The organism is Pseudomonas sp. 7P_10.2_Bac1 (assembly GCF_025465935.1).
Taxonomy (GTDB): Bacteria; Pseudomonadota; Gammaproteobacteria; order Pseudomonadales; family Pseudomonadaceae; genus Aquipseudomonas.
Genome location: NZ_JANLNV010000034.1, coordinates 1 through 57,245, shown reverse-complemented (window position 1 = coordinate 57,245; position 57,245 = coordinate 1). Strand labels below are relative to the sequence as shown.

Below are 57,245 nucleotides of genomic sequence, written 5' to 3'. Positions count from 1 at the left end.
CGACAGGTTAGCCATCATTACGGCACCGGAATCCGCCGGGGTCAGGAACAGCACGAAGCCCACAAAGATCGACACACCGATTACGATTTTCGACGCCGGGTAGTGTTCCAGCAGTTGGTAAATCGCCATCGACGGTTGTTCAAGGGCGGTTTTGCCCAACTCCACCGCGCCCTGGTTGACCACCAGGTCCAGTGCCGAGTTACCGAAAATCGACAACCAGGCCAGGGTAAAGCCCAGCGGAATCAACAGCACGCCCGCGACCAGTTCACGCACAGTACGACCACGGGAAATACGCGCGATGAACATGCCGACAAATGGGGCCCAGGAGATCCACCACGCCCAGTAGAACAGGGTCCACAGGCCCAACCAGCCTTCGGTTTTTTTGCTGTCGCCTTCGTACACGTACAGGTCGAAGGTTTTCATGATCAGACCGTTGAGGTAGTCACCCACGTTCTGCACAAAACCGTTGAGCAGGTGCAACGTGGGGCCAAACAGCAGCACGAAAATCAGCAAGCCGCTGAACAAGATGATGTTCAGGTTGGACAGACGACGAATACCGTTTTCAACACCGGAAACCGCTGCGATGGTGGCCACGGTGCTCATCACGATGATCACGATCAACAGGTTGGTGTTGCTGTGTTGCATGCCGAACAGGTTTTCCAGCCCCGACGACACTTGCATCGAGCCAATGCCCAGGTTGGTCACCAACCCCAGCAACGTCACGAACATGCCGAAGCCGTCTACCGCGTGGCCCGCAGCGCCCTTGACCCAACGCTCGCCCATCAATGGGTACAGCGCCGAACGCAACGCCAGCGGCTGGTTGTGACGGTAGGCAAAGTACGCCACGGCCAGGCCGACCAGCGCGTAGATCGCCCAGCCGTGCAAACCCCAGTGCAGGAAGGTCAGTTGCAGTGCCTGACGCGCCGCTTCATGGCTGGCCGACACGCCTTGCGGCGGGTTGAAGTAGTGGTCCAGCGGCTCGGACGCGCCGAAGTACAGCAAGGAGATGCCGATACCGGACGAAAACAGCATCCCGGCCCACGCGCCGTAGCTGAAATCGGGTTTGTCTTGCTTGGTCCCAAGCTTCAGTTTGCCGTAGGACGAAAACGCCAGACCCACGACAAAAATCAGATAGGCGGCAATCACCACCATGTAGTACCAACCGAAGGTGCGCGACAGCCATTCCTGGGCAACGCCCAACATGTGGCCGGCGTCTTCAGGGAAGGCGATCAAAATGGCGGTCAACAGCAGTATTAAGCCGGTTGCGGTGTAAAACACCGCACCATTGACCGACACCTTTTGTGGCGGGGTCTTTATAAGAGAGGCAGAACTCATTGCACGGGTGCTCCAGGCAAGTGCGACACAAGGACTTAAGGCAACGCACCACTCGACCAATCGGTTAGATAGCGACCAACGGTCGAGTGATATAAAGACACCGCTAAAAAACCGGACCCTGCCTGTCCCTGTAGGCGCGAGCTTGTCTCGCGATCTTTTGATCTTTAAAGATCACGAGACAAGCTCGCGCCTACCGGCTTTCCGCATCCGGAGATATTTACCGTGTCGATTTTTCGCCACTCGTTGTAGGAAAAGCACCACAGCACGCGACGAATTGTCGCAGATATTATTCTTTGTTGATTGAACGTTCAATCAAAACAAAATAGACTGGCCATCGTTCAGTGATTGACATGCGCTGCGCGCTGGCCCAAGGAGATGTAGAAAATGCCCAAGGTCGGTATGCAACCCATACGCCGCCAGCAGTTGATCGAAGCCACCCTAGCGGCGGTCGATCAGGTCGGGATGGCAGATGCCAGCATTGCGCTAATTGCCCGTTTGGCCGGCGTGTCGAACGGCATCATCAGTCACTACTTCAACGATAAGAACGGTCTGATCGCCGCCACCATGCGGTACTTGATGAACGTTCTGATCGATAACGTCGCCGAGCGCCGTCAAGCGCTCAACGACGACAGCCCAAGGGCGCACTTGCAGGTAATCGTTGAAGGCAACTTTGACGCGAGCCAGGTCAGTGGCCCGGCAATGAAAACCTGGCTGGCCTTTTGGGCAGCCAGCATGCACCAACCGTCGTTGCACAGATTGCAGCGGATTAACGATCACCGCTTGTACTCCAATCTGTGCTGCCAATTTCGGCGCGTGTTGCCGCAGGCCCAGGCCCGCAATGCAGCGCGAGGCCTGGCAGCTCTCATCGATGGTCTATGGTTGCGGGGTGCCCTGTCGGGTGACGCATTCGACACCGAACAGGCACAACGCATCTGCTACGAATACATGGATCTACAACTGGCGAAACAGGAGAGTTAGGCATCAACCCACGCTTAACCCCTGAACTGTCGTGAATCTGTGGTGCCACAGTTAGATGGCACCCGATTGACGATGAACGCCCACCACTGATGCACTTGCGAGGAATTTATGGCCCGTTTCGAATTGCAAAAACTCTACATCGACGGCGGCTACACCGACGCCGGTAGCGACGCTACTTTCGATGCCATCAACCCGGCTAACGGCGAAGTCCTCGCACAAGTGCAACGTGCGACCAAAGAAGACGTTGAGCGTGCCGTTGTCAGCGCTGAAAAAGGCCAGAAAATCTGGGCTGCCATGACCTCCATGGAGCGTTCGCGCATTCTGCGTCGCGCTGTCGAGATCCTACGCGAGCGCAACGATGAGCTGGCCGCCCTGGAAACCCTGGACACCGGCAAGTCGTACTCCGAAACCCGTTACGTCGACATCGTGACCGGCGCCGACGTGCTGGAATACTACGCAGGCCTGGCACCCGCCATCGAAGGCGAGCAGATCCCGCTGCGCACCACCTCTTTTGTTTACACCCGCCGCGAGCCGTTGGGCGTTGTGGCCGGTATCGGCGCCTGGAACTACCCGATCCAGATCGCCCTGTGGAAATCCGCACCCGCCCTGGCGGCCGGTAACGCGATGATCTTCAAGCCAAGCGAAGTGACCTCGCTGACCACCTTGAAGCTGGCTGAAATCTTCACCGAAGCAGGCCTGCCAGACGGCGTGTTCAACGTTCTGACCGGCAGCGGCCGTGAAGTCGGCACCTGGCTGACCGAGCACCCACGCATCGAGAAAATCTCGTTCACCGGCGGCACCGACACTGGCAAAAAAGTTACCGCCAGCGCCACCAGCTCGTCCCTCAAAGAAGTGACCATGGAACTGGGCGGCAAGTCGCCACTGATCATTTTTGACGACGCTGACCTGGACCGCGCGGCAGACACCGCGATGATGGCCAACTTCTACAGCTCGGGCCAGGTGTGCACCAACGGCACCCGCGTGTTCGTGCCGACTGCACTTAAAGCCGCTTTCGAAGCCAAGATCCTGGAGCGCGTTGCGCGCATCCGCATCGGCAACCCGGAAGACGAAAACACCAACTTCGGCCCGCTGGTCAGCTTTGCTCACATGGAAAGCGTGCTTGGCTACATTGCCAAGGGTAAAGAAGAAGGTGCCCGCGTACTGTGCGGCGGCGAACGCCTGACCGAAGGCGCGCTGGGCAAAGGCGCCTACGTGGCACCGACTGTGTTCACTGACTGCACCGACGAGATGACCATCGTCAAAGAAGAAATCTTTGGCCCGGTGATGAGCATCCTGACGTACGACAGCGAAGAAGAAGTGATCCGTCGTGCCAACGACACCGAGTTCGGCCTGGCCGCCGGTATTGTCACCAAAGACCTGAACCGCGCACACCGCGTGATTCACCAGCTGCAAGCGGGCATTTGCTGGATCAACGCCTGGGGCGAATCCGATGCAAAAATGCCGGTGGGCGGTTACAAGCAATCGGGCATCGGCCGTGAAAACGGCATCAGCTCGCTGGCTCAGTACACCCAGGTCAAATCGGTACAGGTAGAGCTGGGCGATTACGTTTCGGTGTTCTAAACCCAAAACGTAATACCTGTAGGAGCGAACTCGTCTCGCGATCGTTTGATCCTTTAAAAGATCGCGAGGCAAGCTCGCCTCCTGCAGGGTTCCAGTGATCTGACTTACTTCATAGAGGGTGCATTTTATGTCCCAAGAATTTGACTACATCATCATTGGTGCCGGCTCTGCCGGTAACACCCTGGCGACCCGTCTGACTGAAGACCAAGGCGTCACCGTGCTGCTGCTTGAAGCAGGCGGCCCGGACTACCGTTTCGACTTCCGTACCCAAATGCCTGCCGCGCTGGCGTTCCCGCTGCAAGGCCGTCGCTACAACTGGGCCTACGAAACCGATCCAGAACCGCATATGGACGGTCGCCGCATGGAATGTGGCCGTGGCAAGGGCCTGGGCGGTTCGTCGCTGATCAACGGCATGTGCTACATCCGCGGCAACGCGATGGACTACGACGGCTGGGCAAAAAACCCTGGCCTGGAAGACTGGTCGTACCTGGACTGCCTGCCGTACTTCCGCAAAGCGGAAACCCGCGACATCGGTCCGAATGACTACCACGGTGGCGACGGCCCGGTCAGCGTGACCACGCCAAAAGCCGGCAACAACGTGCTGTTCCACGCCATGGTTGAAGCCGGTGTACAAGCGGGCTACCCGCGCACCGAAGACTTGAACGGCTACCAGCAAGAAGGCTTCGGCCCGATGGACCGTACCGTGACGCCGAACGGCCGTCGCGCCAGCACCGCACGCGGTTACCTGGACATCGCCAAGCAGCGCTCGACGCTGACCATCGTGACCCATGCGCTGACTGACAAGATCATCTTTGAAGGCAAGCGTGCAGTCGGCGTGCACTACATGACCGGCGACAACCATGTGCGCATCGAAGCTCGTGCACGCAAGGAAGTCCTGCTGTGCAGCGGCGCCATTGGTTCGCCAACCGTGCTGCAACGCTCGGGCGTCGGCCCGGCAGAACTGCTCAAAAGCCTCGACATCCCGGTGGTTCACGACCTGCCGGGCGTCGGCCAGAACCTGCAAGACCACCTGGAGCTGTACCTGCAATACGCGTGCACTCAGCCAGTGTCGCTGTACCCGTCGCTGCTGTGGTGGAACCAGCCGGCCATTGGCGCCGAGTGGTTGTTCGCCGGCAAAGGCATTGGCGCCAGCAACCAGTTCGAAGCCGGTGGTTTTATCCGTACCCGCGAGCATTTCGAGTGGCCGAACATTCAGTACCACTTCTTGCCAGTGGCGATTAACTACAACGGCAGCAATGGCGTGAAAGAGCACGGTTTCCAGGCGCACATGGGTTCCATGCGTTCGCCGAGCCGTGGCCGCGTCAACGTGAAGTCCAAGGACCCGCGTGAGTACCCGAGCATCCTGTTCAACTACATGTCCACCGAGCAAGACTGGCAGGAATTCCGCGACGGCATCCGCCTGACCCGTGAAATCATGCAGCAGCCGGCTCTGGACGCGTACCGTGGCCGTGAAATCAGCCCGGGTATCGATAAACAGACTGACGAAGAACTCGACCAGTTCATCCGTGAGCACGCCGAAACCGCTTTCCACCCGTCCTGCTCGTGCAAAATGGGCACCGACGAGATGGCCGTGGTAGACGGCGAAGGCCGTGTGCATGGGCTGCAAGGTCTGCGTGTGGTTGATGCGTCGATCATGCCGCTGATCACCACCGGTAACCTGAACGCGCCGACGATCATGATCGCCGAGAAAATCGCCGACAAGATCCGTGGCCGCAAGCCACTGCCGCGCAGCACCGCCGACTACTACGTAGCAGGCGATGCGCCGGTGCGCGGCAAGCCACTGCGTGAAGTGAGCCGTACCGCTCAGTAACACCGCAATAACCGTAGGGCGGAGCTCGCCTCGCGATCTTTTGATCATTTAAAAGATCGCGAGACAAGCTCGTTCCTACAGATCCATGACGTTTCATTCCCACCCCGCTTGCCCCCACCTCTACGCAGGCCTACTCTAGGGCCTCGTTTCGCGTCACACCCCCCGCTTTACACCCGATTTCCCGCTTTCGGAGGTCCGTGCATGTTCGACTTTCATTCTCAGCTCAAGCAGCGCTTCGCCGCCCTGCACACTCGGGCCGAGTTCTTTTCGCTGCGCTATGTACGTGAATCCGGGCAATACCTGTCGGTGCGCAAGAACGTCGCAGAGCCGCCTTCATTCGGGCACGATCAAGGCGCGATGCTGACAGTGCGACTCAAGGGCGTTGAAGCCTATGCCGCCACCAACGATTTGTCCCAGGCGGGGCTGCAGGCCGCGCTGGAGCGGGCCGAAGCCCAGGCCCGGTTGATCACCGACCACGCGTTACTCAACCTCAGCGACGAGGCGGTATCCAGCGCCAAGTCTGATTACTTTTCGCCCGATATCGACCAGGCGTTCCCGTCGCTGAGCCAGTGCTATGACTTGCTGAGCACTGAGTCGGCCGCCGTACCCAAGGACGAGCGGCTCGTCAGTTGGGTGGCCTCGCTTGGTCTCACCCATGTCGAGCAGATTTACCTCAACAGCGCAGGCGCCGAGCTGCGTCAGGCCCAACGTTTTGTTTTCCCCGGCATGAGTGTCACCGCCTACGACGGCCAGGACAGCCAAAGCCGCACCCTGGGCCGCGAGAATTTTGGCCAGCAAGGCGGCGCCGATGTAATCAGCCGCTGCGGCCTGATCGGCGCTGGCCCGGTCGTGGCCGACCAGGCGCTGCAATTGCTGCTCGCCCCCAACACTCCGCACGGCCAGCGCGACCTGCTGCTGATGCCCGACCAGATGATTTTGCAGATCCACGAGTCCATCGGCCATCCGCTGGAACTGGACCGCATCTTGGGTGACGAACGCAATTACGCGGGCACCAGCTTCGTTAAGACCAGCGACTTTGGCAGCCTGCAGTACGGCTCCCAATTGCTCAACGTCACCTTCGACCCGACGATCCCCGAGCAACTCGCCAGTTATAGCTTTGACGATGACGGCACCCCGGCGCACAAGGCGTTTCTGATCCGCGAAGGCGTGTTGCAGCGCCCGCTGGGGGGCGCACTGTCGCAGTTCCGCACGGGGCTGGAAGGCGTGGCCAACAGCCGCGCGTGCAGTTGGAACCGCGCCCCCATTGACCGCATGGCCAACCTCAATATCGAGCCGGGCGACCGCTCCATGGCACAACTGATTGGCGGTATCGAGCACGGCATTCTGATGTCCAACAACCGCTCATGGTCGATTGACGATGCGCGCAACAAGTTCCAGTTCGGCTGCGAATGGGGCCAGTTGATCGAGAATGGTGAGCTCAAGGGCGTGGTGAAAAACCCGAATTACCGGGGTATTTCCGAGCAGTTCTGGCGCAATCTCAGCGCCGTGGGCGACGCCAGTACCTTTAAAGTGCTGGGCACGCCCAACTGTGGCAAAGGCGAGCCGAACCAGGTCATCCGCGTGGGCCATGCGTCGCCGGCCTGTGTGTTCAGTCAAGTGGATGTGTTTGGAGGAGATGCCTGATGAGCCAGGTACTGAGTCAGGCCGAGCAGTTCGAGGGGCTGGTGGCGTGGTTGCGCAAGGCGCTGGTCGGCCCGGAGCAATTTACCGTCGGCTACAATGCCGAAGCCTCGCAATTTATCCGCTTCAACAAGGGCAAAGTGCGCCAGGCCGGTGTGGTCCAGCAAGCCAGCCTGAGCCTGAAGCTAATTAATGAGGGCCGCCATGCCAGCGTCAACGTGACCCTGGCCGGTGAGCCTGGCGTCGATCAGCAGCGCTTGGCCGATGCGCTGAAACAACTGCGTGAGACATTGCCGCTGTTGCCGGTCGATCCGTATTTGCAACTCAACCCCGACCCATGGCACAGCCACAATGTGCAGGCCGAGCCTTTGCCGGATTCAGCGCAAGTGCTGGAGCAAATCCGCCGTGCGGCACACGGCGTCGACTTGGTGGGCTTCTACGCCAGCGGCCCGATCAGCTATGGCTACGCCAGTTCGCAAGGCGCTTTTGGCTGGCATCAGGCCAACAGCTTCAACTTTGACTGGAGCGTGTTCCACAGTAACGGCCAAGCAGTCAAAGCCAGCTACGCCGGGTCGCACTGGGACAGCGAACGCTTTGCCCAGCGCATGCAGCAGGCCCTCGAACAATTGGCGTTTCTCGACCGCCCGGCCCACGTGTTGGCTCCTGGCGAGTACCGTGCGTACCTGGCGCCCGCCGCGCTGGAAGAAGTCATGAGCATGCTGTGCTGGGGCGGTTTTTCGGCCCAGGCACTGGCCAGCAAATACAGCCCGATGCAAAAGCTGTACGGCGGCGATGCCGAACTGAGCCCGCTGGTGTCGCTGGACGAGCATGTCAGCCAGTCCCTGAGCCCGGCGTTTTCAAACGAAGGTTATCCGCGCCAGGATTTGTCGCTGGTCAAGCATGGCAAGGCCGACCAGCAGTTGGTGAGCTCGCGCAGTGCGGCCGAATATGGGCTGCAGGTTAACGGCGCGCACGCAGGCGAAGCGCCGAGTGCATTGGCGATGGCCGCCGGGCAACTGGCGCAGGCCGACATTCTCAAGCAGTTGGGCACCGGCCTGTACATCAGCAACCTGTGGTATTTGAACTATTCTGACCAACCAGCAGCGCGCCTGACCGGCATGACCCGGTTTGCGACGTTCTGGGTGGAAGACGGCGAGATCAAGGCGCCGGTCAATACCATGCGTTTTGATGACAGCGTGTACAGCCTGCTGGGCTCGCAGCTCGAAGCCCTTACCGTAGAGCGCGAACTGCTGGTGTCGGCCAGCACTTACGACCACCGCCAGACCGCGTCGAATTTATTGCCGGGTGCACTGGTCAAAAAACTCACGCTCACGTTGTAATGATTCTGTTGGAGCGAGCTTGCCTCGCGATCTTTGAACGATCATAAGATCGCGAGACAAGCTCGCTCCTACAGAAGATCCTCGAACAATTAGAAAGAGGTCCTATGCCTGCACGCCCGGTTCTCACGCCCGAAATATTACGTTGGTTGCCGTGGGTGGTGGCCATCGCGTTTTTCATGCAGTCGCTCGACGGTACGATCCTCAACACCGCCCTACCCGCCATGGCCGCCGACCTCAAGGAAAACCCGCTGCGCATGCAAGGGGTGATCGTGGCCTACATGCTCACCGTGGCCTTGCTGATCCCGGCCTCGGGCTGGATCGCTGACCGCTTCGGCACCAAGAAAATCTTCTTCAGCGCCATTCTGCTGTTCAGTCTCGGCTCACTGCTGTGCGCCTTGTCGGGCACGCTCAACCAACTGATTGCCGCCCGCGTGCTTCAAGGGCTGGGCGGAGCCTTGATGGTGCCGGTCGGGCGGCTGGTGGTGCTCAAGGCTTATCCGCGCTCGGAACTGGTGCGGATCATGGGCTTTATCACCATCCCCGGCCTGCTCGGCCCGCTGATCGGCCCGACCCTGGGCGGTTGGATGGTGCAGTACTTGAGCTGGCACTGGATCTTCCTGATCAACCTGCCGGTGGGCATGCTCGGATGCTGGGCGGTCTGGAAAATGATCCCGGATTTGCGTGGCGACGGCCGCACCCGCTTCGATGCCCTGGGCTTTTTGCTGTTTGGCGCAGCCATGGTGTTTATCACCATTGCGATGGAAGGCCTGGGCGAACTGCACATGCCGCACTTGCGCGTCATGTTGCTGTTGTTTGCCGGGCTGGCGTGCCTGGCGGCGTATTGGCTGCGGGCGGCCAACATCAGCAATCCGCTGTTCTCGCCGGTGCTGTTTAAAACCAAGACCTTTGCCGTGGGCATTCTGGGCAACCTGTTTGCCCGTCTGGGCAGCGGCGCGCTGCCGTTTCTGGTGCCGTTGCTGCTGCAAGTGGCGCTGGGCTATTCGCCGTCGGAAGCCGGGATGAGCATGTTGCCACTGGCAGCCGCCGCGATGCTGGCCAAATGGGGCGCGCGGCCACTGATCGAGCGTCTGGGCTATCGCACTATTCTGACCGGCAACACCCTGGCACTCGGTATCATGCTGGCCAGCATGGGCCTGGTGACCGCGCAAACGCCTTACCCGTTGTTGCTGACAATGCTGGCCATTTTGGGGGCTATCAACTCGTTGCAGTTCACCGCCATGAACACCGTAACCCTCATCGACCTCGATGATGTCAGCGCCAGCAGCGGCAACAGCTTGCTGTCGGTGGTGGCGCAGCTGTCGCTGAGCCTGGGGGTTGCCTGCGCCGGTGCCTTGCTCGGCGGCTTCTCGGGCGACGGCGCCAGCGATGGCGTGCACACCGTGCTGGGGGCGTTCCAGTTGACCTTCCTGACTGTCGGCATCATGGCCATGCTGGCGGCGGCGATCTTCCTGCAGTTGTCCCCGCAGGACGGGCGCAAGCCCAAAGCCAACTCGGAGCATGAACCGGATCATTAATGGGGCCTTTGTAGGCGCGAGCTTGCCTCGCGATCTTTTAAAAAAATCAAAAGATCGCGAGACAAGCTCGCGCCTACAGAATCCTTGATGACTTCTCGTCCAGAATGTTCGGGCATTGGGCAACGGGCTGTTACACTGCGCGACATTTTGTTTTGCAGGCCAGTCCCGTGACCACCATTGCCACCGCTTTTAACACTCTGCCTCTGTCCGCCGCCATGCTGGCTAACCTCGACTCCCTCGGTTATGCCCAGATGACGCCGATCCAGGCGCAGAGCTTGCCGGTGATCCTCAAAGGCATGGACCTGATCGCCCAGGCCAAGACCGGCAGCGGTAAAACCGCGGCGTTCGGCATCGGCCTGCTGAACCCGATCAACCCACGCTACTTCGGTTGCCAGGCCTTGGTGATCTGCCCGACCCGCGAACTGGCGGATCAGGTAGCCAAGGAAATCCGCCGTCTGGCCCGCGCCGAAGACAACATCAAAGTGCTGACCCTGTGTGGCGGCGTGTCGTTCGGCCCGCAGATCGGTTCGCTGGAGCACGGCGCGCACATCATTGTCGGCACGCCGGGGCGTATCCAGCAGCACTTGCGCAAAGGTTCGCTGGTACTCGATGGCCTGAACACGCTGGTGCTCGACGAAGCCGACCGCATGCTCGACATGGGCTTTTACGACGCCATCGAAGACATCATTCAGCAGACCCCCGAACGTCGCCAGACCCTGCTGTTTTCGGCCACCTACCCGGTGGGCATCAAGCAATTGGCGTCCAAGTTCATGCGCAACCCGCAGCAAGTCAAAGCCGAGGCGCTGCACACCGACAGCCAGATCGAACAGCGTTTCTACGAGATTTCGCCGGAAGAACGCATGAGCGCCGTGACTAAAGTGCTCGGGCACTTCCGCCCGCAATCGTGCGTGGCGTTCTGCTTCACCAAGCAGCAGGTGCAGGAAACCGTTGACCACCTGACCTCCAAGGGCATTTCGGCCGTCGGCCTGCACGGTGACCTGGAACAGCGCGACCGCGATCAGGTGCTGGCGATGTTCGCCAACCGTTCGACCTCGGTGCTGGTGGCCACCGACGTGGCGGCCCGGGGCTTGGACATCGACGCACTGGACATGGTGATCAACGTTGAGCTGGCCCGCGACTCGGAAATCCACATTCACCGCGTTGGCCGTACAGGCCGTGCGGGCGAAAAAGGCATTGCGATCAGCCTGGTGGCGCCGTCCGAAGCGCACCGCGCCCAGGCCATCGAGCAGTTGCAAAAGGCTCCGCTGAACTGGGAGTCGCTGGACACCCTGACCTCCAAAGGCGGCGCCCCGCTGCTGCCACCGATGAGCACCCTGGTGATCGGCGCTGGCCGCAAAGACAAAGTCCGCCCTGGTGACATTCTGGGTGCTTTGACCGGTGATGCCGGTATTCCTGGGGCACAGGTCGGCAAAATTACTATTTTTGACTTCCAGGCCTACGTAGCGGTTGACCGCACCATCGCCAAACAAGCCGCCCAGCGCTTGAGCGACGGCAAGATCAAAGGCCGTTCGTTGCGCGTTCGGGTGTTGTAACCCCCCTGTAGGAGCGAGCTCGTCTCGCGAACTTTTGCTCATTTAAAAGCTCGCTCCTACACGATTATCTGAAGTTTCGAGGACACCGCTTTGCGTACCACCGATGTTGTGATTATTGGCGCTGGCGCCGCAGGTTTGATGTGCGCGCTGACCGCTGCCGGGCGTGGGCGCAAAGTGATGCTGATCGACCACGCCAACAAGGCGGGCAAAAAGATCCTGATGTCGGGCGGTGGCCGTTGCAACTTCACCAATATGTACACCGAGCCGAGCAACTTCCTGTCGCAGAACCCGCACTTCTGCAAGTCGGCGCTGGCCCGTTACACGCAATGGGATTTCATCGCGCTGGTGAGTAAGCACGGCGTGCCCTATCACGAGAAAAAACTCGGCCAGTTGTTCTGCGATAACAAGTCCAGCGACATCCTCGAAATGCTCCTCAGTGAATGCCAGCAAGCGGGTGTCAGCCTGCACCTGGACACCTCGGTCGAGCAGATCGAAAAGACCGACAGCGGCTACAGCCTCAAGACCACACTGGATCAGTTGAACTGCCAGTCGCTGGTGATCGCCACCGGAGGCCTGTCGATCCCGACCCTGGGCGCCACCGGCTTTGGCTATCAAGTGGCCAAGCAGTTCGGCCACACCTTGCTGCCGACCCGCGCCGGGCTGGTGCCGTTCACCATTACCGATCAGCTCAAAGAGATCTGCGCCGAACTCTCGGGCACCTCGGTGGACTGCCTGGTGAGCTGCAACGATCAGAGCTTTCGCGAGAACATTCTGTTCACCCACCGCGGCCTGAGCGGCCCGGCGATTTTGCAGATCTCGTCGTTCTGGAACAGCGGCGACACGGTGGAAATCAATCTGCTGCCGGACCTGGGCGCGCTGAGCTGGCTGCAAGCCCAACAAGCAGAACGCCCGAACAGCGAATTGAAAACCCTGCTCGGTGAAATCTTCACCAAGAAGATGGCCAACTTGCTGGCCGAACACTGGTTCGTGTCCAAGCCAATGAAGCAATACACCCCCGGCGAACTGACCGACGTGGCTGACAAATTGGCCTGCTGGAAAGTCGTACCCGCCGGCACCGAAGGCTATCGCACCGCCGAAGTGACCCTGGGCGGGGTTGATACCCGCGAAGTATCATCCAAGACTTTGGAGTCGCTGAAGAGCCCTGGGCTGTATTTTGTCGGCGAAGTGCTGGACGTGAGCGGCCACCTGGGCGGTTTCAACTTCCAGTGGGCGTGGGCATCCGGGTATGCCGCCGCGCAGTACGCCTGACGCAGGCATACCTTCAACGCGGCTTTGCATTCAGGCAAAAAATATTTTCTGTTCGATGTGAACAGTGCCATTGCACTAACGTCTTATCTGGCTCAATTTAGCGAATCACGAGCCAGGCACCGCCACTCCATGTCATCGACCTCTTTCAGCCAATCACTGCGCCGCTTGTGGGCGCGGGACAAGTTCAGTTACAGCGTCCGGGTGTTCATCGCCCTGACCGGCAGCATGGCTTTTTGTTGGTATCAGGACGAGATGTCGCTGTTGATCCCCTTGTTCCTGGGGATTATCGCCAGCGCCCTGTCCGAGACTGATGACAGTTGGCAGGGCCGCCTCAACGCGCTGCTGGTAACGCTGGTGTGTTTCAGTGCTTCGGCGATCAGTGTCGAATTGCTCTTCCCCTACCCGTTGCTGCTGGTGACCGCACTGGCACTGGCCAGCTTTGGCCTGACCATGCTCGGTGCGCTGGGCGAACGCTATGGGGCGATTGCCTCGGCCACACTGATTTTGGCCGTGTACACCATGATCGGGGTGGACCAGCGGGGCGGCGAGGTCACCGATTTCTGGCACGAACCCATGCTGCTGGTGGCAGGCGCGGCCTGGTATGGCGCATTGTCGGTGCTCTGGCAGGCGATGTTTTCCCACCAGCCGGTGCAACAAAGCCTGGCGCGGCTGTTCTGGGAGCTGGGGCTGTACCTCAAGCTCAAGTCGTCGCTGTTTGAGCCGGTGCGTAATCTGGATGTAGAAGCTGGTCGTCTGGAGCTGGCCCGGCAAAACGGCCGCGTGGTGGCGGCCCTGAACACCACCAAAGAGATCATTTTGCACCGGGTCGGCAATACGCGGCCGGGCTCCAAAATCAGTCGCTACCTCAAGCTGTACTTTCTCGCACAGGATATTCACGAGCGCGCCAGTTCGTCGCACTACCCGTACAACGCGCTGGCCGATGCCTTCTTCCACAGTGACGTGATGTTCCGTTGCCAACGCTTGTTGCGCCAGCAAGGCGTGGCCTGCCAGCGTCTGTCGGAGTCGATCAAGCTGCGCCAGCCGTTTGTCTATGACGACAGTTTTGCCGAGGCGCTGGGCGATCTGCATGCCTCGCTCGAACACCTGCGCATCCAGAGCAACCCGGCCTGGCGCGGGCTGTTGCGCTCGCTGCGGGCGCTGGCGGCCAACCTCGGTACGCTGGACCGTTTGCTCAGCGACGCCAGCAACCCCGATGCCCTGGCCGATGCCACTGACAGCAGCTTGCTGGACCGCTCGCCACGCAACTTCAAGGACGTGTGGTCACGCTTGCGCCAGCACCTCACGCCGACGTCGCTGATCTTCCGCCACGCCTTGCGCCTGCCATTGGCGCTGAGTATCGGCTTTGGCATGGTGCACTGGATTCACCCAAGCCAGGGTTACTGGATCATCCTCACCACGCTGTTCGTCTGCCAGCCGAGCTACGGCGCGACGCGGCGCAAGTTCAGCCAGCGGATCATCGGTACGGCCATTGGCCTGGCCGTGGGCTGGGCGCTGTTCGATCTGTTCCCGAACCCACTGGTGCAGTCGTTGTTCGCCGTGGTGGCCGGGGTGGTGTTCTTTATCAACCGCACCACGCGCTACACCCTGAGCACAGCCGCCATCACGCTGATGATTCTGTTCTGCTTCAACCAGGTGGGCGACGGTTATGGACTGTTCCTGCCACGATTGCTCGATACCCTGGTGGGCAGCGTGATCGCCGCAGCGGCGGTGTTCCTGTTCTTGCCGGACTGGCAGGGCCGTCGGCTCAATCAGGCGCTGGCCAATACCTTGAGCTGCAACAGCCAGTACCTGCGCCAGATCCTGCAGCAATACGCACAGGGCAAAAGCGATGACCTGGCTTACCGGCTGGCGCGCCGCAACGCCCACAACGCCGACGCAGCGCTGTCGACCACGCTGGCCAACATGCTGATGGAGCCGGGGCACTTCCGTAAGGACGCCGACATGGGCTTCCGCTTTTTGGTGCTCTCACACACCTTGCTCAGTTATCTGTCGGGCCTGGGCGCGCATCGCGGCACCGAGTTGCCGGCGGAACTGCGCGAACAGTTGATCGAAGGCGCAGGCCGGCGCATTGCGGACAGCATCGACGTGATCGCTCAGGGCTTGAGCAGTAAACAACCCGTGGCAGTGCAGAGCGACGAAGAAGAAGTACTGGCCAACGAACTGGAGCAGATGCCGGACGAAGTCGATGAGAACCAGCGGCTGGTGCAGACTCAATTGGCGCTGATTTGCCGTCAGTTGGGTCCATTGCGCACGCTGGCCGCACACTTGGTCAAAGCCCCGTAGGATTTATCGCAGCTTGGCGCCAGTCAGCATCACGCCTACTATCGGCTGATCGATTCGATCACAAGGACAACAACGTGACCACTGACTGGCTCTGCAAACACCACGACGATTTAGGTAAAGAACAGCTCTACGCCATTCTGGAGCTGCGCTCAGAGGTGTTCGTCGTTGAACAGAAATGCGCGTATCAGGATGTCGACGGGCAAGACCTGAGCGGCGATACACTGCATGTGATGGGTTGGCAAAACGACAAGCTGGTGGCTTACGCCCGCCTGCTGGACCCGGAGTCCCAGGGCGGTGACGTGGTGATTGGCCGCGTGATCATTGCCCCCGAAGGCCGTGGGCAAAAGCTTGGGCACCGGCTGATTGAAGTGGCGCTGCAAAACATCGAAGAGTACTGGTCAGGACAGCCCGTTTTCATGTCCGCACAAGCGCACCTGCAGCCGTTTTATGAGCAACACGGCTTCATGGCCGAAGGCGAGACCTACCTTGAAGATGACATCCCGCACATCGCCATGCGCCGCGTTCAAGGGTAACCGAGTACCTGCTTGAGCTGTTCCACATGCTGGCCCACCCAGGCTTTGTCGATCGGCCCCCAACTGAGAATCTGATAACGCCCGGCATGATGACGGGCACCGTCCTGCTGTTCAAACTCGCACACGATGTCCAGATCGGCCAGGGCTGCGATGGTGTCCTGAGCAGTTCGGCGCGGCATGCCGGTGACTTCGGTCAGCGCCGGCACATTGCTGGCGACCTGGCTGTCGATCAACCAGGCCACGTACAAACGCCGATAAAAGCTGCTTTTGGTTTTACTGACTTCCATTCAGAACTCCCGTTATGTAGTACGCCACCTGTAGGAGCGAGCTTTTGAACGATCAAAAGATCGCGAGGCAAGCTCGCTCCTACGGTTAAGTGCGGGCATCACGCCAGGTCAGGTACACCCGCAGGTCAAACTCCAGTTGGTGATAACCCGGCAGCATGTGTTCGCACAGTTTGTAGAACGCCTTGTTGTGGTCGGACTCTTTCAAGTGCGCCAACTCGTGAACCACGATCATCTTTAAAAACTCGGGCGCTGCCTCTTTGAACAGCGAGGCCACGCGCAGCTCTTTCTTGGCCTTGAGCTTGCCACCCTGCACCCGCGAAATGGTCGTGTGCAAACCCAGTGCGCGGTGGGTCAGGTCGAGTCGGTTATCAAACAACACCTTGTCGAAGGACGGCGCGTTGCGCAGGTATTCCTGTTTGAGTTCCAGAGCGTAGGCATACAAGGCCTTGTCACTTTGCACGGCATGACGCAGTGGATAACGCTCGCTCAGGTAACTGCCCAACTGGTCGCGCTCGATCAATTGGCGTACCTGATCCTGCAACGTCTGGGGATAAGCCTGAAGGTATTTGAGAACAGTCATGGGGCGCCAACGCACAGCGTAAAAGTTCGCCAGTGTAGCGAATTCCGCTTTTATGGCTACCTTGTCAGACTTTTGCGCTGCCAAGAGGCGGACGCTTCCGAGAAAGCGCGCAGACCGCAAGCGCTGCTTGCGGCGTGGAAAGTGCCGGGGCTATCTTCATCAGTCGCCGATGATCCCCGTGGAAGTGACATGAAAAATACGACGCCCGACTGTCCAACACCCAAGCACACCCAGCGCGATGATCATCAGCACGATGAAGCCACCCGGCACATTCTCAAACGCCTGCGCCAAGACCCGCCTGTCGCCCTCGACACCCTGAAACCGACTCAGGCACACGACATCAGCCCGCAGTCACCATTTGCCGTGAAAGCGGATGTACGTGCCATCGAGGCCTTGCTGCATGTGTCGATCATGCTCAAGAGTGCCGAAGAAGTCTCGGATGAGATCACCGAGCTGGCCAGCGGGATAGAGCGAGGGTTGGTGTGGTCGTTGGTGCATTCCGTAGAAATGGCCCGATCACTGGTAGATGCATTGCTCAAGGGCAATGGGGTTGATCCGCAGGCTTAAGCGGCAAGCGGCAGGCTGCAAGTTAAGAATCGCTTCAACTTGCAGCCTGCCGCTGGTTTTACACCTTAGTTGACCTTGGCGTTCAGCTCACCTTTGAGGTAACGCTGGTACATGGCTTCCAGAGAGATCGGCTTGATCTTCGAAGCGTTGCCGGCAGTGCCGAACGCTTCGTAACGTGCGATGCACACGTCGCGCATGGCCGTCACGGTAGCGCCGAAGAACTTACGCGGGTCGAACTCGCTTGGGTTGGTTGCCATCAGGCGACGCATGGCGCCAGTCGATGCCAGACGCAGGTCGGTGTCGATGTTGACCTTACGCACACCGTACTTGATGCCTTCAACGATTTCTTCAACCGGCACACCGTAGGTTTCTTTGATGTCGCCGCCGTACTGGTTGATGATCGCCAGCCACTCTTGTGGCACCGAAGACGAACCGTGCATCACCAGGTGAGTGTTCGGGATGCGCTTGTGGATTTCTTTAATACGGTCAATCGCCAGCACGTCGCCAGTAGGTGGCTTGGTGAACTTGTAAGCGCCGTGGGAAGTACCGATGGCAATCGCCAGGGCGTCCACTTGGGTGCGTTTCACGAAGTCAGCAGCTTCTTCCGGGTCGGTCAGCATTTGGCTGTGATCCAGAACGCCTTCAGCGCCGATACCATCTTCTTCGCCCGCCATGCCGGTTTCCAGGGAACCCAGGCAGCCCAGCTCACCTTCAACCGACACACCGCACGCGTGCGCCATGGCAACGGTTTGTTGAGTGACGCGAACGTTGTAGTCGTAGTCGGTTGGGGTCTTGCCGTCTTCACCCAGCGAGCCGTCCATCATGACCGAGCTGAAGCCCAGTTGGATCGAACGCTGGCAGACGTCAGGGCTGGTGCCGTGGTCTTGGTGCATGCAGACCGGAATGTGCGGGAACTCTTCGATTGCCGCCAGGATCAGGTGACGCAGAAACGGCGCACCCGCGTACTTGCGCGCACCGGCCGAAGCCTGAACGATCACCGGGGAGTCAGTCTTGTCAGCGGCTTCCATGATCGCGCGCATCTGCTCAAGGTTGTTAACGTTGAAGGCTGGAACGCCGTAGCCGAACTCGGCTGCGTGGTCCAACATCTGGCGCATGCTGATAAGTGCCATTGTGTGTGTCTCTCCCGGACAAGGGTCGTTAATCGTGCAAGCCTGCCGGAGCGGCGGCTGCGATTCAAGTTATTGCAGATCGGGGGTTAGCCCCGATTCTACGAATTCAATATGGCTGAAACGATACAGCTCCAGCCCTGGCTGGTCGCCCCTGCGTGGGAGCGAGCTTGCCTCGCGATCGCTTAAAAATTCAAAAGATCGCGAGAAAAGCTCGCTCCTACACTATTGGCCTTAAGGACACCCGCGCCCTTTTGAGGGTTGAGGTGTCTCGTATTTTTCCAGCGCTTCAGGCCCTGCGCGCTTGTCGACCAACGGCACGCTCTGCGCCTGCCACTCGGCCTGGTAACACCCACTCTCTTCGGGAGTGGCGGGTTCTGCCGGTGGCTTGGCCGAACCGGCACAACCGGCCAAAAAGCCCGCAACGATCAACAGCGGTAACAACTTGACCATGTCCATGCTTCCTTTCAGGGCCTGAGTCATGTTCAGGCTTTGGCGCGGCTTTCCAGGATTTCAACCGCCGGCAGTACCTTGCCTTCAACGAACTCCAGGAATGCACCGCCGCCTGTCGAGATGTAGGACACTTGATCAGCAATGCCATATTTGTCGATGGCGGCCAGGGTGTCGCCACCGCCTGCAATCGAGAAGGCATCGCTGTCAGCAATCGCTTGAGCCAGCACTTTGGTGCCGTTGCCGAACTGGTCAAATTCAAACACGCCCACCGGACCGTTCCACAGAATGGTCTTGGACGATTTCAGCAAGTCAGCAAAGTGCGCTGCAGTTTGCGGGCCGATGTCCAGGATCATGTCATCAGCAGCCACGTCGCCAATCAGTTTGACGGTAGCAGCGGCCGATTCAGCGAATTCCTTGGCAACCACGACGTCAGTTGGCAGCGGCACGTTGACCTTGGCCGCAATGGCGCGAGCGGTGTCCAGCAGGTCAGGTTCGTACAGCGATTTGCCCACCGGGTGACCGGCAGCCGCCAGGAAGGTGTTGGCAATGCCGCCGCCCACGATCAGCAGGTCGCAGATCTGGCTCAGACTGTTCAGCACTTCAAGTTTAGTCGACACCTTGGAACCGGCAACAATGGCAGCCATTGGCTTGGTCGGCGCTTTCAGGGCCTTGCCCAGTGCGTCCAGTTCAGCGGCCAGCAACGGGCCAGCAGCGGCAACCTTGGCGAACTTGGCCACGCCGTGGGTCGAACCCTCAGCGCGGTGCGCAGTGCCGAAGGCGTCCATCACGAACACGTCGCACAGGGCGGCGTATTGCTTGGCCAGTTCGTCAGCGTTTTTCTTTTCGCCTTTGTTGAAGCGCACGTTTTCGAACAACACGATGTCGCCCGCTTTAACGTCGACGCCGTTGAGGTAGTCGCTGACCAGCGGTACGTCGCGGCCCAAGGCTTTGCTCAGGTAGTCAGCCACAGGCTTGAGGCTGTTTTCGGCCGAGAATTCGCCTTCGGTCGGACGCCCCAAGTGCGAGCAGACCATAACCGCTGCGCCTTTTTCCAGCGCCAGCTTGATGGTCGGCAGCGAAGCAAGGATGCGTGCATCGCTGGCGACAACACCGTCCTTGACAGGGACGTTGAGGTCTTCGCGGATCAGCACGCGCTTACCTTGGAGATCGAGGTCGGTCATCTTCAACACGGTCATGGGTCGCAGTTCCTGAGTTTCTAATGTTAGAGAGCGGGTTTAGGGTGAGTGATGTGCAAATAGTGCTCTGCCACATCGATCATTCGATTGGCAAAACCCCATTCGTTGTCGAACCAGGCCAGCAGGTTCACCAGCCGTGGGCCGGAAACGCGGGTCTGGCTGGCATCGACGATGGCCGAATGCGGGTCATGGTTAAAATCGCAACTGGCGTGGGGCAACTCGGTGTAGGCCAACAGGCCCTTGAGCGGGCCGCTGGTGGCCGCCTCGCGCAGTACACGGTTGACCTCTGCCGCGTCGGTGTCACGTGCCGTGACCAGGGTAATATCCAGGCATGACACGTTCAGCGTCGGCACGCGTACGGCTTTGGCCTGAATCCGGCCAGCAAGTTCCGGCAGCAAACGCTCAATGCCTTTGGCAAGGCCGGTCGAGACCGGGATCACCGATTGAAACGCCGAGCGTGTACGACGCAGGTCTTCATGGTGGTAGGCATCGATAACTGGCTGGTCGTTCATGGCCGAGTGGATCGTGGTGATCGACACGTACTCAAGGCCGAACGCCTGATCAAGCAAGCGCAACAGCGGCACGCCGCAGTTGGTGGTACAGGAGGCGTTGGACACCAGGCGCTCGTCGCCGCTCAAGGTGTGCTGGTTAACACCGTACACGATGGTCGCGTCGACATCTGCCTCGCTGGCCATCGGCTGCGAGAACAGTACACGTGGAGCTCCGGCATCGAGAAAACGCTGGCCATCGCCACGGGTGTGATAGACGCCGGAACACTCCAGCACCAGATCAACGCCCAGCGCGGCCCAGTCGATCCCTTCCGGGGTGGCACTGCGGAACACTTTCACGCAGTCGCCGTTGATATGCAGGCAGTCGCCTTCGATCCGTATTTCGCCGGGGAACCGGCCATGGGTGGAGTCGAAGCGCGTCAAGTATTCGAGGCTGGCCATATCGGCCAAATCATTCAGTGCAACAATTTCAAACCCGGCAGCCGGCCCTCGCTCAAACAAAGCACGCAAGACACAACGACCAATTCGGCCGTAGCCGTTGAGTGCAACTTTGTAAGGACGCAGTTGAGGCATGGGGTTCTCTTATTGGGGTGGGCAGTCAATGCAAAACCCCTGTAGCCGCCGCCAAAGCTGCGATAGGTTGAGCAGAGACCCTCTTGAACGAAGGTCCTGCGGCCCTAATCACAACCTGCGACAGCAGCTACAGAGAAGATTGCTTAGTCTTCCAGCAGTTCTTCAGCTTGACCCAGGATGTTTTCCACGGTGAAACCGAACTCTTCGAACAAGGCAGGCGCAGGCGCCGACTCGCCGTAGGTGGTCATGCCGATCACGCGGCCTTCCAGGCCCACGTACTTGTACCAGTAGTCAGCGTGAGACGCTTCGATGGCGATACGCGCGCCCACTTGCAGCGGCAGAACCGACTGCTTGTAAGCGGCATCTTGAGCTTCGTACACGCTGGTGCACGGGATCGACACCACACGGACCTTACGGCCTTGTTCGGTCAGTTTCTCGTACGCCTGAACCGCCAGGCCGACTTCGGAACCGGCCGAGATCAGGATCAGCTCAGGCTCGCCTGCGCAGTCCTTGAGCACGTAACCACCGCGGTTGATGTTGGCGATCTGGCCAGCATCACGGGTTTGGTGGTTGAGGTTCTGACGCGAGAAGATCAACGCGGACGGGCCGTCGTTGCGCTCCAGGGCGTATTTCCAGGCTGCTGCGGATTCCACCGCGTCGGCTGGGCGCCAGGTGTCCAGGTTCGGCGTGGTACGCAGGCTGGTCAATTGCTCGACCGGCTGGTGCGTCGGGCCGTCTTCGCCCAGACCGATGGAGTCGTGGGTGAACACATAGATCACACGCTGCTTCATCAGGGCCGACATGCGGATGGCGTTGCGCGCGTATTCCATGAACATCAGGAAAGTCGCGCCGTAAGGCACCAGGCCGCCGTGCAGGGCAACGCCGTTCATGATGGCACTCATGCCGAACTCACGTACGCCGTAGTACACGTAGTTGCCGCTGGCGTCTTCAGCGCTCACACCTTTGCAACCTTTCCACAGGGTCAGGTTGGAACCGGCCAGGTCAGCCGAGCCGCCCAGCAGTTCAGGCAGCAGCGGGCCGAAGGCGTTGAGGGTGTTTTGGCTGGCTTTACGGCTGGCGATGGTTTCGCCTTTGGCCGCCACTTCAGCGATGTAGGCGCTGGCCTTGGCATCGAAGTCAGCAGGCAGTTCGCCGCTCAGGCGACGGGTCAGCTCTGCAGCCAGCTCCGGGAACTCAGCAGCATAGGCAGCGAAGCGCTTGTCCCACTCGGACTCAACCGCAGCACCGGCTTGCTTGGCATCCCATTCGGCGTAGATATCTGCCGGGATTTCAAACGGGCCGTGGTTCCAGTTCAGGGCGGTGCGGGTCAGGGCGATTTCGTCGTTGCCCAGTGGAGCACCGTGGCAATCTTCCTTGCCTTGCTTGTTCGGCGAACCAAAACCGATCGTGGTTTTGCAGCAGATCAGCGTTGGTTTGTCGCTTTTACGCGCGGTTTCGATCGCGGTCTTGATTTCTTCCGGGTCATGACCGTCAACGTTACGGATCACTTGCCAGTTGTAGGCTTCGAAACGCTTAGGGGTGTCGTCGGTGAACCAGCCTTCCACTTCGCCATCGATCGAGATGCCGTTGTCGTCATAGAACGCGATCAGCTTGTTCAGGCCCAGGGTGCCGGCCAACGAGCCAACTTCGTGGGAAATGCCTTCCATCATGCAGCCATCACCCAGGAACACGTAGGTGTGGTGGTCGACGACAGTGTGGCCAGGGCGGTTGAACTGCGCGCCCATGACTTTCTCAGCCAGGGCGAAGCCCACGGCATTGGCCAGGCCCTGCCCCAATGGGCCAGTGGTGGTTTCAACGCCCGGCGTGTAGCCGAATTCCGGGTGACCCGGAGTGCGGCTGTGCAGCTGGCGGAAGTTTTTCAGGTCGTCGATAGACAGGTCATAGCCGGTCAGGTGCAACAACGAGTAGATCAGCATCGAACCGTGGCCGTTAGACAGCACGAAGCGGTCACGGTCAGCGAACGAAGGATTGCTCGGGTTGTGCTTCAGATAATCGCGCCACAATACTTCGGCGATATCCGCCATACCCATAGGGGCACCTGGATGGCCGCTGTTGGCTTTTTGCACGGCATCCATGCTGAGTGCACGAATGGCGTTGGCACGCTCACGACGGCTGGGCATCGCTGTTCTCCTGGGTATTAAAAGTTAAATCGAAACGGAAAAAAGGCGAGCATTTTCCCTCACCCACCGCCCTCGGGGCAATGACAGATAGTCGCTTGAAGCGTTTTTCCTGTGCTTAAGCGTTCAACCTGTTGAAGATCGGACAGTTCGTTTCGTTATTACGTGCAGGCCATCCGACCAATGAACCGGTTATCGATCAATATCAAAAAGTTTTGATATTGAACTTGCGAGCTGCGGAACGGGTAACTAGACTGCGGCGCTATGAACTTACGCGTGCCTTCAATCCGCCATGACGATTGCGACGAGCTCTCCGCCCTGTGCAAGGCTGGAGGCGACCCGCTGCGACTCAATGTGTTGCGCGCGTTGGCCAACGATTCATTTGGAGTGCTGGAACTGACGCACATATTTGCCACCGGCCAGTCAGGCATGAGCCACCACCTCAAGGTGTTGTCCCAGGCACAACTGGTGGCCACGCGTCGCGAAGGCAATGCCATTTTTTATCGCCGCGCCCTACCCCACACCGAACTGCTGGGCGGCAAGTTGCATGCTGCGTTGCTGGAAGAGGTCGACAACCTGACCCTGCCCGCCGACGTGCAAGCGCGCATCAGTGCCGTACATGGACAACGAGCAGCGGCCAGCCAGGACTTTTTCTCGCGCATTGCCGAGAAATTTCGTGCTCAACAGGACTTGATCGCTGGCTTGCCACAGTATCGGGACAGCGTTTTGACGCTGCTCGACAAACAGAGCTTTAGCCCAACCGCCACGGCCCTTGAAGTCGGCCCCGGCGATGGCAGTTTCTTGCCTGACCTGGCCCGTCGCTTCCAGCAAGTCACGGCACTGGACAACAGCTCGGTGATGCTTGAGCTGGCCCGCCAGCTGTGTGAACGCGAGTCACTGAACAACGTCAGCCTGCTCCTGGCCGACGCGCTGCACGAGACGCACCCCCAGGCCGATTGCGTTGTAGTGAACATGGTCTTGCACCATTTCGCAGCACCGGCCGAAGCACTCAGGCAACTGGCCAGCTTGTTGAAACCTGGCGGTAGCCTGCTGGTAACAGAGTTGTGTAGCCATAATCAGACGTGGGCCCGTGAGGCTTGCGGCGATTTGTGGCTAGGTTTTGAACAAGATGATCTGGCCCATTGGGCCACCGCTGCGGGACTCGTTCCCGGGGAAAGCCTCTATGTAGGCTTACGTAATGGTTTCCAGATTCAGGTCCGCCACTTTCAGCGGCCAGCTGGCGACACTCACCATCGGTAAATATTAGGAAACCGTCGAGATGAGCGAATACTCCCTTTTCACCTCCGAGTCCGTGTCTGAAGGGCATCCGGACAAAATCGCCGACCAGATTTCTGATGCGGTGCTGGACGCCATCATTGCTGAAGACAAGCACGCCCGCGTGGCCTGCGAAACTCTGGTGAAAACCGGCGTGGCAATCATCGCAGGCGAAGTGACCACTTCGGCCTGGGTTGACCTGGAACAGATCGTTCGTGACGTGATCACCGACATCGGCTACACCAGCTCCGACGTAGGCTTCGATGGCGCGACCTGCGGCGTGATGAACATCATCGGCAAGCAATCCCCTGACATCAACCAGGGTGTCGACCGTGCCAAGCCTGAAGATCAGGGCGCCGGCGACCAGGGCCTGATGTTCGGCTACGCGAGCAACGAAACCGACGTGCTGATGCCAGCTCCGATCACTTTCTCGCACCAACTGGTTCAGCGTCAGGCTGAAGCCCGTAAATCCGGCCAACTGCCTTGGCTGCGTCCAGACGCCAAGTCGCAAGTTACCTGCCGTTATGAAAACGGCAAAGTGGTTGCAGTGGACGCGGTCGTACTGTCGACCCAGCACAACCCGGAAGTGTCGTACAACGACCTGCGCGAAGGCGTGATGGAGTTGATCGTCAAGCACGTGCTGCCTGCCGAACTGCTGCACAAAGACACCCAGTTCCACATCAACCCGACTGGCCAGTTCATCATCGGTGGCCCGGTGGGCGACTGCGGCCTGACGGGTCGCAAGATCATCGTTGACACCTACGGCGGCATGGCCCGTCACGGTGGTGGCGCGTTCTCGGGTAAAGACCCATCCAAGGTTGACCGTTCGGCCGCTTACGCAGGTCGTTACGTGGCCAAGAACATCGTGGCGGCCGGCCTGGCCGAGCGTTGCGAGATCCAGGTTTCCTACGCTATCGGCGTCGCTCAACCGACTTCGATTTCGTTGAACACCTTCGGCACTGGCAAGATCGCGGACGAGAAGATCATCAAGCTCGTGCGTGAAGTGTTCGACCTGCGTCCATACGCAATCACCACCATGCTCGACCTGCTGCACCCGATGTACCAGGAAACGGCTGCTTACGGTCACTTCGGCCGTACTCCACAGACCAAAACCGTTGGCAACGATACCTTCACCACGTTCACGTGGGAGCGTACCGACCGCGCTGAAGAGCTGCGCGCTGCCGCTGGTTTGTAAGTAAGCCAGAAGCCCCGGACAGGTCGCTGTCCGGGGCTTTTTTGTGCATTTTTTGTAGGGGCGAGCTTGCCTCGCGATCTTTTAATGGCCCTAAAGCTCGCGCCTACAGAAATAACCGGTAATCCTCTGCCCGAGCGCCACAGCCATCCTCCACTAGCCTTAAGCGTTCACTCCGGGCAAGGACGCTCATGATGCTGGCCATATTCCGCGCTTTCAGTGGGCTTTTGCTCGCGCTACTCAGTTTCAACTCCCTCGCAAACCCCTGCGCCGACGCGCAAACCCTGCGCCAGCAACTCAAAGTCTGGGACGACAGTTACCACCGCCTGGGAGTTTCTCTGGTCAGCGATGCGGTGTATGACTCATTGCGCAGCCGCCTGGAGCATTGCCTTGCTGTGGATAACCCGCTGCAGACAGCTAGCGGCCCTGTGCCTCATCCCGTGGCACAAACAGGGCTGGCCAAACTGGCGGATGAGCGCGCTGTTGAAGACTGGATCAAGGGCCGCCAGGACGTGTGGTTGCAACCCAAAGTGGATGGTGTGGCGGTCACGCTAATCTACCAGCAAGGGCAACTGGAACGCGTCATCAGCCGCGGCGACGGACTAACCGGGCAGAACTGGACGGCTGCGGCACAGGTCATCAGTGCCATCGCGCAACGCTTGCCGCAGCCTGTGGACCTCGTGCTGCAAGGTGAACTCTACTGGCGAGTGCCCGGCCATATTCAGGCCAAGGCGGGCAGCGTCAATGCCCGCAGCACCGTGGCCGGGTTGATGGCCCGCCATGCGTTGAGCCCCGAACAGGGCCAGGGCATTGGCTTGTTCGTCTGGGATTGGCCCCAAGGCCCCCATGACCAGCACACACGATCTACACAATTAGCCGAACTGGGCTTCATCGACAGCCAGGTCTACAGCCAGCCCATCAAGCACTTTGAGGATGCCCGACAATGGCGCGAGCATTGGTTTAACAGCCCGCTGCCGTTCGCCAGCGATGGCGTGGTGTTGCGCCAGGGCCAACGGCCTGCTGCCGAGCGCTGGCAAGCCAAGCCGCCCAACTGGGCCGCCGCGTGGAAGTATCCGCATGCCCAGGCGCTGAGCGAAGTGCGCAAGGTCACGTTCAACATTGGCCGTACCGGGCGCATCACCCCCATGCTGGAACTGACCCCTGTGCGCCTTGATGACCGGACAATCAAGCGCATCAGCGTGGGTTCGCTACAGCGCTGGCAGCAACTGGACATTCGCCCCGGCGACCACGTAGCCATCAGTCTGGCAGGCATGACCATCCCCCGGCTGGACAGCGTGGCCTTGCGCGCCAGTGAACGGGTTGATGTCAACGCGCCCAACCCCAAAGACTTCCATGCCCTAAGCTGCTGGCAGGCGACGGCGGGATGCGAAAGTCAGTTTTTGGCGCGGCTCAATTGGCTCAGCGGGAAAAAGGGGTTGGCCATGCCGTTTGTCGGGCCCGGCACCTGGCATACGTTGATTCAGGAGGGCCACATCAACAACCTGCTGGATTGGTTGACCCTGGACAGCGTTCAGCTTGCTAACATGACCGGTTTCGGCACGCGCAGCAGCGAACGTTTGCTGGCAAGCCTGCATACGGCACGGCAACAACCGTTTGAGCGTTGGGTCAAAGCCATAGGCTTGCCGCCCACGGGGGACGCGCCGCTGGGGCAGTCATGGCAAGCGCTGGTTGCCCGCGACGAGCAGGCCTGGCAGGCGTATCCAGGTATTGGTGCGCATCGGGCGGCACAACTGAGCCAGTTTTTGCGCGAGCCGAAGGTACAGGCATTGAGTGAACAGTTGCGTGCGGCAGGCATTGCCGGTTTCGACTAGACACCGCGCCGCAGCGTTTCCCGAGGCGTATGCTGCGTCCGGGCTTTTTGAATTGTGTTTAGGGTCATTATTTTTGTCACGGAGCTTTTTATGAAACGTTTTTCACCGCTCGTCCTTTTTACTGTATGCGGTCTGCTGGCCGCCCCTGTTATGGCTGCCGATGAAGCCCCGGAACTGACGGGTTGCGCAGCCAAAAAGCAAGCCATCACCTTGCAGCTTGAACAGGCCCGTGCCCATGGCAACAGCGATCAGGCCGCAGGCCTGGAAAAAGCCCTGAGCGAAGTCACAGCGAACTGCACGGACGCCGGCCTGCGTAAAGAGCGTGAAAACAAGGTGCTCGACGCCAAGCACGAAGTCAGCAAGCGCCAGGCCGACCTGGACAAAGCCATGAAAAAAGGCGACCCGGAGAAAATCGACAAGCGTAAAAACAAACTCGCAGAGTCGCGCAAAGAGCTGCAAGAAGCGCTGGATCAGCTGGACAAGTAAGCCGCTGAACGACCCTGTAGGAGCGAGCTTGCCTCGCGATCTTTTAAACAATCAAAAGATCGCGAGGCAAGGGCTTGTGCCCACTCAATGATTCCTGAATGCCTTGTGGCATGCACTGCAAGTGTCCTGAACCTTCTGCACCGCAGGCGTCAGGTTGCTGGCTGAGTACGGCTGCTGCTGACTGGCGATCACCAGCGCTCCCGTCGCAGTTTCCAGCTCTCGCGCCAACGCTTGAAAGCGCGCCTGTTGCTGCCAGACAGCATCAGTGGCACTGGTTTGATCCGAGTCCTTGACCTGAGGAAAATGCGCCCACGGCTGGTAAGCCAGAGCGTCCAGTTGCATGGCCGCTTCGGCAAAGCGCGGACCGTCGAACGGCACACGGCCTTTCAACATGCCGCTCAGCTCTTCGCTGGTACTGAGCATCTGTTTGAAAATCGCTTTGCGCTGACCCAGCGGTGAGTCGGGATCAATGCCGCCGCACGCCGCCAACGCCAGGCAGGTCAGCAACACTATGGAACATTGTTTAAACGTCATGGTGGCTTCACGTCACGAAAATCGGTTGCCAGTATCCCCGTGTCACACGCAAAGACCAATACCCCTATTAAATATACGGATTGCCTCGACGGTCATCTGACCTCGGCAACCCTTGAAGGAACATCGCTGATGAGATCACTTTTCAAGCCTCTAGCGTGGGCGCTGCCAGTTGTCATGTTGCTGGCCGGGTGCAATGGCACCGACAAAGACACCGCCAAACCTGTCCCTCATACCACCTACAGCAAGGCCGACTGGAGCGCGCTGCCGGAAGTAACCGGCGTTGACCTGCAAAATGGTTTTGCCTCCTGGCGCAGCGCCTGCACGCGACTCAAGGCCGACCCTAACTGGGGCAGCCTTTGCAGCGCCGCCGCCAGCTTGCCGGCCAACCCAAGCGTGGCTGAGGTCAGCAGCTTTCTGCAAACCCACTTGGATGTGTACAGCTTGCGCTCGGCCGAGGGCAGCAGTGACGGCTTGATCACCGGCTATTACGAACCGGTCTACCCCGGCAGCTTGAAACAGACCGCCACTGCCAACGTCCCGATTTACGGCGTGCCGTCTGATTTGATCGTGGTGAACCTGGACAGCATCTACCCCGAACTCAAGGGCAAGCGCTTGCGCGGTCGGCTTGAGGGGCGTGTGCTCAAGCCCTATGACACCGCTGAAACCATCTACAGCAAAGGGCTCGATGCGCCGGTGCTGGCGTGGCTGACCGACCCGATGGACCTGCAGTTTTTGCAAATCCAGGGCTCGGGCCGTGTACAACTCGAGAATGGCCGCCAACTACGCATCGGCTACGCCGACCAGAACGGTCACCCCTACAAACCGATTGGCCGCTGGTTGGTGGAACACGGCGAGCTTAAAAAAGAAGACGTCACCATGGGCAGCATTCACGCGTGGGCAGTGGCTCACCCTGAACGTGTGCACGAACTGCTGGCCAGCAACCCCAGCTACGTGTTTTTCACCCAAAACCCTGACAGCAACGAAGGCCCGCGCGGCTCGTTGAACGTCCCGCTGACCGCGGGCTACAGCGTGGCAGTCGATCGTACCGTCATCCCGCTGGGCAGCCTGTTGTGGCTCTCGACTACCCAGGCAGACGGCCAGCCGATCATTCGCCCGGTCGCGGCTCAAGACACCGGCGGCGCCATTGCGGGCGAAGTGCGGGCAGACTTCTTCGTCGGCACCGGCCCACAAGCTGGTCAGATCGCCGGCGACATGAAGCAGAAAGGCAATATCTGGCTGTTGTGGCCTAAAGGAGCAGCCCTGCCGCAATAACAACCAATTCCTTTGTAGCGAGCTTGCCTCGCGATCTTTTAAAAAATCAAAAGACCGCGAGGCAGTAGCTCCTACCAGGGCTGGGAGTCAGACAAGTCTGCTTCTCAGCCTGGAAAACTCCTGAAAATCCATCCTGGCTTGTTCCTGCCCACATCGCGGAATAGTCTCGATCTTCGCTGTTTTATCGAGACATCCCATGAATAACAAAGCGGTTATCGTCTTCAGTGGCGGGCAAGATTCGACGACGTGTCTATTACAGGCACTGCCCCTTTATGACGAAGTGCACTGCGTTACCTTTGATTACGGTCAACGCCATCGGGCTGAGATAGACGTTGCGTTGGCACTTTCAAAACAGCTGGGCATCACACATCACACCGTGCTGGACGCCTCCTTGCTGAATCAATTAACAGTCAGCAGCCTGACCCGCGACGATATGGCAGTGCCTGACGCGTCAGAGGTGCACGGCGATTTGCCTAGTACCTTTGTGCCGGGGCGAAACATTGTGTTTCTGACCCTGGCCTGTATTTATGCCTATCAAGTGCAAGCCAGGACAGTCATCACGGGCGTATGTGAGACCGACTTCTCGGGCTACCCCGACTGCCGCGACGAGTTCGTGAAGTCGCTTAACCAGGCCATAGCACTGGGCATGGCCTACGAAGTAAACATCGAAACGCCTCTAATGTGGTTAAACAAGGCCGAAGTGTGGGCACTGGCAGATACCCATCATCAACTGGAGCTGGTACGTGATCAGACACTGACCTGCTACAACGGCCTTAAAGGTGCAGGATGCGGCCGTTGCGCAGCCTGTGACCTGCGCGCAAAAGGCCTGACTGATTATTTGAACAACACCGCGCACGTTCGGCAAAGCTTGAGGGCAAAGCTACAAAAAACTGCGTAATCACTAGTCCCTCCAGAACTATCAATACGTTAGCGTATTGATAGTTCACGCGTACCATCAGGACATTGATTTACTTTCAACAGCTATATAGTTATTAAAAAGCGCTCTAACACCATAAGCCGGGAACACATTAAACAATGCAAAGCACACTTTTATAATAACCTGAACAACGATTATGTCGATAATCAGGCTGGTTTCCATAACACCATAAAACGCCAGAAAGCAAAAAATAAAGCTGTCAATGATAACCGCGACAAAGGTACTCAGAAAGACCCTGAGAAACAGATACTTCGAGTTAGTCAACTCTTTAATTTTGCACAGCAAATAGGTATTAACGTATTCCGATACCAGGAAGGAAATCAATGAAGCGATCAGCACCGAAGACATGTGCCCGATAACCTGGTTGTAGGGCTCATCCAACTTCCAGTCGGAAAGGCCCGGCAGATGCGTTGTCACACTGAGCATCGCAATAATGATCGCATTGCTCAAGAACGCAAAAAATATAGCCCTTCTTGCAAGCCTAAGCCCATAGAACTCGTTGAGCACATCGACAACCAGAAAGGTCAACGGATATAAAAAAGCACCCGCGGTTACCACAACACCTGGCCATTCCAAAAAAATAGGCTTTGTTGCCGCAATATTGGTGAACATATAGAGAGTAAACAACATCAGGTTCAAAACCACATATATCATCCATGAGCGCTCATGGCGATCTTTGAAGTCGTAGGCGGTCACCGGATTTTCTTGCGAGTAAAACTTTTTATAAATCGTCTTGATTTCAACAGAACTAAGATCGTCCATGATACTACTATTAAGCAACGGCGCCATTTTCACTTTGATGACTTTGCCGGTTGCCACCACCATAATAATGACCGACCTTCTATTGTTTTCAAAACCGAGCAATTTGTACCTGGAATTATCAGCCTCGCATTTACAGTTCACTAAAGCGCTCCTCAACAATATGCCCAATCACACATACATCGCTCGACTCAATATTTTCAGCCCTCACGATACGAACGGTTAAACTTTTAGTGTCATATGCCAAATGATCACCGCACCCGCTTATATGGCCTTTATGCACAATCAAGACATCCCCTTCGCCATAGGATTCGTAGCGTTGACACTCTAAAACCACAGCCAGCACATTATGAACCGCACCAAAATAATAGGTGAGCGGGAAACGCGTCACCAAGTCACCAATGGTGTTGTCTAGACAGTGAATTAACTGCTTCTCCTTTATCACAGGGACCGCAGCCGGATTCATATTGCCTTCAATAGACAAACTGCGGTCCAGAACTTCTTTCGCCTCGAAATCTACCTGTTCAATCTCGTCATAGGACACCCCAAAAAAGTTGGATATCTTCCGCACGGTGGAGTGCTGAACATTTGACACCCTACCTTCTAAAATATTGTAAATAGTTGTCCGTGTCAGACCACTGGCAAGGCACAAAGACAGCTGTGTTTCACCGCGACTTTTGATCAGATAACGAATATTACTTTTTAAGTTTTCGTTCTTTTCTTTTCGATGCACTTCTCCCCCTTAACCTACGCTTGGCATAAAAATGATGACAAAGCTTTTTCAGCGGTACACACACATAATTACCCGGCAATACGGGAAGCACCTTCAGATCATCATGGTGACTAATACTGCAAATATTTCAGCGACAACACCAGCAAGACAAGCATGACAAAACGTGTCAAAAAGGTTGATATCTTCTTACAGTGAAAGAACAATCCAGCGAACTTGTAGGAAAACCGAACAGCACTCCCCCTCAAACATTCATGAATCATCCGCAAACAAATTTATTATTGATCAACCAACATTAATCATTACTTTGAACAGGTGTTAAATTTTATGAGAAGCACCCACTTAATTTAACAAACAATCCTTCTGCGCCTATTCAGCATTTATCATTCATATATTTGGGATTTCCCGTGAAAAAAACAGCTCCGACTTCCGTCGACTCTGCCCCAGAAGACTCTGCAAGTGACCGGTTGTTGCTTGATCGTGCAGCCGCTGATCGGGCGCTCGACTTTTATCTGTCAGATACGGCACAACTTAAATTGACGTCATCGGCCATCACGACGTTCAAGGACAGCGCCGACCTTCAAGTCGCCTTGAGCTGTGCGTCTGATTTGCTGCGTAGCGCAGGAAGATCGGCCAAAGAAGTGAGCAATACCCTGAAGGGGGTCCAACGCGATCACGCGTTATTGCTCATCAGCATGGTTGAAATCGCCAGGCAGTACATTGAAGGCTCTCTGGATGGGCTGACAGCTTCATGGGAGTCAGCGCCAAAAAGAACCACCGAGCAAACGAACTGATTTTTTGCAGGAGCGAGTCTGCTCGCCCCTACAGGTCTACATCGACACAAAAAAGAAGCTGAAAATCAGGCCCATGCCGATGAACCACACGATCGAGCGCAACAGCGCCCAATCGGCCAGGTAGCAGATGATGTACAGCAAGCGGCTGGTGATAAATAACACCGCCAGCACATCAAGGGTGACGGGCTGGGCGTTGCCCACGTTGTGGGCAATGATCACTGCAGCAGCAAACGCCGGGGTCACTTCAAAGCTGTTGAGTTGAGCACTGTTGGCGCGTTTGGCAAAGCCTTCGAGGGTGTCGAGAAACGCGCGCGGGTCATGGTTTTGACGGGGGCCGAACTTGCCTTGGCTGAACTTGGCCAGGCCAGTGCACAGGTACGGCAAAAACAGGGCAATCAATACACACCAGAAGGCAACGGTCATGGAAGTTTCCCTTTTCTAGAGTTTCATCACGAGCATGCCGATCAGCACCAGCCCACAGGCTATGAGCCTCGGCCCGCCAAAAGGTTCTTTGAGATAACGCATGCCAAACAGCACCACCAGGATCACGCTGACTTCCCGCAAAGCTGCCGCTTCGGCAATCGAGCCCAGTTGCATGGCCCACAGCACCAGCGCGTAGCTGGCCAGTACACACACGCCCACTGCGACGCCCAAGCGCCATTGCGTGCGCCAGAACAACCCGAACGCTGCACGCTTGCGAGTTATCGCCAGCAACGGGAACGGCCACGCACTGATCAACGTCAGCCACACCAGATAATCCAGTGGGTGCGACCAGCGTTTAATCGCCTGACCGTCAAGGAAGGTATAGCAGCCGATACACAAACCAATCAGTGCAACGACTGGCAGCATCGACCAGGGCAACCGATCACCGCCACCGCCTCGCCACAGCAGGCAAGCCATGCCGCAAGGGATCATGAGAATGCCGATGATTTGGTACCCGCCAAGCACCTCTGCGGCAAAGATAAGGGTGAGCGCCAGCACCACAATCGGCGACAATCCGCGCATCAACGGGTACACCAGGCCCAGATCTCCGACCCGATAGGCACGGATCAGCAGCACACGGTAAAGCAGCTCGAACAGGGCCGAAGCCAGCATCCACGGCCAGATCTGCGGTGGTGGCACTGACACAACACCAACCAGTGCGACCACAGCCACCAGCGCCACGGTGTCCATGCAGGCCACCACCAGCAAACGCTCGCCGCTGAATTTGATCAAGGTATTCCAGATCGCGTGCAACAAGGCCGCGACCAGCACCAATGCCGTTGCCAGCACCGTCACCTCCTCTTGCCACCCGGAAAAATAAGTCTGGTTTGCCCACGGCTGTTTATACTGCAAACGTATTTGTCGTACTCTGTAACACACATCCCCATTCCAATAAAAACCAGCTCCCGGCGCATTCTTCACTGAAGGCTGAGGTTTGCTCACGCCTGCAACACGGGCCAACGATCATTATCTGGGACCTTGCGCATGCCACTTGCTTTACTCGCTCTTGCCGTCGCCGCCTTCGGTATCGGCACCACCGAATTCGTCATCATGGGATTGCTGCCCGATGTGGCCAGCGATTTGGCCGTCAGCATTCCACACGCAGGTCTTTTGATTACCGGCTATGCGCTGGGGGTGGTTTTTGGCGCACCGATTCTGGCCATCGCCACTGCCAATATGCCGCGTAAAGCTACGCTGTTGGGCATGACCGCGATGTTTATCCTGGGCAACGTACTGTGCGCGATCGCTCCAAACTACGCCTCATTAATGGCCGCCCGGGTGATCACGGCGCTGTGCCATGGCGCGTTTTTCGGGATTGGTTCGGTGGTTGCCGCAGGGTTGGTCGCCCCCAACAAGCGCGCGCAGGCGATTGCGCTGATGTTCACCGGCCTAACCCTGGCCAACGTGCTCGGCGTGCCACTGGGCACGGCTTTAGGCCAATACGCGGGTTGGCGCTCGACCTTTTGGGCTGTGTCGATCATTGGGGTGCTGGCGTTCGTGGCGCAATGGATCTGGCTGCCCAAAACCATCCCCATGGAAAAAAGCAACCTGGTGCGTGAGTTCCGCGTGTTGGGTAAAGCCAACGTGCTGCTGGCGCTGGGCATGAGCGTTCTGGCCTCCACCGCCCTGTTCAGTGTTTTCACCTACATTGCGCCGATCCTGCAGGACGTGACCGGCGTTAGCCCTCACGGGGTGACGTTCATGCTGCTGTTGTTCGGTGTCGGCCTTACCGCAGGCAGCCTCATTGGCGGGCGCCTGGCAGACCGCCGTCTGCTCGCGTCCCTGATGGGCATGGCTTTGGCGACAGTGCTGATTGCAGCTGTCTTTACCCAGACCAGCCATTCGCTGATCGCGACCGGCATCACCCTGGTGATCTGGGGCATGGTCGCCTTTGCCCTGTGTCCGATCCTGCAACTGCTGATTATCGATCAAGCCCATGAAGCCCCGAACCTGGGTTCGACGCTCAACCAAAGCGCGTTCAATCTGGGCAATGCAACAGGCGCCTGGCTTGGCGGTTTGGTGGTGGCCAGCGGCACTCAGCTGTCCTACCTGCCATGGACCGGGGCTATAGTGAGCTGCGCGCTGGTACTGACGGCGTTGTTTTATATCTACCGTCAGCGGGGTAAATCTGTTGTTGTCACACACGTCCCTTAAACTTTGAGCGATCTTTTATTTAAGCGATCTTTTAAACGTGGCGCGGGTCGAAACCGATAACTGATGTAGATCACACCGCCCACGGATGTGTCCCTGACACTTGCAGTTACATCAAACGTATAGCCCGACCCGGTCGGGCTTCCATTCACTCACGCCACCACAGGATCCCGGATGCTTGAGCTTGTTGCTGCGTTTATCTGCCTGACTTCACTACTCACGTACGTGAACTACCGTTTTATCGGCCTGCCGCCAACGATTGGCGTCATGGTCACAGCCCTTATGTTTTCACTGTTGCTGCAAGGGTTGAGCTTCCTCGGCTATCCGGGGCTTGAAGACCGTGTGCAAGAACTGATCGGCCAGATCGACTTCAGCGACTTGCTGATGAACTGGATGCTGTCGTTCCTGCTCTTTGCTGGCGCCCTGCACGTCAACATCAATGATGTGCGCAGCTACCGCTGGCCCATCGGCCTGCTGGCCACCTTCGGCGTGCTGATCGCCACCACCGTGATCGGCAGCCTCGCGTACTGGATCTTCGAGCTGTTCGGCTGGCACGTGAGCTTCTTGTACTGCTTGCTGTTCGGCGCGCTGATTTCTCCCACCGACCCGATTGCCGTGCTCGGTGTACTGCGGACCGCCAACGCGTCCAAACCATTGAAAACCACCATCGTCGGCGAGTCGCTGTTCAATGACGGCACCGCGGTTGTGGTGTTCACCGTGTTGCTGGGCATCGTGCAACTGGGCGAGACCCCGAGCATTGGCGCAACCGCCATGCTGTTCGCTCACGAAGCCATTGGCGGCGTGGTGTTTGGCGGCCTGATCGGGTACCTGGTGTACCTGATGATCAAAAGCATCGAGCAGTATCAGATTGAGGTGATGCTGACCCTGGCGCTGGTGATCGGCGGCTCGGCCATGGCCAGTGAGCTGCACGTGTCTGCGCCGATTGCGATGGTGGTGGCCGGGTTGATCATTGGCAACCTGGGCCGCAATAAGGCCATGAACGACATGACCCGTCGCTATATGGACGGTTTTTGGGAACTGCTCGATGACATGCTCAACGCACTGCTGTTTGCATTGATCGGCATGGAACTGTTGCTGCTGCCGTTCTCGTGGCTGCACTTGCTGGCGGCAGGCCTGCTGGCCCTGGCCATTCTGCTTTCGCGCCTGCTCACCGTGGCCCCGGCCATTGTATTGCTGCGCCGCTGGCGCACGGTGCCGCGTGGCACCATTCGCATTCTGACGTGGGGTGGCTTGCGTGGCGGTGTGTCGGTGGCATTGGCCCTGGCATTGCCATTGGGTCCGGAGCGTGACCTGATCCTGAGTATCACCTACATCGTGGTGCTGTCTTCGATCCTGCTTCAGGGCCTGACCATCGGCAAACTGGTCAGCCACGTCACCAAGGATGCGCCAGCTCCGGCTGAATCCGAACACGCGCATTAACCCTCGTTCCCTCCTCAAGTCCTTGCCAGGACTGCGATTTTTTAACTCGAGAATCGCAGTCCTGGCTTCATTTCATCCCCTTCCCAGCGTTTCCCGTCAGCTTGGCTACACTCCTTTCAAAATGTAAAAAAGCACGTCACAAAGGAGAGAGTGATGAGTACGTCTGCTGCCTACGCACCACCCCGGCGCCATCTCGGCGCTTACATAGTGATCATCACGGCGGTGATTGCTTTGTGCATTACTGCGTGGAGATTCTTTACCCCGTTATCTGGAATTACTGATTCTGGCGGGGCAATGGTCGCCATGCTGGCCGAGTTTGTGCTGTTCATTCTTGGCCTGTTGTTGATCAAGACAGGCTCTGGCGGTGCCAGGATTTTCTTTCTGTTCCTGGTCTGGGTTGGTGTCATCGGGACGTTTTTTGCCGCGTTGTTGCTACATGGCTGGTGGACAGCCGCCGTGCTGGTGGTGTGCGCGATAGGCGTCCTCATTGAAACGTTTGGCAGCAAGGAGCGCGTGTAATGAGCGGGATGAAAAAAAACCTTCTGGCAGCACCGGCACTCTGCATGCTGGCGGGGATTTCCACAGCACAAGCAGACACTTCCTACGTTGTTCCACCACCTCTTCTGGCTGAGTCCAACATTTCTGCTGAAGACGCCAAGCTGCCGATACCGACCGGTAAAGAGTGGGACACCTTCCACGGCCAACTCAGCTCGCAGAAGTACTCGCCACTGACGCAAATCAACAAGGACAACGTCGGACAGTTGAAGAAGGTCTGGCAGTATTTCACTGGCGACATGTCTGACGGCACCGGCAAAACACCGGCCACCGTCTGGTCTGCCACGCCTATTTTTGCCAACGATACGCTGTACGTGGGTACGCCTTTCTACCGGATCATTGCCCTCGAGCCCGAGACCGGCAAAGAAAAGTGGGTGTTTGACACCAAGTCCGCGCTGGTCGCTGAAACCCAGCCTGCACTGAAGTCACGGGGCGTGTCTTACTGGCAGGAGAAAAACCCGCAAGCCGGTGTGGCCTGTCAGAAGATGGTCTACCTGGGCAACATGACCGCGCAGCTGTATGCCGTGGACGCTGACACCGGCAAGCCGTGCGAAAACTTCGGCAAGAACGGGGTCGTGGATGTTAACCAGTGGAACAAGCAGAACAACAAATGGCCGTTGTCGCAGCTGCAGCCGCCAACCGTTATCGGTGACAAGCTGATCGTCGGCTGGGCCGGTAAAGACTGGGAGTACGAAGTCGAATCCCCAGGCTCGCTGTTTGCCCTGAACGCCCGCACCGGTGAACTGGAGTGGGAATTCAAGCCAATCCCTGAGGAAGAAGCGGGGAAAACCGGTACTGCCAACATCTGGACCGCCATGTCGTATGACCCGGCCCTGGGGTTGCTGTACATCCCTGTGTCCTCACCGTCGCCCAACTATTGGGGTGGCAACCGCACCAACCCAATCCCGCTGGGCACCTCGACCACAGCGCTGGATATCAACACGGGTAAAGTCGTTTGGTCACGTCAGTGGGTTCACCATGACCTGTGGGACTACGACATCAACTCAGCACCGACGCTGATGGACATCACAGTTAATGGCAAACCTGTGGCGGCGCTGGTTCAGGCGACCAAAATGGGCTTCCTGTTCACCGTTGACCGTCGTACCGGCGAAGACGTCTGGCCGATTGAAGAACGCCCAGTGCCTAAAGGCACAACCGACGGCGAAGTCTACTCGCCGACCCAACCGTTCCCGACCAAGCCTGCGCCATTGCTGGATCAGTCGAAAAAACCGGCTATCTGGAAAATCGCCGACATCGTTGGCTTTGGCCAGTGCAGCAAGATGTGGGACGGCCTGGAATATGACGGCATGTACTCGCCACCCACCACCAAAGGTGACGGCGTGCTGGCATACCCGGACAGCGCCGGTGGCGTGCAGTGGGGTGGCGTCGCGTTCGACCCGGTCAGCCAGGTTGCCATCGTCAACACCTCGCATATCGTGCAAATGATCAAGCTGTGGGATCGTGCTTCCTACGACAAGCAGCCTAAAGATTCCGGTAACGAAAACGGTTTCTACCCACAAATCGGCGCGCCTTACGGCATGTCGTTGGTCAATGCGCAGAACTGGGCCGGCATGCCGTGCTGGGCACCGCCATTCGGTGAACTGGTGGCGATCAACATGCAGACCGGTGACGTGAAATGGCGTCGCCCGATGGGTGCGGTTCAACAGTGGGGCTGGTACATGCCGCCAGACATGGGTTCGCCAACCATTGGTGGCCCGGCGGTGACAGCCGGTGGCGTGGTGTTCATTGGTGCCTCGATGGATGCCAAGGTTCGCGCCTACGCACTGGATGACGGTAAAGAACTGTGGTCTGACATCGTGATGGCTCCGGCCGTCGCCAACCCTGCGGTGTATGAATACAAAGGCAAGCAATACGTCGCCTTTGTCGCAGGCGGCAACTCGATCATGAAAGACCAGGTAGGCGACCAAGTGGTGGTGTACGCACTGCCGAAGTAAGAATTGGCGAGTTGTGACGGGTGGGAACGGGCTTGCTCGCGATGCCATCGATGCGGTGTACCAGACAGGCCGCATCGCCTGCATCGCGGGCAAGCCCGATTCCCACATGTTTAGGGGTACGGCCCTGAGTCAGGTTGTTATCTCCAGCCCTCGATGCGCGTTAACGGGGATGGAGTCATCGCGCTTCACATCGTCAGGTAGAAGTTGCATGCCAAACCTGCGGGATAGGCCGCTCGTATATCCCATCAAGAAGGCATCAATCCCCCCCACGAGTTGCGTCAGCCCTTTCTATCCTCCGCAATTGTTCATTGGCTCGCTCGGCGAACAATTCCAGTAACCCTTCCAACTGATGCACCGGCGCTTCATCGGCACGGGTCAACGCGTAGAGCGTGATGGGTAACGCCGGACTCAACGGACGAATCACCGTACTTGCCCGCGATGCACCCAGCGCAGTAAATGGATCAATAACGGCCAACCCCGCACCCGACTCGACCATCGCCCGCGCCAGCGAGTAGGTCTGCACTGCAATGCTGATGCGGGGCGGCGGCTCGATGGTTTTCAGGTAGCTGTCCAGCCGCGCAAACAACGGATCGGCGCTGCTCAGACCAATTAACGGGGCATCGGCCAAGTGCGCCAACGCCAGCGGCTCGCCTTCGTACTCATCACCCCAATAACCCTTGGGCGCCAGCGCCACCAGCACGCCGTGGGCCAAGGGCTGGGCTTTGAGCCCCGGGTGGTCTGGCAGCTTTAAGGTCAGGGCCACGTCCAGTTCACGCATCAGCAGGCTCTGCACCAGTTCACGGCTGTGCGCGCTCGCCAGTTCGCAGCGGGTCTCGGGATAGCGACGTGTCCACTCGCCAATCACCGGCGGCAACAATGACAGCGCCAGGGCCGGTGTGCTGCCAATGCGCAAGCGATGCCCCGGCGTGCGCCGCAGGCTTTCGGCCAAACGCTGCACGCCTTGCACGCTTTCGCTGACCTTTTCGACCTCACGCTCCAGCAGCAGCGCCTCGGGGGTCGGCTGCAGTTTGCCGCGTACCCGCAAAAACAGGGGGAACCCCAGTTGCAGCTCGGCATGCTGCAGCACTTTGCTCACCGCAGGTTGCGAAACGTGCAGCAGTTGAGCGGCAGCGCTGATGGAGCCGGTCTGTCGAATAGCCTGAAAAACTTCGATATGTCGCAAACGCATGGCGGCAGTCCATAACCTTTGTTTATGGGTGAAGCATCTTTAATCATTGTTCAGCACCTGTCACCTGCCCCTAATCTGAAAGCCGCACAACAGTGGGTGAGGACTGACATGGGACAGCGCGTTTGCATCATCGGCGGTGGGGTTATCGGGCTGGCAACGGCGTATGCGCTGGTGCGCGAAGGCTTTGAAGTGAGCCTTATCGAAGCCCGCTCCACGCTCGCCAGCCAGACCAGCTTCGCCAATGGCGGCCAGTTGTCATACCGCTATGTTGCGCCCCTGGCCGATGCCGGCGTGCCTTGGCAGGCGCTGGGCTGGATGCTGCGTGCAGACTCGCCACTCAAACTGCGCCCACGCATGGACCCGGCGCAATGGCGCTGGCTGGCGTCCTTTGTGGCCGCATGCCGAGGTTCGGTCAATCAGCGCAATGGCGCGCACCTGTTGCGTTTGGCGTTACTGAGCCAGGCCACCTTGCAGCAATGGCGTGAGGAAGATCACCTGGACGGTTTCGAATGGCGCCGCAACGGCAAGCTGGTGGCCTTTCGTGAACCGTCGCACTTTGCCAAGGCCCGTGAAAAAGTTATCCACAGCGTTCATCAACAGGCACTCTCTGCCAGCGAATGCGCAGCCCTGGAACCCGGCTTGCAGGGTTCTGGATTTGTTGGCGGCATTTACACCCCCGATGAAGAAGTTGGCGATTGCCATGCCTTCTGCCAGCAGTTGTACGCACGTTTGCAGGCGTCCGGGCGCTGCACCTTTTTACTGGGCAAGAGCGTGACTCGCCTCGAGCACGTCCAGGGCGAGATCAAGGCGGTGCACATGGGCGATGACGTGCTGCCGGTGGATCAACTGGTGCTGGCGGCCGGCCATAACAGCCCAGCCTTGAGCGTGCCGGGGCTTAATCTGCCGTTGTACCCGCTCAAGGGTTACAGCCTCACCTTGGCGCTGACCGACCCGAGTAAAGCGCCCAACGTGAGCATCACCGATTACGACCGCAAAATCGTTTACGCCCGCATTGGCGAGCAATTGCGCATTGCCGCCATGGTCGACATCGTCGGTTTCGACCCCACGCCCGACCCCAAGCGTCTCGCACAGATGCGCCAATTGGCCCAGAGCACGTTCCCGCAAGCTGGCGACTACCAGCACGCTCTTGAATGGGCCGGCATGCGCCCTGCCACGCCCAGCGGCGTGCCGATTCTCGGTGCCAGCGGCTATCGCAACCTATGGCTCAACCTGGGCCATGGCGCGCTCGGTTTTACCCTCGCCTGCGGCAGCGGGCGCTTGCTGAGCGAGCTGATTGCACACCGTAAAACCTCAATCGATCTGCACGGCCTGGCACTGCACGCCGCCTGACACCCACCTACATCACAAGGAAATGCCCGATGACCATTCACCGCATTCACAGTAATGACCGTTTAAGCGCCGCTGCGACCTACGAAGCTCTGGTGTTTCTGTCCGGGCAGGTGCCGACTGAAAGTGAAGACATTGGCGCACAAACCCAGGAAGTCCTGAACAAGATCGACGCCCTGCTGGCCGAAACCGGCAGCGACAAGGACCACATCCTCAACGCCACGATTTACCTGCAAAACATTGAGCGCGACTTTGCGCCAATGAACGCCGTGTGGTCCGCCTGGCTGACCGCCGGCAAGGCTCCCACCCGCACCACGCTGCAAGCCCAACTGGCGCGGCCGCAAGTGCTGGTGGAGATCAGCGTGATTGCCGTGCGTCGCTAATCAACTCGAAACCGGAGAATAACAAGATGAAAAAACTCACGTTGATCAGTTGCACCCTGGGCCTCGCGCTCAGCCAATCACTGCAGGCCAGCGAAGCGCCGTTGCAGGGTACGCTGAAGAAAATCGCCGATTCCGCAAGCATAACCCTGGGTTATCGCGATGCCTCCGTGCCTTTTTCCTACGTGGGCGACAACACCGGTAAACCCATGGGCTATTCGGTGGAACTGGCGAACAAAATCGTCGACCGCATCCAGCAAAAAGTCGGCGGCGAACCACTGAAGATCAAATACAACCTGGTGACCTCGCAAACCCGTATCCCGCTGGTGCAGAACGGCACCGTTGACCTGGAGTGCGGGTCGACCGGCGTGACCGCCGAGCGGCAAAAACAGGTGGCGTTTTCGTATGGTTTTATCTACGTCAAAGGCCAACTGCTGACCGCTAAAAACAGCGGCATCCAGGGCTTTGACGACCTGCGCGACAAGAACGTCGTCACCACTGCAGGCACCACCAATGAACGCTTCCTCAAGCGCTATAACGCTGACCACAAGATGAACATGAATGTGATCAGCGCCAAAGACCACGGCGAGGCGTTCAAAATGCTCGAAACCGGTCGCGCTGCGGCTTTTTATATGGACGACGCGCTGCTCTATGGCGAACGCGCCAAGGCCCGCGACCCACACAACTGGGTGGTGGTGGGCCACGAGCAATCGCGTGAAATCTACAGCTGCATGGTGCGCAAGGACGACCCGCAATTGCTGGCGGTGGTGAACCAGGCGCTGGCGGATCTGTACCAGTCGGGCGAGATCAACGGGATTTACCAACGCTGGTTTGAACAGCCAATTCCACCGAATGGCTTGAACCTGGAGTTTCCAATGACCGCCGAACTGAAACAGATCATCGCCAAGCCGGTGAGCGATCCGGTGGAGTAAGTTCGAGGCGTTATGACACCCACGGCGATGAGCGGATGATCTCGACAAAGTTCATTGGCTTGAAAGTCGGGTCGATGTCCACCAGCACGTCGGCGTTCACCGTGCCGAAGGTGGTGTCGGGGCGGTGTTTGAAGCCGTTGGCGAACGCGCAGAGGATGCACTCCTTGAAGCCTTCGCCACGCGGGTGCGCATGCACCACGGCTTCACGCTGTTCAGTGGGGAACGCGGCATAGTCGATGCCCAGCACGTCCATTTCTACCCCAGCCGTCACCAGCGCCACGTTAGGCCGCAGGTGTTGCGGCACGCCCGGCGTGGTGTGCAGCGCGATGGCCAGCCAGACTTGCTCGACATCATCGTCGCTCAGGCCAAACGGCTTCATGAAAGCCTTGGCGTTGTTGGCACTGTCCACTTCAAAACGCTCGTTGTCCGTGCGATGGCCTTCCACCAGGCCCAGGTCGTGGAACATGGCCCCCACGTACAGCAACTCAGGATCATAGGCCAATTGCTTGCGCTGACCACTCAGCGCGCCGAACAAGAACACGCGGCGCGAGTGGTGATAGAGCAGATCAGACTCCACATCACGGATGTATTCGGTCGTAGCTTTGGCCAGGGCGCTGTCCGGAATGGCGATGCCTGCAATGGTCTGACTCATGGCGAACTCCTCGATCAAGCGCCGGGGTGGCGCTGTTGGAATCAGTGTGGACCGCGACCTTGATGGCAACAATCGTCATCCAGGTGCGATTCGTGCCAATCAGGTGACAATGCCGGCCATGCCTTTTGGGCAGGCTTGCCACACTGGGCGATGCCGGTATTTGATGTATCACCCCGCAGACGGCTCACTCTGATGACCATGAACATAGCGTTGATCGTTTTTCCCGGCGTGCAGGCGCTGGACGTTACCGGCCCGATGGATGTGTTTGCCGAGGCCAATGCCTTTGTGCCGCCCGAAAAGCGCTATCAACTGGACGTGCTGGGGTTAGAGGCCGGGTTGCTGACCTGCTCGAACGGCCTGACGATCCAGGCGCATCGGCATTACACCCAGGCCAGTCGCGACTATGACCTGGTGCTGTGCGCAGGGGGGCCCGCGTTGCCGGACCAAGATTTCGGCCCGGCGTTTTATACCTGGCTACGCACGCTGTGCCATCACTCGCGGCGCTTCGGCTCCATCTGCAACGGTGCACTGATGCTTGCCCGCGCGGGCCTGCTCGACGGCCGCCACGTGACCACGCACTGGGGTGATGTGGCAGCCCTGGCCCGCGTGTGCCCGACCGCCAAGCTGGAGGCCGATCGCTTGTATGTGCAGGACGACAACCTCTTCACCTCGGCTGGGGTGACGGCCGGGATTGATCTGTCGCTGTACGTGTTGAGCCAGGACCATGGCCCAGAAGTCGCCTTGAGCGTGGCCAAACGGCTGGTGGTGTTTACCCAGCGTTCGGGCGGGCAGTCACAGTTCAGCCCGTTTTTGACCGCGGCCACCCCTGAGGACTCGCCGGTGGCGGTGGTGCAACAGTTTGTGCAGGCAAACCTGCGCGCGGATCTGACCATCAGCGAATTGGCGCAAGCGGCCAACATGAGTGCGCGTAATTTTTCACGGGTCTTTGCACGGGAAACCGGCATCACGCCCGCGCAGTTTGTTGAAGGCGCACGAGTGGATGCGGCGCGGGCACTGCTGGAAAACCCGGCCTTGGCCCTCAAGACGGTGGCGTACGAATGCGGGTTCAGGGATGCCCATCACCTGCGCAGCGTGTTCATGCGCAGGCTGGGCGTGTCGCCGCAGCAGTTCCGGACGAACTTCGCGGTCATGGTGTAACGAGTTTTCCTGTGTAGGCGCGAGCTTTTTTGATCTTTAAAAGATCGCGAGGCAAGCTCGCGCCTACAGGTCAATCGTTTAGAAATCACCCCACAGTTGCTGGGCCACGGCCAGCGCTACTACGGGCGCGGTTTCGGTGCGCAGCACACGTGGGCCGAGACGGGCCGGCTGGAAACCTGCCGCCTGGGCGTGCTCCACTTCGTTGTCGGTCAAGCCGCCTTCCGGGCCGATCAAAAAGGCTAGGCGCGCGGGCTTGGCGTGGCTGGTCAACGGCTCGGACACCGGGTGCAGCACCAGTTTGAGATCTGCCTCGGTGGTTTTGATCCAGTCGCTGAGCAGTACCGGCGGGTGAATCACCGGCACCCGTGAACGGCCACACTGCTCACACGCACTGATCGCCACTTGCCGCCAATGCGCCAGGCGCTTGTCCGCACGTTCGTCCTTGAGCCGCACTTCACAGCGCTCACTCATGATCGGGGTAATTTCTGTCACGCCCAGTTCAGTGGCTTTCTGAATCGCCCAGTCCATGCGCTCGCCACGGGACAACCCTTGACCCAGGTGTATGGCCAGTGGCGACTCGACCCGCCCGGCAACGGTTTGGTCGAGCACTACTCGCACGCGCTTTTTGCCGACTTCCAACAGCCGCCCCAGAAACTCCTGACCCGAGCCGTCGAACACCTGCAGGGCATCGCCCTCGGCCATGCGCAGCACACGCCCAATGTAATGCGCCTGGGCTTCAGGCAGTTCATGTTCACCGAGGCTCAAGGGGGCATCGATAAAGAAGCGGGACACTCTCATTTAAATTCTCTGTAAAAAGTCCCCGTGTATGAGCGAGCTTATCTCGCGATCTTTTGACTTTAAAAAAGATCGCGAGACTAGCTCGCTCCTACACAGGATTGAAATTAACCCGGATCGCGGAAGTCAGGATGGAAGTCGGCAGGCACGGCCACGCTGACGTCCGTGCGCGTCGCGATGTCGATCCCTTCACTGGCCACTTCGGCCAGGAAGTCGATCTGCTCAGGGGTGATCACGTAAGGCGGCAAGAAATACACCACACTGCCCAGCGGGCGCAACAACGCACCCCGCTCCAGCGCGTGCTGAAAGACTTTCAGGCCGCGGCGTTCCTGCCAGGGATAAGCCGTTTTGCTGGCCTTGTCCTGAACCATTTCAATGGCCAGCACCATGCCCGTCTGACGGACTTCAGAGACATGCGGATGGTCGACCAGGTGCGCCGTGGCGCTGGCCATGCGCTGGGCAAGGGCCTTGTTGTTTTCAATGACGTTGTCGTCTTCAAAAATATCCAGCGTGGCCAGCGCCGCCGCACAGGCCAGCGGGTTGCCGGTGTAGCTGTGGGAATGCAGGAAGGCGCGCAGGGTTGGGTAGTCGTCGTAGAACGCGCTGTACACCTCATCGGTGGTCAGGCAGGCCGCCAGCGGCAAGTAGCCACCGGTCAGGGCTTTGGACAAGCACAGGAAGTCGGGCGTGATACCGGCCTGTTCACAGGCAAACATCGTCCCGGTGCGGCCAAAACCGACGGCGATTTCGTCGAGGATAAGGTGCACGCCATACCGATCACAGGCTTCGCGCAGCAGCGTGAGGTACACCGGATGGTACATGCGCATGCCGCCCGCGCCTTGAATCAGCGGCTCGACGATCACTGCGCTAATCGTGTCATGGTGCTCGGCCAGAGTCTGTTCCATGGCCTGGAACATCGTGCGCGAATGGGCTTCCCAGCTCACGCCTTCAGGGCGCAAGTAGCAATCGGGGCTCGGCACTTTGATCGTGTCGAGCAGCAGGGCCTTGTAAGTTTCGGTGAACAGCGGCACATCGCCCACCGACATCGCGGCCATGGTTTCGCCGTGGTAACTGTTGGTCAGGGTCACGAAGCGCTTTTTAGCGGCCTGCCCGCGATTGAGCCAGTAGTGAAAGCTCATCTTCAGAGCCACTTCGATGCACGACGAACCATTGTCGGCATAGAAGCAACGGTTCAGGCCCTGCGGCGTCATCTTCACCAGGCGCTCAGACAACTCGATCACTGGCTGATGGCTGAAACCGGCCAGGATCACGTGCTCCAGTTGATCAACCTGATCCTTGATGCGCTGATTGATGCGCGGATTGGCGTGGCCGAACACGTTGACCCACCAGGAACTCACGGCATCCAGATAACGTTTGCCCTCGAAGTCTTCGAGCCACACGCCTTCACCGCGCTTGATCGGGATCAGCGGCAACTGTTCGTGATCTTTCATTTGGGTGCAGGGGTGCCATAACACGGCAAGATCGCGCTGCATCCATTGATTATTCAGGCCCATTTCCACTCCTCTGACGCGGGTTCCCGGCATGTGCGGGCAAACAAGCCTGCAAGCCTATGCAATGCGCAAGCTGGTAACAAGTGATTACGCTTATCCCTCAGCGCCAGGTATTTGCATACGTGGGGCGTCTCGGCATAAAACAGATCCAGCAGCTCGTGTTAACGCTTGCTTAATACTTCAATCTCAGTCTACAAATCGTATTTATCGATGATTCACAGCAAAAAAATGCGCTTTCATTCGATAGGTAAATCATTAGTCTTAACGTCAATTCCCACAGGATGTTGGCAATGCAGCTACGTAACTCGTCTTCTCGCTATGGTGCTGTAAGCGTTTTCCTGCACTGGTCAGTTGCATTGGTAGTGTTCGGATTGTTTGCGTTGGGCTTGTGGATGGTGGGTCTGGACTACTATGACCCTTGGCGTAAAGCAGCGCCGGACCTGCATAAAAGCATCGGTCTGACGTTGTTGGCGGTGATGTTGATCCGCGTTGTCTGGCGGTTAGTCAGCCCGCCGCCGCCTGCTCTTGAAAGCTATAGCCCTGCCACCCGCATCGGCGCCAAGTTCGGTCACGCTTTTCTGTACTTGAGCTTATTTGCGGTCATGGCCGCAGGGTATTTGATCTCTACAGCCGATGGCGTTGGTATTCCTGTCTTCGGTCTGTTTGAAGTACCGGCACTGATATCCAGCCTGCCCAATCAGGCTGAATCTGCTGGCAGTGTGCACCTGTGCCTGGCCTGTTTTGTGGTGTTTTTCGCTGTATTGCATGGCCTGGTCGCTTTTAAACACCACTTTATTGATCGTGATGCGACCCTTAAACGTATGCTGGGCCGCAAAGACTGATGCTCAACCTCAATTCAAAAGGAATAGAACGCATGTTGAAAAAAACGCTCGCTGCTTTGGCTCTCGGCACTGCCTTGCTGACCGCCGGCCAAGCCATGGCTGCCGACTACACCATCGATAAAGAAGGCCAGCACGCTTTCATCGACTGGAAAATCAGCCACTTGGGCTACAGCTTTGTTCACGGTACGTTCAAGGACTGGAAAGGCACTTTCTCGTGGGATGCCACCAAGCCTGCGGACAGCAAGATTGACGTGACCCTGCAAACCGCCAGCCTGTTCTCCAACCATGCAGAACGTGACAAGCACATCGCCAGCAAAGATTTCCTGGACGTGGCCAAATACCCTGAAGCGACCTTCAAGTCGACCAAGGTTGTGCCAACCGGCGACAAGACAGCTGACGTGACTGGCGACTTGACCCTGCACGGCGTGACCAAGCCAGTGACCTTCAAGGCCACATTCAACGGCGAAGGCAAAGATCCATGGGGCGGCGAACGCGCTGGCTTCAACGCTACCACCACCCTGAACCTGAACGACTTCGGCATCAAGGGCCCGGGCCCAACCGCTCAGACATTGGACCTGGACATCTCGCTGGAAGGCGTGAAGGCCAAGTAATAGCGCTGGTAAACGGCTAAAAAACGCCCCGGCTTGTGAGAGCCGGGGCGTTTTTTTGTGTGAAGAGCAGGAGCCCCCTCACCCTAACCCTCTCCCGGAGGGAGAGGGGACTGATCGCGGGGTATTCAGAAGCAGCATCGTTCTGCCAAACCGCAGCAAATCTAGAGCATCCCCCAATCGGCTCCCTCAGGGAGAGAGCTGGGGTGAGGGTTTTCAGAAGCAGCAGCATTCTCCCAGACCGCAGCAAATCTAGAGCATCCCCCAATCGGCTCCCTCAGGGAGAGAGCTGGGGTGAGGGTTTTCAGAAGCAGCAGCATTCTCCCAGATCGCAGCAAATCTAAAGCATCCCCCAATCGGCTCCCTCAGGGAGAGAGCTGGGGTGAGGGTTTTGAGGAGCAGCAGAATTCTCCCAGACCGCAGCAAATCTAAAGCATCCCCCAATCGGCTCCCTCAGGGAGAGAGCTGGGGTGAGGGTTTTCAGAAGCAGCAGCATTCTCCCAGACCGCAGCAAATCTAAAGCATCCCCCAATCGGCTCCCTCACCCTCTGGGAGAGGGCTGGGGTGAGGGGCTTTTGATCCAAAAAAAACGCCCCGGACTTTTCAATCGAGGGCGTTTTTCATGCAGCGTTCACTCAGCGGTTGCGAGTCAGTAACGCTGGCTTTTCACCGCGTGGGCGGTTAGGCAGTTGATCCAGTTGCTCAGGGGTCAAAAAGCGATCGCTTTTGGATTCCTTGTGCATGATCTTCGGCTGGGTCGGACGTGGGCCTTTAACCGCTGGCTCCTGACGCGTGTTATCACGCGGTGGACGGCTGTCGCGACGGGCCTGGCCGTCACGTGGCGCGCCATTGCGTGGGCCGCTGCGTTTGGCTGGTGGGGTACCTGTGCTAGTACCGCTACCAGTACGCGGACCATTCTGGCGGCCGCCCGAACGGGTCGAAGTGCCTGCACCCGCGCCCTGCGCCGGAGCGCCCGGACGGCGGTCGCGGCCCTGGCCGTTCTTGTTCTGGTACGGGCTAACGTAGTCAGCGCGGTTACCAAAGTTGTCGATGTCGTCATCACGGAATTCGTCCGGCGCACGGTTGGCATCTGGACGCGGAATCGACTGACGCGGCTCACGGGCAGGCTGGCCTTCGCGTGGCTTGCGCTCACGAGCCGGACGCTCAGCCCGTGCAGCAGCTGGCTTGTCTTTGCCCTTGTCCTTGCCTTTGTCTTTACGACCACCGCCACCGCCCGGGTTACCCGGACCATCGCCACGAGGGCCGCGTGGCGGATTGCGCGGGTTACGACCCTCGGGACGCTCGCGCACTTCCGGCTTTTCAGCTTCTACGGTACTGGCGTCAAAACCCATCAGGTCGCCATCGGCGATTTTCTGCTTGGTCATGCGCTCAATGCTTTTCAGCAGTTTTTCTTCGTCCGGCGCTACCAGCGAGATGGCTTCGCCCGAACGACCGGCACGGCCCGTACGGCCGATACGGTGAACGTAGTCTTCATCAACGTTAGGCAACTCGAAATTGACCACATGCGGCAACTGGTCGATGTCCAGGCCACGCGCGGCAATGTCGGTGGCAACGAGGATGCGCACCGAACCCGCTTTAAAGTCAGCCAGGGCTTTGGTCCGCGCGTTCTGGCTCTTGTTACCGTGGATGGCCACAGCGCTGAGGCCGTGTTTGTCCAGGTATTCGGCCAAACGGTTGGCGCCGTGCTTGGTTCGGGTGAAAACCAGGACCTGTTCCCACGCACCCGCCGTGATCAAGTGCGCCAGCAAGGCACGCTTGTGGGTGGCAGGCAGGCGGAAAACGCGTTGTTCGATGCGCTCGACCGTGGTGTTGGGCGGGGTCACTTCGATGCGCTCAGGGTTGCGCAGCAGCTTGCCAGCCAGGTCGGTGATGTCTTTGGAGAAGGTCGCCGAAAACAGCAGGTTTTGACGTTTGGCGGGCAGACGGGCGAGAACTTTTTTCACGTCGTGGACAAAGCCCATGTCGAGCATCCGGTCGGCTTCATCGAGCACCAGGATTTCAACGTGGGACAGGTCAACACTGCCTTGGCCGCACAGGTCGAGCAAACGACCCGGGCACGCTACCAGTACATCAACACCGCGGGCCATGGCTTGAACCTGGGGGTTCATGCCAACGCCGCCGAAAATGCAGGCACTGACAAACTTCAAATCGCGCGCATAAAGCTTGAAGCTTTCATGTACCTGAGCGGCGAGTTCGCGGGTCGGGGTCAGGACCAGCACGCGCGGTTGGCGTGGGCCGTGACGCTGGGATTTGTCCGGGTGGCCGTTGGGAAACAACTTTTCCAGAATTGGAAGAGCGAAGCCGCCGGTTTTACCAGTACCTGTCTGAGCCGCAACCATCAAATCGCGACCTTGCAACACGGCGGGAATGGCCCGCTGTTGCACCGGAGTAGGCTCGGTATAGCCCGCGTCTTCAATTGCGCGGACCAAAGCCTCGGAGAGACCGAGGGAAGCAAAGGACATGAGTAATCCTGTTCTAGTTAGGGCTTGGCCCAAAGGGATAGTCTTGCCTGGCGTGAATGGCGTTTAAGGAGACGCAATCCCGTCCGGTCCTGCTCCAGTCCCAAGGTCCATTAACACCGCTCGCGCGGGCTGAAAGCTGCGCAGTCACGGGGTTGAATGCCAAGTACAAGGACGAGCGGCCGGGCGTAAGCCTGGCGGAAAACCCGGAGTATAACAGAGCAATCACGGCGCGCCGATTTCATGCTGCTCAACGGTTTTGTCGAGCGCCATGGCACACAACCCGTGGGAGCGGCTTGCTCGCTCCCACAAGGGAATGCGGCTTTGATCAGCGTGGCAGCTTCAGGTTGTTCCAGATCGCCAGGCTCGGCTCAGACTGGTTCAAGGTATAGAAGTGCAGACCTGGTGCGCCGCCATCGAGCAGACGCTCGCACATTTCGCTGATCACTTGTTCGCCGAACGCCTGGATGCTGTTGGCATCATCGCCGTAGGCTTCCAGTTGCTTGCGAATCCAGCGTGGGATTTCAGCACCACACGCGTCAGAAAAACGCGCCAGCTTGCTGTAGTTAGTGATCGGCATGATGCCCGGCACGATCGGGATCGTGACACCGGCAGCCCGAACGCGCTCAACAAAGCGGAAGTAGCTGTCGGCGTTGAAGAAGTATTGGGTGATCGCACTGTCGGCGCCGGCGTTGGCCTTGCGCACGAAGTTGCTGATATCGTCTTCGAAATTGCGCGCCTGAGGGTGCATTTCCGGGTAGGCCGCCACTTCAATGTGGAAGTGATCGCCGGTTTCTTCACGAATGAAGCTCACCAGGTCATTGGCATAACGCAATTCGCCACTGGCCATGCCCATACCCGAAGGCAGGTCGCCACGCAGCGCGACAATACGCTTGATACCTGCACCCTTGTACTGGGTCAGCAGACCGCGCAAATCGTCCTTGCTGTCACCGACGCACGACAAGTGCGGGGCGGCAGGGACTTTGGCTTCGCTCTCCAGTTGCAGCACGGTGTTGATCGTGCGGTCACGGGTCGAGCCACCGGCACCGTAGGTGCAGGAGAAAAAATCGGGGTTGTAGGTCGCCAGTTGGCGAGCCGTGTTCATCAGTTTTTCATGTCCAGCATCGGTCTTGGTCGGGAAGAACTCGAAGCTGTAACGACGGTCTTGGGACATTGAGAAGCTCCCAGCTACAAGCTGCAAGCTTCAAGCGCCAAGAGCCCGGTATGTCGAACTCTCACGCTTGAAACTCAAAGCCCAAAGCTGCAAAAAGCGAAAAAAGAAACAGGCTTCAAGCCCCGAAGCGCAAGTAAACGAACTGCTCTTACTTGCCGCTTGAAGCTTAAAGCTTGCAGCTATCGTTAGTAACGATACGCTTCTGGTTTGAACGGACCTTCGACCGTCACGCCGATGTAGTCTGCTTGCTGCTTGGTCAGTTGAGTGACCACGCCACCGAAGCCGCGAACCATTTCCAGGGCCACTTCTTCGTCGAGTTTCTTCGGCAGAACTTCTACGGTCAGACGCTCAGCTTGCAACTCGGCCGGCATGTCAGCGTACTTCTGCGCATACAGGAAGATTTGCGCCAGCACCTGGTTGGCAAACGAACCGTCCATGATGCGGCTTGGGTGACCTGTGGCGTTGCCCAGGTTTACCAGACGGCCTTCGGCCAGCAGGATCAGGTAGTCGTCGTTCTGTGGGTCGAATTCGCCAGCGCCAGTACGGTGAATCTTGTGTACTTGCGGCTTCACTTCTTCCCATGCCCAGTTCTTGCGCATGAAAGCGGTGTCGATTTCGTTGTCAAAGTGACCGATGTTGCACACCACTGCGCGTTTTTTCAGCGCAGCCAGCATGTTCTTGTCGCACACGTTGACGTTACCGGTGGTGGTCACGATCAGGTCGATCTTGCCCAGCAGTGCCTTGTCGATGCTGGCAGCAGTGCCGTCGTTTTGACCGTTGATGAACGGCGAAACCACTTCAAAGCCGTCCATGCACGCTTGCATGGCGCAGATCGGGTCAACTTCGGACACCTTGACGATCATGCCTTCCTGACGCAGGGACTGAGACGAACCCTTACCCACGTCACCGTAGCCAATCACCAGCGCTTGCTTGCCGGACAGCAAGTGGTCAGTGGCGCGCTTGATCGCATCGTTCAGGCTGTGACGGCAGCCGTACTTGTTGTCGTTCTTGCTCTTGGTGACCGAGTCGTTCACGTTGATGGCCGGGATCTTCAGCTCGCCCTTGGCCAGCATGTCCAGCAGACGGTGTACGCCGGTGGTGGTTTCTTCCGTCACGCCGTGGATCTTTTTCAGCATGTCCGGGTACTTCTTGTGCAGCAGCTCAGTCAGGTCGCCGCCATCGTCCAGGATCATGTTGGCGTCCCATGGCTTGCCATCCTTGAGGATGGTTTGCTCCAGGCACCACTCGTACTCTTGCTCGGTCTCGCCTTTCCAGGCAAAAACCGGGATGCCGGCAGCAGCGATAGCGGCAGCGGCCTGGTCCTGAGTCGAGAAAATGTTGCACGAAGACCAACGTACTTCGGCACCCAGGGCAACCAGGGTTTCGATCAATACGGCAGTCTGGATGGTCATGTGAATGCAGCCCAGAATCTTCGCGCCCTTGAGCGGTTGTTCGGCAGCATACTTGCGACGCAGGCCCATCAGGGCTGGCATTTCAGATTCAGCGATGAAGGTTTCACGACGACCCCACGGGGCGAGGGACATGTCAGCGACTTTGTAGTCGGTAAAACCTTCAGGCGTGTTTACAGCGCTCATTGAGAGCCTCCATTCGTTTAATCGCGAATGGGCGCCGTTGTGCGTTTAGTGCCTGCCCAGGGAGCCCTGGACAAACAACGCCCCATCCGAGCCTGACAGGTTGAACCTGCTGCAGCGCCCCTCGGACAGGTGGCGGGAAAACGGTACCGGGTGAACATGACCGTTTTTGAAGCGAGGGAGAGTATAGCCATCCGCGCCTTGGTTCCCAAGGCTTATCCAAGGCTTTTTTATTCGCTCAATCGAGACCATAGTCCAAGGTTAATAGAGCTCAGCGCCGAGGTCTGACATCATGGCGCACATCTCAGGCAAGACGGTCAGGAGCGAATATGAATTTTCACACCCGCAAATGGGTTAAACCCGAAGACCTCAACCCCAATGGCACCCTGTTCGGTGGCAGCCTGCTGCGCTGGATCGACGAAGAAGCCGCGATCTATGCGATTGTTCAACTGGGCAATCAGCGCGTCGTCACCAAGTACATCTCCGAAATCAACTTCGTCAGCGCCTCGCGCCAGGGCGACATCATCGAGCTGGGCATTACCGCCACCGAGTTCGGTCGTACCTCCATCACCCTGACCTGTGAAGTGCGCAACAAGATCACCCGCAAAAGCATCCTGACGGTGGACAAAATGGTCTTCGTCAACCTGGGTGAAGACGGCCTGCCAGCGCCTCACGGCCGCACTGAAATCAAGTACGTCAAAGACCAGTTCCAGGATGAAAACCAGGCCTGATTGCCTGTGACCTTGTAGCCGCTGCGGCAGGTTGCGATAGGACCGCAGGACCTTCAACCCAAGGTTCGCTACGCAATCCATCGCAGCCTTAGGCAGCGGCTAGAGGTTTTCAGTGAACAGCGGCTGATGGCGCGTGTCGTACGCTTATACACGCCACCGGCCATCCGCTCATGAACACTGAAAACAGCGGCAAAACCCCCAACCTGTCGGCTGATGAAAAGCACGACATCAGCAAAAGCCAGCCACCGCGCGCTGCCGTCCTGCACGAAATCATTCGTCTGCAAGGTGATCAGGAACTGGAACGCAGCATTGCCGCCCTGTTCTGGTCTGCCCTGGCGGCGGGCCTGACCATGGGCTTATCGCTGATGGCCATGGGTTTGCTCAACTCACGCCTGCCCGATGCCGAAGCGTTCAAGGTCATCGCCAGCTTTGGTTATTGCGCGGGTTTTCTGGCGGTCATTCTCGCGCGCCAGCAATTGTTCACTGAAAACACCCTGACGGCGGTATTGCCGATCATGAGCAAACCCACGCTGAACAACTTCGGGCGGTTGCTCCGGCTTTGGTCGGTGGTGCTAATCGGCAACCTGATGGGTACTTTTCTGGTGGCCTACGTGATGCTGCATTTACCGATTTTCGATACCCCGACCGACGAGGCCTTTCTGGAAATAGGGCGCAAGGTCATGGAAAACGACGTCAGCCAGATGTTCGCCAAAGGCATTGTCTCGGGCTGGATGATTGCAACCATGGTCTGGATGATCCCGTCCATGGAGAGCGCCAAGATGTGGATCATCATCCTCATCACTTACCTGATGGCGCTCGGCGACTTTACCCACATTGTGGTCGGCACCGCTGAGGTGTCCTATCTGGTGTTTGCCGGCGAATTGCCGTGGAAAGACTTCTGGCTGATCTTTGCCGGCCCGACACTGGCCGGCAACATCATCGGCGGCAGTTTTATCTTCGCCTTGATCAGCCACGCGCAAATTCGCAGTGACACCAAAAAGCCGCGCAAAAAAGCGTAATACGGCCCTGTTGGAGCGAGCTTGTCTTGCGATCTTTTGATCGTTTAAAGATCGCGAGACAAGCCCCTACAGTCGTCTAGATCACATAATGGGCGATGGCCACAAAGTGCAGCAGACTGCCGCAGATGACGAACAGGTGCCAAATGCCGTGGGCATGCCGCAAGCGGTGATCCAGGGCAAAAAAGATAATCCCTACGGTGTACATCACCCCGCCCGTGGCCAGCCAGATAAAGCCCGCAGTCCCTAGCGCAGCCAGCAAAGGCTTGACCGCCACCAGCACAATCCAGCCCATCACCGCGTAAATCACGATCGACAAAATGCGCGCTTCAGAGCGTGGCTTGATCTCTTGCAGCATGCCGATCACCGCCATGCCCCAGACAATCCCGAACAGCGACCAGCCCCACGGCCCGTGCAGCGTCACCAGGCAAAACGGGGTGTAACTGCCGGCAATCAGCAGGTAAATCGACAGATGATCAAACTTCTGCATGATCACTTTCGAACGCCCGCGCACGCTGTGGTAAACCGTCGACACGCTGTACAGCAGCACCAGCGTCACACCATAAATGGCCGCACTGACTATTTTTTGCGGACTCCCGTCCAGACACGCCACCACCAACAACCAGATACTGCCTGCCGCAGCCGCCACAGCCCCCACAAGATGGGTCCAGGCGTTGAGCTTTTCCCCGTGATACATGTGCAACATCCTCAATAGCCGATAGTGCGACTGTGCCACCCTGTTACAACATAAGGGCCAACGTCGCGACCTTAAAGGGCAAAGGTGGTGATCCTCAGGCGCGACACCTGGCCGGGCGCCACTTGGCTGACCCGCAGGCAAGGCTTTGGAGCGAGCAAGCGATCACCGTCAATAAGTCTGAATACCCAAAGTCTGACTCTTAACCCCGTGCCCCGTTCAAGCCGTTGTTGAGTGCGGCTGATCAAACCCTGTAGCAATGCTATAGGCCGCGTTGTACGCGCGGTCAAAGCGGCTGGAAAAAGACCGTTGTGTATTGCCTGCCTCTTTCGGGCGATCCATTGCTAAAGCCATAACTCCGTGTAGGAGCGGGGGGTGGGGGGGGGGGTTTTTAAAGTACAAAAAAATCTTGGGGACCT

The 57,245-nt window shown here is 58.4% G+C and carries 51 protein-coding genes and 1 riboswitch (1 of these 52 running past the window's edge); of the genes, 30 read left to right on the top strand and 21 right to left on the bottom strand.

The genetic code is table 11. The features are described from left to right. A protein-coding gene (locus NTD86_RS06700) for a BCCT family transporter (protein ID WP_410016955.1) crosses the window boundary here: on the bottom strand, positions 1-1,335 show its 5' portion. It extends 660 nt beyond the left edge of the window; the window shows 1,335 of its 1,995 coding nt (coding positions 1-1,335); it begins with the start codon at positions 1,333-1,335; its stop codon lies off the left edge, out of view. A 384-nt stretch (positions 1,336-1,719) separates the two neighbouring features. Between NTD86_RS06700 and betI the strand changes: the two genes are divergently transcribed. From betI to NTD86_RS06650, 10 genes are all read left to right on the top strand, one after another. Next, the gene (gene betI, locus NTD86_RS06695; protein WP_262201371.1) at positions 1,720-2,313 is read left to right on the top strand and encodes a transcriptional regulator BetI; all 594 of its coding nucleotides are present in this window, start codon (positions 1,720-1,722) and stop codon (positions 2,311-2,313) included. A gap of 108 nt (positions 2,314-2,421) precedes the next feature. Next, positions 2,422-3,894: a betaine-aldehyde dehydrogenase gene (gene betB / locus NTD86_RS06690; protein WP_262201370.1), complete on the top strand. Its 1,473-nt coding sequence runs from the start codon at positions 2,422-2,424 to the stop codon at positions 3,892-3,894. Positions 3,895-4,021: 127 nt separating this feature from the next. Then, positions 4,022-5,725: a choline dehydrogenase gene (betA, locus tag NTD86_RS06685; protein ID WP_262201369.1), complete on the top strand. Its 1,704-nt coding sequence runs from the start codon at positions 4,022-4,024 to the stop codon at positions 5,723-5,725. A 201-nt stretch (positions 5,726-5,926) separates the two neighbouring features. Further along, positions 5,927-7,369, top strand: a complete 1,443-nt coding sequence (locus NTD86_RS06680; RefSeq protein WP_262201368.1) for a TldD/PmbA family protein — start codon at positions 5,927-5,929, stop codon at positions 7,367-7,369. Next, positions 7,369-8,706 carry a TldD/PmbA family protein gene (locus NTD86_RS06675; RefSeq protein WP_262201367.1) on the top strand — a complete coding sequence of 446 codons (1,338 nt, stop codon included), beginning with the start codon at positions 7,369-7,371 and terminating at the stop codon, positions 8,704-8,706. Before NTD86_RS06680 ends, NTD86_RS06675 begins: the two co-directional genes overlap by 1 nt. Positions 8,707-8,810: 104 nt before the next feature. Then, on the top strand, positions 8,811-10,241 hold the full coding sequence (gene mdtD, locus NTD86_RS06670; protein WP_262201366.1) for a multidrug transporter subunit MdtD: 1,431 nt from the start codon (positions 8,811-8,813) through the stop codon (positions 10,239-10,241). Between the two features lie 215 nt (positions 10,242-10,456). Continuing rightward, the gene (dbpA, locus tag NTD86_RS06665; protein ID WP_262201378.1) at positions 10,457-11,794 is read left to right on the top strand and encodes an ATP-dependent RNA helicase DbpA; all 1,338 of its coding nucleotides are present in this window, start codon (positions 10,457-10,459) and stop codon (positions 11,792-11,794) included. A gap of 90 nt (positions 11,795-11,884) precedes the next feature. Further along, positions 11,885-13,063, top strand: coding sequence for an NAD(P)/FAD-dependent oxidoreductase (locus NTD86_RS06660; protein ID WP_262201365.1), 1,179 nt, complete (start codon positions 11,885-11,887; stop codon positions 13,061-13,063). Between the two features lie 129 nt (positions 13,064-13,192). Beyond that, on the top strand, positions 13,193-15,367 hold the full coding sequence (gene yccS / locus NTD86_RS06655; protein ID WP_262201364.1) for a YccS family putative transporter: 2,175 nt from the start codon (positions 13,193-13,195) through the stop codon (positions 15,365-15,367). A 74-nt stretch (positions 15,368-15,441) separates the two neighbouring features. Continuing rightward, positions 15,442-15,900, top strand: coding sequence for a GNAT family N-acetyltransferase (locus NTD86_RS06650; RefSeq protein WP_262201363.1), 459 nt, complete (start codon positions 15,442-15,444; stop codon positions 15,898-15,900). On the opposite strand, the gene NTD86_RS06645 is transcribed toward NTD86_RS06650, so the two are convergent. Beyond that, the gene (locus tag NTD86_RS06645) at positions 15,891-16,187 is read right to left on the bottom strand and encodes a winged helix-turn-helix domain-containing protein (protein WP_262201362.1); all 297 of its coding nucleotides are present in this window, start codon (positions 16,185-16,187) and stop codon (positions 15,891-15,893) included. The genes NTD86_RS06650 and NTD86_RS06645 overlap by 10 nt on opposite strands. Before the next feature lie 85 nt (positions 16,188-16,272). Next, positions 16,273-16,767 carry a YgjP-like metallopeptidase domain-containing protein gene (locus NTD86_RS06640; protein ID WP_262201361.1) on the bottom strand — a complete coding sequence of 165 codons (495 nt, stop codon included), beginning with the start codon at positions 16,765-16,767 and terminating at the stop codon, positions 16,273-16,275. Between the two features lie 189 nt (positions 16,768-16,956). On the opposite strand from NTD86_RS06640, the gene NTD86_RS06635 reads away from it, so the two are divergent. Then, a complete protein-coding gene (locus NTD86_RS06635; protein ID WP_262201360.1) occupies positions 16,957-17,334 on the top strand; it encodes a hypothetical protein in 378 nt (125 codons plus the stop codon). 65 nt (positions 17,335-17,399) lie between these two features. Here the strand turns inward: NTD86_RS06635 and fba are convergent, their stop codons facing one another. The 5 genes from fba to tkt form a co-directional block, all read right to left on the bottom strand. After that, complete coding sequence (gene fba / locus NTD86_RS06630; protein WP_007913760.1) at positions 17,400-18,464, bottom strand: class II fructose-bisphosphate aldolase; 1,065 nt, start codon at positions 18,462-18,464, stop codon at positions 17,400-17,402. 231 nt (positions 18,465-18,695) lie between these two features. Then, entirely contained in the window at positions 18,696-18,914 is a 219-nt protein-coding gene (locus tag NTD86_RS06625) for a hypothetical protein (protein ID WP_262201359.1), read from the bottom strand. A gap of 32 nt (positions 18,915-18,946) precedes the next feature. Beyond that, positions 18,947-20,110: a phosphoglycerate kinase gene (locus NTD86_RS06620; RefSeq protein ID WP_262201358.1), complete on the bottom strand. Its 1,164-nt coding sequence runs from the start codon at positions 20,108-20,110 to the stop codon at positions 18,947-18,949. A gap of 26 nt (positions 20,111-20,136) precedes the next feature. Next, on the bottom strand, positions 20,137-21,192 hold the full coding sequence (gene epd, locus NTD86_RS06615) for an erythrose-4-phosphate dehydrogenase (protein ID WP_262201357.1): 1,056 nt from the start codon (positions 21,190-21,192) through the stop codon (positions 20,137-20,139). A 143-nt stretch (positions 21,193-21,335) separates the two neighbouring features. After that, the gene (gene tkt, locus NTD86_RS06610; protein WP_262201356.1) at positions 21,336-23,333 is read right to left on the bottom strand and encodes a transketolase; all 1,998 of its coding nucleotides are present in this window, start codon (positions 23,331-23,333) and stop codon (positions 21,336-21,338) included. Positions 23,334-23,594: 261 nt separating this feature from the next. On the opposite strand from tkt, the gene NTD86_RS06605 reads away from it, so the two are divergent. From NTD86_RS06605 to NTD86_RS06590, 4 genes are all read left to right on the top strand, one after another. Then, entirely contained in the window at positions 23,595-24,590 is a 996-nt protein-coding gene (locus NTD86_RS06605; protein ID WP_262201355.1) for an ArsR/SmtB family transcription factor, read from the top strand. Between the two features lie 19 nt (positions 24,591-24,609). Then, complete coding sequence (metK, locus tag NTD86_RS06600; RefSeq protein ID WP_262201354.1) at positions 24,610-25,800, top strand: methionine adenosyltransferase; 1,191 nt, start codon at positions 24,610-24,612, stop codon at positions 25,798-25,800. A gap of 191 nt (positions 25,801-25,991) precedes the next feature. Continuing rightward, the gene (ligB, locus tag NTD86_RS06595) at positions 25,992-27,629 is read left to right on the top strand and encodes an NAD-dependent DNA ligase LigB (protein WP_262201353.1); all 1,638 of its coding nucleotides are present in this window, start codon (positions 25,992-25,994) and stop codon (positions 27,627-27,629) included. A 90-nt stretch (positions 27,630-27,719) separates the two neighbouring features. Then, entirely contained in the window at positions 27,720-28,115 is a 396-nt protein-coding gene (locus NTD86_RS06590; protein ID WP_262201352.1) for a DUF1090 domain-containing protein, read from the top strand. A gap of 84 nt (positions 28,116-28,199) precedes the next feature. Here the strand turns inward: NTD86_RS06590 and NTD86_RS06585 are convergent, their stop codons facing one another. Beyond that, positions 28,200-28,649: a c-type cytochrome gene (locus NTD86_RS06585; RefSeq protein WP_262201351.1), complete on the bottom strand. Its 450-nt coding sequence runs from the start codon at positions 28,647-28,649 to the stop codon at positions 28,200-28,202. Positions 28,650-28,778: 129 nt separating this feature from the next. Here NTD86_RS06585 and NTD86_RS06580 point away from each other — a divergent pair, with 129 nt between their 5' ends. Next, positions 28,779-29,921, top strand: a complete 1,143-nt coding sequence (locus NTD86_RS06580; RefSeq protein WP_262201350.1) for a murein transglycosylase A — start codon at positions 28,779-28,781, stop codon at positions 29,919-29,921. 196 nt (positions 29,922-30,117) lie between these two features. Then, the gene (queC, locus tag NTD86_RS06575; RefSeq protein WP_262201349.1) at positions 30,118-30,819 is read left to right on the top strand and encodes a 7-cyano-7-deazaguanine synthase QueC; all 702 of its coding nucleotides are present in this window, start codon (positions 30,118-30,120) and stop codon (positions 30,817-30,819) included. A gap of 57 nt (positions 30,820-30,876) precedes the next feature. Here queC and NTD86_RS06570 read toward each other — a convergent pair whose 3' ends face one another. Then, positions 30,877-31,761 carry a queuosine precursor transporter gene (locus NTD86_RS06570; protein WP_262201348.1) on the bottom strand — a complete coding sequence of 295 codons (885 nt, stop codon included), beginning with the start codon at positions 31,759-31,761 and terminating at the stop codon, positions 30,877-30,879. Then, entirely contained in the window at positions 31,751-32,350 is a 600-nt protein-coding gene (locus tag NTD86_RS06565) for a helix-turn-helix transcriptional regulator (protein ID WP_262201347.1), read from the bottom strand. The genes NTD86_RS06570 and NTD86_RS06565 overlap by 11 nt, the downstream gene beginning before the upstream one ends. Before the next feature lie 404 nt (positions 32,351-32,754). Between NTD86_RS06565 and NTD86_RS06560 the strand changes: the two genes are divergently transcribed. Next, entirely contained in the window at positions 32,755-33,141 is a 387-nt protein-coding gene (locus tag NTD86_RS06560; RefSeq protein WP_262201346.1) for a DUF3077 domain-containing protein, read from the top strand. A gap of 36 nt (positions 33,142-33,177) precedes the next feature. Here the strand turns inward: NTD86_RS06560 and NTD86_RS06555 are convergent, their stop codons facing one another. Together NTD86_RS06555 and NTD86_RS06550 are read right to left on the bottom strand one after the other, a co-directional pair. Further along, entirely contained in the window at positions 33,178-33,564 is a 387-nt protein-coding gene (locus NTD86_RS06555; protein ID WP_262201345.1) for an MAPEG family protein, read from the bottom strand. Between the two features lie 15 nt (positions 33,565-33,579). Next, the gene (locus NTD86_RS06550) at positions 33,580-34,413 is read right to left on the bottom strand and encodes a DMT family transporter (protein WP_262201344.1); all 834 of its coding nucleotides are present in this window, start codon (positions 34,411-34,413) and stop codon (positions 33,580-33,582) included. Positions 34,414-34,608: 195 nt separating this feature from the next. Between NTD86_RS06550 and NTD86_RS06545 the strand changes: the two genes are divergently transcribed. The 4 genes from NTD86_RS06545 to NTD86_RS06530 all read left to right on the top strand — a co-directional run bounded on the left by NTD86_RS06545 (position 34,609) and on the right by NTD86_RS06530 (position 39,725). Then, complete coding sequence (locus NTD86_RS06545) at positions 34,609-35,778, top strand: MFS transporter (RefSeq protein ID WP_262201343.1); 1,170 nt, start codon at positions 34,609-34,611, stop codon at positions 35,776-35,778. Positions 35,779-35,949: 171 nt separating this feature from the next. Continuing rightward, complete coding sequence (locus NTD86_RS06540) at positions 35,950-37,215, top strand: cation:proton antiporter (RefSeq protein WP_262201342.1); 1,266 nt, start codon at positions 35,950-35,952, stop codon at positions 37,213-37,215. A gap of 153 nt (positions 37,216-37,368) precedes the next feature. Continuing rightward, the gene (locus tag NTD86_RS06535; RefSeq protein WP_262201341.1) at positions 37,369-37,734 is read left to right on the top strand and encodes a hypothetical protein; all 366 of its coding nucleotides are present in this window, start codon (positions 37,369-37,371) and stop codon (positions 37,732-37,734) included. Then, positions 37,734-39,725, top strand: coding sequence for a pyrroloquinoline quinone-dependent dehydrogenase (locus NTD86_RS06530; protein WP_262201340.1), 1,992 nt, complete (start codon positions 37,734-37,736; stop codon positions 39,723-39,725). Before NTD86_RS06535 ends, NTD86_RS06530 begins: the two co-directional genes overlap by 1 nt. A 256-nt stretch (positions 39,726-39,981) precedes the next feature. Here the strand turns inward: NTD86_RS06530 and NTD86_RS06525 are convergent, their stop codons facing one another. Next, a complete protein-coding gene (locus tag NTD86_RS06525; protein ID WP_262201339.1) occupies positions 39,982-40,914 on the bottom strand; it encodes a LysR family transcriptional regulator in 933 nt (310 codons plus the stop codon). 24 nt (positions 40,915-40,938) lie between these two features. On the opposite strand from NTD86_RS06525, the gene NTD86_RS06520 reads away from it, so the two are divergent. The 3 genes from NTD86_RS06520 to NTD86_RS06510 are packed head-to-tail and all read left to right on the top strand — an operon-like array spanning position 40,939 to position 43,573. After that, positions 40,939-42,264, top strand: a complete 1,326-nt coding sequence (locus NTD86_RS06520) for a D-amino acid dehydrogenase (RefSeq protein WP_262201338.1) — start codon at positions 40,939-40,941, stop codon at positions 42,262-42,264. 29 nt (positions 42,265-42,293) lie between these two features. After that, positions 42,294-42,644 carry a RidA family protein gene (locus NTD86_RS06515; RefSeq protein ID WP_262201337.1) on the top strand — a complete coding sequence of 117 codons (351 nt, stop codon included), beginning with the start codon at positions 42,294-42,296 and terminating at the stop codon, positions 42,642-42,644. 26 nt (positions 42,645-42,670) lie between these two features. Beyond that, entirely contained in the window at positions 42,671-43,573 is a 903-nt protein-coding gene (locus tag NTD86_RS06510; protein ID WP_262201336.1) for a transporter substrate-binding domain-containing protein, read from the top strand. Between the two features lie 10 nt (positions 43,574-43,583). On the opposite strand, the gene NTD86_RS06505 is transcribed toward NTD86_RS06510, so the two are convergent. Continuing rightward, positions 43,584-44,225 (bottom strand): HD domain-containing protein, encoded by a 642-nt coding sequence (locus tag NTD86_RS06505; protein ID WP_262201335.1) that lies wholly within the window; start codon positions 44,223-44,225, stop codon positions 43,584-43,586. 192 nt (positions 44,226-44,417) lie between these two features. Here NTD86_RS06505 and NTD86_RS06500 point away from each other — a divergent pair, with 192 nt between their 5' ends. Beyond that, positions 44,418-45,383 (top strand): GlxA family transcriptional regulator, encoded by a 966-nt coding sequence (locus NTD86_RS06500; protein WP_262201334.1) that lies wholly within the window; start codon positions 44,418-44,420, stop codon positions 45,381-45,383. A gap of 78 nt (positions 45,384-45,461) precedes the next feature. Here NTD86_RS06500 and NTD86_RS06495 read toward each other — a convergent pair whose 3' ends face one another. Together NTD86_RS06495 and NTD86_RS06490 are read right to left on the bottom strand one after the other, a co-directional pair. After that, positions 45,462-46,181, bottom strand: coding sequence for a 16S rRNA (uracil(1498)-N(3))-methyltransferase (locus tag NTD86_RS06495; protein ID WP_262201333.1), 720 nt, complete (start codon positions 46,179-46,181; stop codon positions 45,462-45,464). Positions 46,182-46,285: 104 nt separating this feature from the next. Then, the gene (locus NTD86_RS06490) at positions 46,286-47,692 is read right to left on the bottom strand and encodes an adenosylmethionine--8-amino-7-oxononanoate transaminase (protein ID WP_262201332.1); all 1,407 of its coding nucleotides are present in this window, start codon (positions 47,690-47,692) and stop codon (positions 46,286-46,288) included. 287 nt (positions 47,693-47,979) lie between these two features. Here NTD86_RS06490 and NTD86_RS06485 point away from each other — a divergent pair, with 287 nt between their 5' ends. Both NTD86_RS06485 and NTD86_RS06480 read left to right on the top strand, forming a co-directional pair. Then, the gene (locus NTD86_RS06485) at positions 47,980-48,531 is read left to right on the top strand and encodes a cytochrome b (RefSeq protein ID WP_262201331.1); all 552 of its coding nucleotides are present in this window, start codon (positions 47,980-47,982) and stop codon (positions 48,529-48,531) included. A gap of 32 nt (positions 48,532-48,563) precedes the next feature. After that, the gene (locus NTD86_RS06480) at positions 48,564-49,142 is read left to right on the top strand and encodes a YceI family protein (protein ID WP_262201330.1); all 579 of its coding nucleotides are present in this window, start codon (positions 48,564-48,566) and stop codon (positions 49,140-49,142) included. A 632-nt stretch (positions 49,143-49,774) separates the two neighbouring features. Here NTD86_RS06480 and NTD86_RS06475 read toward each other — a convergent pair. The 3 genes from NTD86_RS06475 to ahcY all read right to left on the bottom strand — a co-directional run bounded on the left by NTD86_RS06475 (position 49,775) and on the right by ahcY (position 54,388). Next, a complete protein-coding gene (locus tag NTD86_RS06475; RefSeq protein WP_262201329.1) occupies positions 49,775-51,622 on the bottom strand; it encodes a DEAD/DEAH box helicase in 1,848 nt (615 codons plus the stop codon). Between the two features lie 325 nt (positions 51,623-51,947). Then, entirely contained in the window at positions 51,948-52,793 is an 846-nt protein-coding gene (gene metF / locus NTD86_RS06470) for a methylenetetrahydrofolate reductase [NAD(P)H] (RefSeq protein WP_262201328.1), read from the bottom strand. 185 nt (positions 52,794-52,978) lie between these two features. Continuing rightward, the gene (gene ahcY, locus NTD86_RS06465) at positions 52,979-54,388 is read right to left on the bottom strand and encodes an adenosylhomocysteinase (protein ID WP_262201327.1); all 1,410 of its coding nucleotides are present in this window, start codon (positions 54,386-54,388) and stop codon (positions 52,979-52,981) included. Positions 54,389-54,410: 22 nt separating this feature from the next. Beyond that, positions 54,411-54,517, bottom strand: a riboswitch (S-adenosyl-L-homocysteine riboswitch). 197 nt (positions 54,518-54,714) lie between these two features. On the opposite strand from ahcY, the gene NTD86_RS06460 reads away from it, so the two are divergent. Further along, positions 54,715-55,116 carry an acyl-CoA thioesterase gene (locus NTD86_RS06460; RefSeq protein WP_047279442.1) on the top strand — a complete coding sequence of 134 codons (402 nt, stop codon included), beginning with the start codon at positions 54,715-54,717 and terminating at the stop codon, positions 55,114-55,116. A gap of 170 nt (positions 55,117-55,286) precedes the next feature. Next, positions 55,287-56,135 (top strand): formate/nitrite transporter family protein, encoded by an 849-nt coding sequence (locus NTD86_RS06455; protein WP_262201326.1) that lies wholly within the window; start codon positions 55,287-55,289, stop codon positions 56,133-56,135. A gap of 76 nt (positions 56,136-56,211) precedes the next feature. Here the strand turns inward: NTD86_RS06455 and trhA are convergent, their stop codons facing one another. Then, complete coding sequence (trhA, locus tag NTD86_RS06450; RefSeq protein ID WP_048370921.1) at positions 56,212-56,829, bottom strand: PAQR family membrane homeostasis protein TrhA; 618 nt, start codon at positions 56,827-56,829, stop codon at positions 56,212-56,214. Between the last annotated feature and the right edge of the window lie 416 nt (positions 56,830-57,245).

Excerpts from the sequence above, each read along its gene's own strand:
- NTD86_RS06605 (WP_262201355.1), top strand. The coding sequence starts at position 23,595 with ATGAACTTACGCGTGCCTTCAATCCGCCATGACGATTGCGACGAGCTC.
- betA (WP_262201369.1), top strand. The coding sequence starts at position 4,022 with ATGTCCCAAGAATTTGACTACATCATCATTGGTGCCGGCTCTGCCGGT.
- betB (WP_262201370.1), top strand. The coding sequence starts at position 2,422 with ATGGCCCGTTTCGAATTGCAAAAACTCTACATCGACGGCGGCTACACC.
- yccS (WP_262201364.1), top strand. The coding sequence starts at position 13,193 with ATGTCATCGACCTCTTTCAGCCAATCACTGCGCCGCTTGTGGGCGCGG.
- NTD86_RS06530 (WP_262201340.1), top strand. The coding sequence starts at position 37,734 with ATGAGCGGGATGAAAAAAAACCTTCTGGCAGCACCGGCACTCTGCATG.
- NTD86_RS06555 (WP_262201345.1), bottom strand. The coding sequence starts at position 33,564 with ATGACCGTTGCCTTCTGGTGTGTATTGATTGCCCTGTTTTTGCCGTAC.
- fba (WP_007913760.1), bottom strand. The coding sequence starts at position 18,464 with ATGGCACTTATCAGCATGCGCCAGATGTTGGACCACGCAGCCGAGTTC.
- NTD86_RS06590 (WP_262201352.1), top strand. The coding sequence starts at position 27,720 with ATGAAACGTTTTTCACCGCTCGTCCTTTTTACTGTATGCGGTCTGCTG.
- ahcY (WP_262201327.1), bottom strand. The coding sequence starts at position 54,388 with ATGAGCGCTGTAAACACGCCTGAAGGTTTTACCGACTACAAAGTCGCT.
- NTD86_RS06455 (WP_262201326.1), top strand. The coding sequence starts at position 55,287 with ATGAACACTGAAAACAGCGGCAAAACCCCCAACCTGTCGGCTGATGAA.
- NTD86_RS06485 (WP_262201331.1), top strand. The coding sequence starts at position 47,980 with ATGCAGCTACGTAACTCGTCTTCTCGCTATGGTGCTGTAAGCGTTTTC.
- NTD86_RS06580 (WP_262201350.1), top strand. The coding sequence starts at position 28,779 with ATGAGATCACTTTTCAAGCCTCTAGCGTGGGCGCTGCCAGTTGTCATG.
- NTD86_RS06535 (WP_262201341.1), top strand. The coding sequence starts at position 37,369 with ATGAGTACGTCTGCTGCCTACGCACCACCCCGGCGCCATCTCGGCGCT.
- trhA (WP_048370921.1), bottom strand. The coding sequence starts at position 56,829 with ATGTATCACGGGGAAAAGCTCAACGCCTGGACCCATCTTGTGGGGGCT.
- NTD86_RS06640 (WP_262201361.1), bottom strand. The coding sequence starts at position 16,767 with ATGACTGTTCTCAAATACCTTCAGGCTTATCCCCAGACGTTGCAGGAT.
- tkt (WP_262201356.1), bottom strand. The coding sequence starts at position 23,333 with ATGCCCAGCCGTCGTGAGCGTGCCAACGCCATTCGTGCACTCAGCATG.
- dbpA (WP_262201378.1), top strand. The coding sequence starts at position 10,457 with ATGCTGGCTAACCTCGACTCCCTCGGTTATGCCCAGATGACGCCGATC.
- NTD86_RS06495 (WP_262201333.1), bottom strand. The coding sequence starts at position 46,181 with ATGAGAGTGTCCCGCTTCTTTATCGATGCCCCCTTGAGCCTCGGTGAA.
- NTD86_RS06545 (WP_262201343.1), top strand. The coding sequence starts at position 34,609 with ATGCCACTTGCTTTACTCGCTCTTGCCGTCGCCGCCTTCGGTATCGGC.
- NTD86_RS06500 (WP_262201334.1), top strand. The coding sequence starts at position 44,418 with ATGACCATGAACATAGCGTTGATCGTTTTTCCCGGCGTGCAGGCGCTG.
- mdtD (WP_262201366.1), top strand. The coding sequence starts at position 8,811 with ATGCCTGCACGCCCGGTTCTCACGCCCGAAATATTACGTTGGTTGCCG.
- NTD86_RS06680 (WP_262201368.1), top strand. The coding sequence starts at position 5,927 with ATGTTCGACTTTCATTCTCAGCTCAAGCAGCGCTTCGCCGCCCTGCAC.
- NTD86_RS06620 (WP_262201358.1), bottom strand. The coding sequence starts at position 20,110 with ATGACCGTGTTGAAGATGACCGACCTCGATCTCCAAGGTAAGCGCGTG.
- NTD86_RS06585 (WP_262201351.1), bottom strand. The coding sequence starts at position 28,649 with ATGACGTTTAAACAATGTTCCATAGTGTTGCTGACCTGCCTGGCGTTG.
- NTD86_RS06520 (WP_262201338.1), top strand. The coding sequence starts at position 40,939 with ATGGGTGAAGCATCTTTAATCATTGTTCAGCACCTGTCACCTGCCCCT.
- ligB (WP_262201353.1), top strand. The coding sequence starts at position 25,992 with ATGCTGGCCATATTCCGCGCTTTCAGTGGGCTTTTGCTCGCGCTACTC.
- NTD86_RS06505 (WP_262201335.1), bottom strand. The coding sequence starts at position 44,225 with ATGAGTCAGACCATTGCAGGCATCGCCATTCCGGACAGCGCCCTGGCC.
- NTD86_RS06625 (WP_262201359.1), bottom strand. The coding sequence starts at position 18,914 with ATGGTCAAGTTGTTACCGCTGTTGATCGTTGCGGGCTTTTTGGCCGGT.
- epd (WP_262201357.1), bottom strand. The coding sequence starts at position 21,192 with ATGCCTCAACTGCGTCCTTACAAAGTTGCACTCAACGGCTACGGCCGA.
- NTD86_RS06515 (WP_262201337.1), top strand. The coding sequence starts at position 42,294 with ATGACCATTCACCGCATTCACAGTAATGACCGTTTAAGCGCCGCTGCG.
- NTD86_RS06475 (WP_262201329.1), bottom strand. The coding sequence starts at position 51,622 with ATGTCCTTTGCTTCCCTCGGTCTCTCCGAGGCTTTGGTCCGCGCAATT.
- betI (WP_262201371.1), top strand. The coding sequence starts at position 1,720 with ATGCCCAAGGTCGGTATGCAACCCATACGCCGCCAGCAGTTGATCGAA.
- queC (WP_262201349.1), top strand. The coding sequence starts at position 30,118 with ATGAATAACAAAGCGGTTATCGTCTTCAGTGGCGGGCAAGATTCGACG.
- NTD86_RS06675 (WP_262201367.1), top strand. The coding sequence starts at position 7,369 with ATGAGCCAGGTACTGAGTCAGGCCGAGCAGTTCGAGGGGCTGGTGGCG.
- metK (WP_262201354.1), top strand. The coding sequence starts at position 24,610 with ATGAGCGAATACTCCCTTTTCACCTCCGAGTCCGTGTCTGAAGGGCAT.
- NTD86_RS06525 (WP_262201339.1), bottom strand. The coding sequence starts at position 40,914 with ATGCGTTTGCGACATATCGAAGTTTTTCAGGCTATTCGACAGACCGGC.
- metF (WP_262201328.1), bottom strand. The coding sequence starts at position 52,793 with ATGTCCCAAGACCGTCGTTACAGCTTCGAGTTCTTCCCGACCAAGACC.
- NTD86_RS06540 (WP_262201342.1), top strand. The coding sequence starts at position 35,950 with ATGCTTGAGCTTGTTGCTGCGTTTATCTGCCTGACTTCACTACTCACG.
- NTD86_RS06510 (WP_262201336.1), top strand. The coding sequence starts at position 42,671 with ATGAAAAAACTCACGTTGATCAGTTGCACCCTGGGCCTCGCGCTCAGC.
- NTD86_RS06480 (WP_262201330.1), top strand. The coding sequence starts at position 48,564 with ATGTTGAAAAAAACGCTCGCTGCTTTGGCTCTCGGCACTGCCTTGCTG.
- NTD86_RS06635 (WP_262201360.1), top strand. The coding sequence starts at position 16,957 with ATGAAAAATACGACGCCCGACTGTCCAACACCCAAGCACACCCAGCGC.
- NTD86_RS06460 (WP_047279442.1), top strand. The coding sequence starts at position 54,715 with ATGAATTTTCACACCCGCAAATGGGTTAAACCCGAAGACCTCAACCCC.
- NTD86_RS06645 (WP_262201362.1), bottom strand. The coding sequence starts at position 16,187 with ATGGAAGTCAGTAAAACCAAAAGCAGCTTTTATCGGCGTTTGTACGTG.
- NTD86_RS06490 (WP_262201332.1), bottom strand. The coding sequence starts at position 47,692 with ATGGGCCTGAATAATCAATGGATGCAGCGCGATCTTGCCGTGTTATGG.